At 50.6% G+C, this 57,671-nt stretch carries 49 protein-coding genes, 1 tRNA gene and 1 pseudogene (1 of these 51 running past the window's edge); 17 read left to right on the top strand and 34 right to left on the bottom strand.

Annotated elements, in window-relative coordinates:
• A protein-coding gene (locus ACM5Q9_RS10660; protein ID WP_418144718.1) for an FAD-binding oxidoreductase crosses the window boundary here: on the bottom strand, positions 1 to 288 show its 5' portion. It extends 1,134 nt beyond the left edge of the window; 288 of the gene's 1,422 nt are visible here — the first part of the coding sequence; it begins with the start codon at positions 286 to 288; its stop codon lies beyond the left edge, outside the window.
• Positions 289 to 454: 166 nt separating this feature from the next.
• On the opposite strand from ACM5Q9_RS10660, the gene ACM5Q9_RS10655 reads away from it, so the two are divergent.
• On the top strand, positions 455 to 1,843 hold the full coding sequence (locus ACM5Q9_RS10655; RefSeq protein ID WP_418144717.1) for a phosphomannomutase/phosphoglucomutase: 1,389 nt from the start codon (positions 455 to 457) through the stop codon (positions 1,841 to 1,843).
• 58 nt (positions 1,844 to 1,901) lie between these two features.
• On the opposite strand, the gene ACM5Q9_RS10650 is transcribed toward ACM5Q9_RS10655, so the two are convergent.
• The 10 genes from ACM5Q9_RS10650 to coq7 form a co-directional block, all read right to left on the bottom strand.
• Entirely contained in the window at positions 1,902 to 3,020 is a 1,119-nt protein-coding gene (locus ACM5Q9_RS10650) for a glycosyltransferase family 4 protein (protein ID WP_418144716.1), read from the bottom strand.
• A gap of 8 nt (positions 3,021 to 3,028) precedes the next feature.
• The gene (locus ACM5Q9_RS10645) at positions 3,029 to 4,183 is read right to left on the bottom strand and encodes a glycosyltransferase family 4 protein (RefSeq protein WP_418144715.1); all 1,155 of its coding nucleotides are present in this window, start codon (positions 4,181 to 4,183) and stop codon (positions 3,029 to 3,031) included.
• Positions 4,183 to 5,316 (bottom strand): glycosyltransferase family 4 protein, encoded by a 1,134-nt coding sequence (locus ACM5Q9_RS10640; protein ID WP_418144714.1) that lies wholly within the window; start codon positions 5,314 to 5,316, stop codon positions 4,183 to 4,185. The genes ACM5Q9_RS10645 and ACM5Q9_RS10640 overlap by 1 nt, the downstream gene beginning before the upstream one ends.
• A 36-nt stretch (positions 5,317 to 5,352) precedes the next feature.
• On the bottom strand, positions 5,353 to 7,248 hold the full coding sequence (gene asnB, locus ACM5Q9_RS10635; RefSeq protein ID WP_418144713.1) for an asparagine synthase (glutamine-hydrolyzing): 1,896 nt from the start codon (positions 7,246 to 7,248) through the stop codon (positions 5,353 to 5,355).
• Positions 7,249 to 7,250: 2 nt separating this feature from the next.
• Entirely contained in the window at positions 7,251 to 8,363 is a 1,113-nt protein-coding gene (locus ACM5Q9_RS10630; protein WP_418144712.1) for a glycosyltransferase family 4 protein, read from the bottom strand.
• 48 nt (positions 8,364 to 8,411) lie between these two features.
• The gene (gene murJ, locus ACM5Q9_RS10625; RefSeq protein ID WP_418144711.1) at positions 8,412 to 9,767 is read right to left on the bottom strand and encodes a murein biosynthesis integral membrane protein MurJ; all 1,356 of its coding nucleotides are present in this window, start codon (positions 9,765 to 9,767) and stop codon (positions 8,412 to 8,414) included.
• Between the two features lie 7 nt (positions 9,768 to 9,774).
• A complete protein-coding gene (locus tag ACM5Q9_RS10620) occupies positions 9,775 to 10,800 on the bottom strand; it encodes an SDR family oxidoreductase (protein ID WP_418144710.1) in 1,026 nt (341 codons plus the stop codon).
• 22 nt (positions 10,801 to 10,822) lie between these two features.
• A complete protein-coding gene (gene tviB / locus ACM5Q9_RS10615; RefSeq protein ID WP_418144709.1) occupies positions 10,823 to 12,097 on the bottom strand; it encodes a Vi polysaccharide biosynthesis UDP-N-acetylglucosamine C-6 dehydrogenase TviB in 1,275 nt (424 codons plus the stop codon).
• Between the two features lie 118 nt (positions 12,098 to 12,215).
• Positions 12,216 to 13,289 carry an MraY family glycosyltransferase gene (locus ACM5Q9_RS10610; protein WP_418144802.1) on the bottom strand — a complete coding sequence of 358 codons (1,074 nt, stop codon included), beginning with the start codon at positions 13,287 to 13,289 and terminating at the stop codon, positions 12,216 to 12,218.
• Between the two features lie 463 nt (positions 13,290 to 13,752).
• A complete protein-coding gene (coq7, locus tag ACM5Q9_RS10605) occupies positions 13,753 to 14,436 on the bottom strand; it encodes a 2-polyprenyl-3-methyl-6-methoxy-1,4-benzoquinone monooxygenase (protein WP_418144708.1) in 684 nt (227 codons plus the stop codon).
• A 298-nt stretch (positions 14,437 to 14,734) separates the two neighbouring features.
• Here coq7 and ACM5Q9_RS10600 point away from each other — a divergent pair, with 298 nt between their 5' ends.
• From ACM5Q9_RS10600 to ACM5Q9_RS10590, 3 genes are all read left to right on the top strand, one after another.
• Entirely contained in the window at positions 14,735 to 15,157 is a 423-nt protein-coding gene (locus tag ACM5Q9_RS10600) for an OsmC family protein (protein WP_418144707.1), read from the top strand.
• A gap of 3 nt (positions 15,158 to 15,160) precedes the next feature.
• On the top strand, positions 15,161 to 15,955 hold the full coding sequence (locus ACM5Q9_RS10595; protein WP_418144706.1) for a thymidylate synthase: 795 nt from the start codon (positions 15,161 to 15,163) through the stop codon (positions 15,953 to 15,955).
• A 118-nt stretch (positions 15,956 to 16,073) separates the two neighbouring features.
• Positions 16,074 to 16,562 carry a dihydrofolate reductase gene (locus tag ACM5Q9_RS10590; RefSeq protein ID WP_418144705.1) on the top strand — a complete coding sequence of 163 codons (489 nt, stop codon included), beginning with the start codon at positions 16,074 to 16,076 and terminating at the stop codon, positions 16,560 to 16,562.
• A gap of 208 nt (positions 16,563 to 16,770) precedes the next feature.
• Here ACM5Q9_RS10590 and gcvP read toward each other — a convergent pair whose 3' ends face one another.
• From gcvP to gcvT, 3 genes are all read right to left on the bottom strand, one after another.
• Complete coding sequence (gene gcvP, locus ACM5Q9_RS10585; protein WP_418144704.1) at positions 16,771 to 19,638, bottom strand: aminomethyl-transferring glycine dehydrogenase; 2,868 nt, start codon at positions 19,636 to 19,638, stop codon at positions 16,771 to 16,773.
• A 23-nt stretch (positions 19,639 to 19,661) separates the two neighbouring features.
• On the bottom strand, positions 19,662 to 20,036 hold the full coding sequence (gene gcvH / locus ACM5Q9_RS10580) for a glycine cleavage system protein GcvH (RefSeq protein WP_418144703.1): 375 nt from the start codon (positions 20,034 to 20,036) through the stop codon (positions 19,662 to 19,664).
• Positions 20,037 to 20,131: 95 nt separating this feature from the next.
• Entirely contained in the window at positions 20,132 to 21,235 is a 1,104-nt protein-coding gene (gcvT, locus tag ACM5Q9_RS10575) for a glycine cleavage system aminomethyltransferase GcvT (RefSeq protein ID WP_418144702.1), read from the bottom strand.
• A 289-nt stretch (positions 21,236 to 21,524) separates the two neighbouring features.
• Here gcvT and ACM5Q9_RS10570 point away from each other — a divergent pair, with 289 nt between their 5' ends.
• Positions 21,525 to 21,854: a GrlR family regulatory protein gene (locus tag ACM5Q9_RS10570; RefSeq protein WP_418144701.1), complete on the top strand. Its 330-nt coding sequence runs from the start codon at positions 21,525 to 21,527 to the stop codon at positions 21,852 to 21,854.
• A 31-nt stretch (positions 21,855 to 21,885) separates the two neighbouring features.
• Here ACM5Q9_RS10570 and ACM5Q9_RS10565 read toward each other — a convergent pair whose 3' ends face one another.
• The 6 genes from ACM5Q9_RS10565 to apbC all read right to left on the bottom strand — a co-directional run bounded on the left by ACM5Q9_RS10565 (position 21,886) and on the right by apbC (position 35,006).
• A complete protein-coding gene (locus ACM5Q9_RS10565; protein ID WP_418144700.1) occupies positions 21,886 to 23,091 on the bottom strand; it encodes an NAD(P)/FAD-dependent oxidoreductase in 1,206 nt (401 codons plus the stop codon).
• Positions 23,084 to 25,348 carry an Orn/Lys/Arg decarboxylase N-terminal domain-containing protein gene (locus ACM5Q9_RS10560; RefSeq protein WP_418144699.1) on the bottom strand — a complete coding sequence of 755 codons (2,265 nt, stop codon included), beginning with the start codon at positions 25,346 to 25,348 and terminating at the stop codon, positions 23,084 to 23,086. The genes ACM5Q9_RS10565 and ACM5Q9_RS10560 overlap by 8 nt, the downstream gene beginning before the upstream one ends.
• 37 nt (positions 25,349 to 25,385) lie before the next feature.
• Positions 25,386 to 25,949 (bottom strand): dCTP deaminase, encoded by a 564-nt coding sequence (gene dcd / locus ACM5Q9_RS10555; protein WP_169295489.1) that lies wholly within the window; start codon positions 25,947 to 25,949, stop codon positions 25,386 to 25,388.
• Between the two features lie 114 nt (positions 25,950 to 26,063).
• Positions 26,064 to 32,066: a translocation/assembly module TamB domain-containing protein gene (locus ACM5Q9_RS10550; RefSeq protein ID WP_418144698.1), complete on the bottom strand. Its 6,003-nt coding sequence runs from the start codon at positions 32,064 to 32,066 to the stop codon at positions 26,064 to 26,066.
• A gap of 26 nt (positions 32,067 to 32,092) precedes the next feature.
• Positions 32,093 to 33,877, bottom strand: coding sequence for an autotransporter assembly complex protein TamA (locus tag ACM5Q9_RS10545; RefSeq protein WP_418144697.1), 1,785 nt, complete (start codon positions 33,875 to 33,877; stop codon positions 32,093 to 32,095).
• 43 nt (positions 33,878 to 33,920) lie between these two features.
• Positions 33,921 to 35,006: an iron-sulfur cluster carrier protein ApbC gene (apbC, locus tag ACM5Q9_RS10540; protein WP_418144696.1), complete on the bottom strand. Its 1,086-nt coding sequence runs from the start codon at positions 35,004 to 35,006 to the stop codon at positions 33,921 to 33,923.
• Positions 35,007 to 35,111: 105 nt separating this feature from the next.
• Between apbC and ACM5Q9_RS10535 the strand changes: the two genes are divergently transcribed.
• The 5 genes from ACM5Q9_RS10535 to pip all read left to right on the top strand — a co-directional run bounded on the left by ACM5Q9_RS10535 (position 35,112) and on the right by pip (position 39,971).
• Entirely contained in the window at positions 35,112 to 35,399 is a 288-nt protein-coding gene (locus ACM5Q9_RS10535) for a hypothetical protein (protein WP_418144695.1), read from the top strand.
• Positions 35,400 to 35,508: 109 nt separating this feature from the next.
• Positions 35,509 to 37,584: a methionine--tRNA ligase gene (gene metG, locus ACM5Q9_RS10530; protein WP_418144694.1), complete on the top strand. Its 2,076-nt coding sequence runs from the start codon at positions 35,509 to 35,511 to the stop codon at positions 37,582 to 37,584.
• A gap of 44 nt (positions 37,585 to 37,628) precedes the next feature.
• Positions 37,629 to 38,228, top strand: coding sequence for a class I SAM-dependent methyltransferase (locus tag ACM5Q9_RS10525; RefSeq protein WP_418144693.1), 600 nt, complete (start codon positions 37,629 to 37,631; stop codon positions 38,226 to 38,228).
• A gap of 64 nt (positions 38,229 to 38,292) precedes the next feature.
• The gene (gene trmB, locus ACM5Q9_RS10520) at positions 38,293 to 39,024 is read left to right on the top strand and encodes a tRNA (guanosine(46)-N7)-methyltransferase TrmB (RefSeq protein ID WP_418144692.1); all 732 of its coding nucleotides are present in this window, start codon (positions 38,293 to 38,295) and stop codon (positions 39,022 to 39,024) included.
• A 5-nt stretch (positions 39,025 to 39,029) separates the two neighbouring features.
• On the top strand, positions 39,030 to 39,971 hold the full coding sequence (gene pip / locus ACM5Q9_RS10515; RefSeq protein WP_418144691.1) for a prolyl aminopeptidase: 942 nt from the start codon (positions 39,030 to 39,032) through the stop codon (positions 39,969 to 39,971).
• A 40-nt stretch (positions 39,972 to 40,011) separates the two neighbouring features.
• Here pip and ffh read toward each other — a convergent pair whose 3' ends face one another.
• The gene (ffh, locus tag ACM5Q9_RS10510) at positions 40,012 to 41,439 is read right to left on the bottom strand and encodes a signal recognition particle protein (protein ID WP_418144690.1); all 1,428 of its coding nucleotides are present in this window, start codon (positions 41,437 to 41,439) and stop codon (positions 40,012 to 40,014) included.
• A gap of 97 nt (positions 41,440 to 41,536) precedes the next feature.
• On the opposite strand from ffh, the gene ACM5Q9_RS10505 reads away from it, so the two are divergent.
• The 3 genes from ACM5Q9_RS10505 to ampD are packed head-to-tail and all read left to right on the top strand — an operon-like array spanning position 41,537 to position 43,232.
• Positions 41,537 to 42,388 carry a cytochrome C assembly family protein gene (locus ACM5Q9_RS10505; RefSeq protein ID WP_418144689.1) on the top strand — a complete coding sequence of 284 codons (852 nt, stop codon included), beginning with the start codon at positions 41,537 to 41,539 and terminating at the stop codon, positions 42,386 to 42,388.
• Positions 42,388 to 42,642, top strand: a complete 255-nt coding sequence (locus tag ACM5Q9_RS10500) for a PP0621 family protein (RefSeq protein WP_418144688.1) — start codon at positions 42,388 to 42,390, stop codon at positions 42,640 to 42,642. The genes ACM5Q9_RS10505 and ACM5Q9_RS10500 overlap by 1 nt, the downstream gene beginning before the upstream one ends.
• On the top strand, positions 42,642 to 43,232 hold the full coding sequence (gene ampD / locus ACM5Q9_RS10495) for a 1,6-anhydro-N-acetylmuramyl-L-alanine amidase AmpD (RefSeq protein WP_418144687.1): 591 nt from the start codon (positions 42,642 to 42,644) through the stop codon (positions 43,230 to 43,232). The genes ACM5Q9_RS10500 and ampD overlap by 1 nt, the downstream gene beginning before the upstream one ends.
• Before the next feature lie 44 nt (positions 43,233 to 43,276).
• Here ampD and htpG read toward each other — a convergent pair whose 3' ends face one another.
• On the bottom strand, positions 43,277 to 45,193 hold the full coding sequence (gene htpG, locus ACM5Q9_RS10490; protein WP_418144686.1) for a molecular chaperone HtpG: 1,917 nt from the start codon (positions 45,191 to 45,193) through the stop codon (positions 43,277 to 43,279).
• A gap of 238 nt (positions 45,194 to 45,431) precedes the next feature.
• Between htpG and ACM5Q9_RS10485 the strand changes: the two genes are divergently transcribed.
• Positions 45,432 to 46,637, top strand: coding sequence for an MFS transporter (locus tag ACM5Q9_RS10485; RefSeq protein WP_418144685.1), 1,206 nt, complete (start codon positions 45,432 to 45,434; stop codon positions 46,635 to 46,637).
• 14 nt (positions 46,638 to 46,651) lie between these two features.
• Here the strand turns inward: ACM5Q9_RS10485 and ACM5Q9_RS10480 are convergent, their stop codons facing one another.
• On the bottom strand, positions 46,652 to 47,161 hold the full coding sequence (locus tag ACM5Q9_RS10480) for a HugZ family protein (protein ID WP_418144684.1): 510 nt from the start codon (positions 47,159 to 47,161) through the stop codon (positions 46,652 to 46,654).
• A gap of 246 nt (positions 47,162 to 47,407) precedes the next feature.
• Here ACM5Q9_RS10480 and ACM5Q9_RS10475 point away from each other — a divergent pair.
• Together ACM5Q9_RS10475 and ACM5Q9_RS10470 are read left to right on the top strand one after the other, a co-directional pair.
• A tRNA-Leu gene (locus ACM5Q9_RS10475) sits at positions 47,408 to 47,492 on the top strand.
• A 186-nt stretch (positions 47,493 to 47,678) separates the two neighbouring features.
• On the top strand, positions 47,679 to 48,926 hold the full coding sequence (locus ACM5Q9_RS10470) for a tyrosine-type recombinase/integrase (protein ID WP_418144683.1): 1,248 nt from the start codon (positions 47,679 to 47,681) through the stop codon (positions 48,924 to 48,926).
• Between the two features lie 249 nt (positions 48,927 to 49,175).
• On the opposite strand, the gene tnpC (ACM5Q9_RS10465) is transcribed toward ACM5Q9_RS10470, so the two are convergent.
• From tnpC (ACM5Q9_RS10465) to ACM5Q9_RS10430, 8 genes are all read right to left on the bottom strand, one after another.
• Positions 49,176 to 50,750, bottom strand: a complete 1,575-nt coding sequence (gene tnpC, locus ACM5Q9_RS10465) for an IS66 family transposase (RefSeq protein WP_418144801.1) — start codon at positions 50,748 to 50,750, stop codon at positions 49,176 to 49,178.
• Positions 50,751 to 50,845: 95 nt separating this feature from the next.
• On the bottom strand, positions 50,846 to 50,998 hold the full coding sequence (locus ACM5Q9_RS10460) for a hypothetical protein (protein ID WP_418144682.1): 153 nt from the start codon (positions 50,996 to 50,998) through the stop codon (positions 50,846 to 50,848).
• Complete coding sequence (locus tag ACM5Q9_RS10455; RefSeq protein WP_418144681.1) at positions 50,995 to 51,417, bottom strand: transposase; 423 nt, start codon at positions 51,415 to 51,417, stop codon at positions 50,995 to 50,997. The genes ACM5Q9_RS10460 and ACM5Q9_RS10455 overlap by 4 nt, the downstream gene beginning before the upstream one ends.
• Positions 51,418 to 51,456: 39 nt before the next feature.
• Positions 51,457 to 51,630 carry a hypothetical protein gene (locus ACM5Q9_RS10450; RefSeq protein WP_418144680.1) on the bottom strand — a complete coding sequence of 58 codons (174 nt, stop codon included), beginning with the start codon at positions 51,628 to 51,630 and terminating at the stop codon, positions 51,457 to 51,459.
• A gap of 158 nt (positions 51,631 to 51,788) precedes the next feature.
• Positions 51,789 to 52,442, bottom strand: coding sequence for a DUF4097 family beta strand repeat-containing protein (locus ACM5Q9_RS10445; protein ID WP_418144679.1), 654 nt, complete (start codon positions 52,440 to 52,442; stop codon positions 51,789 to 51,791).
• A gap of 106 nt (positions 52,443 to 52,548) precedes the next feature.
• The gene (locus ACM5Q9_RS10440) at positions 52,549 to 52,803 is read right to left on the bottom strand and encodes a hypothetical protein (RefSeq protein ID WP_418144678.1); all 255 of its coding nucleotides are present in this window, start codon (positions 52,801 to 52,803) and stop codon (positions 52,549 to 52,551) included.
• Between the two features lie 255 nt (positions 52,804 to 53,058).
• Positions 53,059 to 53,439, bottom strand: a complete 381-nt coding sequence (locus ACM5Q9_RS10435; RefSeq protein WP_200205345.1) for a hypothetical protein — start codon at positions 53,437 to 53,439, stop codon at positions 53,059 to 53,061.
• A gap of 104 nt (positions 53,440 to 53,543) precedes the next feature.
• On the bottom strand, positions 53,544 to 54,521 hold the full coding sequence (locus ACM5Q9_RS10430) for a DUF4917 family protein (protein ID WP_418144677.1): 978 nt from the start codon (positions 54,519 to 54,521) through the stop codon (positions 53,544 to 53,546).
• 333 nt (positions 54,522 to 54,854) lie between these two features.
• Here ACM5Q9_RS10430 and intI2 point away from each other — a divergent pair, with 333 nt between their 5' ends.
• The gene (gene intI2 / locus ACM5Q9_RS10425; RefSeq protein ID WP_063962748.1) at positions 54,855 to 55,832 is read left to right on the top strand and encodes a class 2 integron integrase IntI2; all 978 of its coding nucleotides are present in this window, start codon (positions 54,855 to 54,857) and stop codon (positions 55,830 to 55,832) included.
• A 171-nt stretch (positions 55,833 to 56,003) separates the two neighbouring features.
• On the opposite strand, the pseudogene tnpC (ACM5Q9_RS10420) reads toward intI2, so the two are convergent.
• The 3 genes and pseudogenes from tnpC (ACM5Q9_RS10420) to ACM5Q9_RS10410 all read right to left on the bottom strand — a co-directional run.
• Positions 56,004 to 56,792 (bottom strand): annotated as a pseudogene (tnpC, locus tag ACM5Q9_RS10420) (IS66 family transposase); the annotation flags it as partial.
• 187 nt (positions 56,793 to 56,979) lie between these two features.
• A complete protein-coding gene (tnpB, locus tag ACM5Q9_RS10415; RefSeq protein ID WP_169295558.1) occupies positions 56,980 to 57,324 on the bottom strand; it encodes an IS66 family insertion sequence element accessory protein TnpB in 345 nt (114 codons plus the stop codon).
• The coding region (locus tag ACM5Q9_RS10410) for a transposase (protein ID WP_418144676.1) at positions 57,321 to 57,671 on the bottom strand (351 nt) is incomplete at its 5' end. The genes tnpB and ACM5Q9_RS10410, both read right to left, overlap by 4 nt.

The raw sequence follows: 57,671 nt of genomic DNA, 5'->3' as shown, positions 1-57,671 counted from the left end.
AAGCACTTTATTCAGGCGGGACAGCAAAATGACAATCGCATCGCCTTTGTTATTGGGCGTGGCACCACCGCACAAGCCCGTATTACCCCCCTGAGGCACAACCGGAATATCATACTGCTGGCAGGTTTTGACAACCTTCGCGATTTCCTCTGCTGAACCCGGACGAACCACTGCCTGCGCCTTGCCGGTGTAGCGACCGCGCCAATCGGTCAGATAAGCCTTTGCCTGCTCGCCGGTAAGGACATGCTCAGGGCCAACAATTTCCTGTAAAACTGCCAAAACGTTCATATAGCAACCTGTAAAAGTTCTGTCTGACATAAAACCGCCCTTCACGCGGATGACGGTTTTATAATGTGCTTGATTAATTGGTTTTATCATTCTACCCAAATTGCGTACTATCGTTAAGTTTCGCGCACGATTCAAAACGAATAGTCTTCCGTATAAGGATTTTTACGTGGCTTCATTATTAGCAGCAAGTGTCTTCAAGGCCTATGATATTCGGGGCACCGTACCCGAACAGCTTAACCCCGGGTTTGCCTACCTGCTAGGCCGGGCATTGGCTGCCCGGGCAAAAAAACAGGGTATATCCACCATTGTGACCGGTTATGACGGGCGCACCAGCAGCCCGGCATTATCCGAATCCTTGCAACAGGGTATTAATGACGAAGGCATCAACACCATCAACCTGGGCCAGGTACCCACGCCACTGGTTTATTTTGTGGCCTACTCCAGAGACATTGGTACAGCAGTAGCCATTACCGGCAGCCATAACCCCCCGCAATACAACGGCTTTAAAATGATGATTGGCGGCAAGGCCCTGTATGGCAATGACGTGGTGCAATTGCGCGATGAGATGCTGGCCATCGAATCATTGCCACTTGCCGGCAACAAAGGCTCGCGCGAGAACATTAACATCATCCCCGAATATATCAGCCGCGTTTGCAACGATGTCAAACTGGCCCGCCCCATGAAAATCGCGATTGATTGCGGCAATGGCGTGGGCGGCAATGTCGCCCCGGCACTGTTCAGGCAATTGGGCTGCGAGGTTGATGAGCTCTTTTGTGAAGTCGATGGCCGCTTCCCCAACCATCACCCGGACCCGGCTGATCCACACAATCTGGAAGATTTGATCAAACACGTTCAAAACTCGGATTGCGAGCTTGGACTGGCTTTTGACGGTGATGCCGATCGCCTGGGCGTGATTACCAAAACCGGCACCATCATCTGGCCTGATCGCCAGCTTATCCTGTTTGCCCGTGATGTCCTGGAGCGCTGTCCCGGTGAAACCATTATTTATGATGTCAAGTGCAGCCGCCACGTGGCCGAAGGGATTACACTGGCTGGCGGCAAGCCCCTGATGTGGCAAACCGGGCATTCATTGATCAAGGCCAAACTGGCCGAAACAGGCGCCCCCTTGGCTGGTGAAATGAGTGGACATATTTTCTTCAAGGAACGCTGGTATGGCTTTGATGACGGGTTATACACCGGCACCCGCCTGCTGGAAATCCTGTCGCGGTTTGATAACCCCAGTGAAGTCCTGAATGCCATTCCCCAGGATATTTCCACCCCGGAGCTGAAACTTGAAATGCAGGAAGGGCAACCTCATGCCCTGATCAAAACCCTGCAAGAGCAGGCCAGCTTTGCAACTGCACGGGAAATCAATACCATCGATGGCGTGCGTGCCGAATATGCAGACGGTTTTGGCCTGGCCCGGGCATCCAATACCACACCAGTGGTGGTACTGCGCTTTGAAGCTGAAAACCCTGCTGCCCTGGCCCGCATCCAGAGTGAATTCAGGCAGGTTTTTGCCACGCATGCTCCTGACGCCAGGCTGCCTTTTTAACTGAATATATGCATTCCCACGCAGGGCGTGGGAATGAGTGCCTAAAGTCCTTGGAAACTTAAGCAAGCAATTCCTCATAAATCGCAAGGTGCATGTCAACTACCTTGCGAATATCAAACGCTTCCAGGGCGAGAATACGGCCTTCATTACCCATGCTTAACCTGAGGTTGTCATCAGCAGCCAGCCTGGCCACGGCCTCATATAATTTTTGCGCATCCTTGACGGGCACCAGTAAACCCGATTTGCCAATTTCGATGGCATCCCGGCATCCCGGAACATCGGTGGTAACCACCGCCCTGCCACAGGCCGCTGCCTCTACCAGCGATTTAGGCAAGCCTTCGCGATAAGAAGGCAAAGCCACAATATGGGACCGTGCATACAGGCTGGCAATATCCTTGACCTCTCCCAACACCGTCACCTCGCTGCCCCAACTTTTCACTTCTTCCGGAGTCACAGAAGCCGGATTGCCAGGATCAGGTGTGCCAGCCAACTGCCAGCGTATATCACTACCGTTGCGGGCAGAAATGCGTGCTGCCTCAACAAATTCGATTACCCCCTTGTCTTTAAGCAAGCGGGCAGCCATGGTAACCAATACCGGTTTTTCAGGCTCAGGCTGCGTGGTGAAAGCAGCCACATCCACGCCAGAACCCCTGATTTTAACTGCCTGTGATGCCTGCATGGCACCAATATCCAGCAGGATCTGCCGGTCATTGTCATTCTGGATAATGACCCGGCTGTGCTGATGCCCCAGTGCCAGGCGGTAAAGCACCTGGGTAATTTCCTTGACCCAGTCGATGCCCTTGCGTTCACGAGTAAAAATAAAACCCAGGCCGGAAATGGCATAAACCACTGCCTTCACCTTGGCCAGGCGAGCGGCAATACCGCCATATAAGACCGGCTTGATGGTAACCAGATGCACTAAATCAGGCCGATACTTGCGATATAAACGGTACAAGGCATAAATCGTTCTTAGCTCTGCCAACGGATTCATGCCACTGCGCGACATGGGAATCACAAAATGGGTCAGGCCATGCGCCACAATTTGCGCCACTGCCTCACCCTGCATGGTGGCAACGGCCACTTCGTAGCCTTCTTCTTTAGCCCTCAGGGCAACCGGCAAGCGATGCGACAGGAAAAAAGCCGGATTATTCACTACAAACAGTATTTTTCTGGACATATTTACCCTTATTTTTTTGTCTTGCACATAGCCAACCAGACTTGGCGATATTCAGCAACCATTTTTTCAAGACTGAATGCATCCATGACCCGAGCCCGCACCTGTTGCGCCAGCGTGGTTTTATCAGATTGCTCAATAAGATCCAGGGCCTGCATGATTTTTTCTGCCAGCAAATCCGGGGCAGCCGCGGGTACCACCCAGCCAGCCTCTCCCACAATCAGGGCGGCATCACCCACATCGGTGACCACATTAGGTACGCCGCACGCCATGGCCTCGGCCACCACATTGGGAAAGCCTTCGGCAATACTGGACAGGACATGCAAGTCTAGCGCGCTCATGATTTGCGGCACATCTTTACGCATACCCAGCAAAATGGTTTTTTCCCTGACCCCATATTGAGACAGCAACGCCATTAATGACGGATTGTTTTCGTCCATATCAAGGCCTACCAGGACACAATGCAAGTCTGGCCGCTTTTCAAGGCATTGGGCAAACGCCTTGATCAGGCTTGCATGATCCTTGAGGGGATTCCAGCGCGCCACAAAACCAATCAGCGGGACTTGTTCGCTAACGCCCCACTCTGTCCGCAATGCCTGGCGAGCCGACTCATTCGGGGACCAACGGGAAAAATCGTAGCCATTTTGAATGACTACCATTTTTTGAGGGGCATACCCCCATTGCACATGACGCCGACGGGCATCTTCAGCACAACAAATGATCCGCTGGGGAATCCAGCGGGAAAAGAATGCGCCCAAACGGGCGAACAGATAAGCCGAACGGCTACTCTTGGCCAGGTTTGATCCGGAATTGCGAATTCCCCAGGCAATATGCCGGAATCCGGCCATACGGGCCGCCAAGCCGCCAATCAGGTCGGCATGGTACATCCAGGTCTGGATCACATCAGGACCCAGCTGGACCAGACATTTTCTAAGGCGCCAGAAATCGGCCGGTGTCAGGCGTCCCGGTGTCATGCCCAGCGTTCTGACCTCAACACCCGCATCCATGAGCGGCTGCCCGTAAATGCCGGCATCAGCAAATGACACCACAATATGTTCCACTTCAGGATCGGGCCAGGTGGTCAGGCGCAACAGGACCGCTTCGGCCCCGCCCTGGCCTAGGCCACTGATCAGGTGTACCACACGCATTTTTTTATTTGTTTTCATCAGGTTTCCGTCTTGCCTGATACCGGTGCACCTACCTGTCTGAAGAGATCATCCCACTGCTTCAAGACCGTTTCAAGCCGGTAGCGCGACCAGACCGATTGTTTGCCACGTGCCCCCAGGGCACATCGAAAATCATCATCACCCAGAAACCGCCGGATCGCTTTTTCAAGCTCAAGCCTGTCATTCAGGCGCACCAGCAAACCGGTGCTGCCCTGTTGGGTCAACTCTGCCGGACCACTGGGGCAATCGAAACTGATGCTGGGCAATCCCAGGGCCATCGCCTCGAGTAATACATTGGGAAAACCCTCCACCCGGGAGGTCATTACAAAAGCATGGGCATGTGACAAGGCTTGCCAGGGTTCAGTCGTTTTGCCTGGCAAGCTGATACGCTGGCTGCAACCCAATTTTTTTACTTTATCAATCAGCGTTGTGCGCTGAGGCCCATCACCCCAGATGCATAAGTCCCAATCGGGGTAATCATGGCAAAGGGTGGAAAAAACCTCAATCAGGAGATCAAACTGCTTTGCCGGCACCAAGCGTCCCATGGCAACCAGTGTCTTGCGCCCGCTTACCGAGCACAGGCCATTATTGGTCGTGACCTGCTCAATACCGTCAGGCAAAGGATTCGGAATAACCGCAACATGCTTCAGGCCAGGCAATACCTGGGCAAATGAACGGGCGGCATCTTCAGTTTGGATCATGACGGCATCCGCCACGGGATAGAGCTTCTGGCGCAGTACTTTCAGGACCCGGCCAATATTTTTACTAACTACCGGATGGGTTCTTTCACAAACAATCACGGGGATATCCATCCCACGGGTTGCCAACAAGGTGGTCACATTCACATTGGTCAAAAAAGACACAATCACCTCAGGCTGTTCTGCCTTGATGCGTTTGCGAAGCACAAGCGGCTTACTGATCCGGCCCAACCATTTCTGGCGAGGCAAGTCATCGGCTAGCCACTTCACCTGAACGTCGGCATGCAAAGGGTAAAAAGACTGGCCGCTACCCTTTGAAAAGCAAGGCACCAGGACCACGTGATGCCCCTGTCTGACCCAGGCATTTGCCAGCGTGGCAGCAACACGCTCGGCGCCGCCTGCATTCATTGAACTGACCAGCAACATGATTTTCATAATGCCCAACCTTTTTTATGGTCTTGCCCCAGAAGGCTAACCCTGTACATCGTAATGGTCCATCCAGGCCTGCAGCATGAGGACGCCCCACAGATGCGGACTCCAGTCAAACTGCTGTGCCTGATGCTGCTGCCAGCGTTCCTGCACCTGTCCGGCATCAAGTAAACCCTGCTTGCACAGGCGGGAAGGATCCAGCAAGCTGTCGGCCCAATCTTTCAGGGGGCCTCTTAACCATTCACCCATAGGAACCGAAAAGCCCTTTTTAGGGCGCTCCAGCAGGGTTCGGGGTACCATTCGATACAAAAGCTGCTTCAACAACCACTTGTTTTGGCCATCACGCACCCGATACTTGTCTTCAAGCCCCCAGGCAAATTCAAACATCCGGGGATCAAGCAAGGGAACGCGCGTTTCCAGGGAGCAAGCCATGGCCGCCCGGTCTACCTTGACCAGAATATCATCGGGCAAATAAGAAACCGTATCAATAATCATCATGGTTTCCAGAAAAGAACCCACAGGGGACAAGGAGAAAGCACTTGCCGGTTCCCGGGCTCCCAACACGACACTTGAGGGATCTTTCCAGTATGAAACAAATTGCCGGTAAAAATCGACCGCATCCGCAGCACGCAAAACCTCATTCAGTTTTTGCAATTTGTCTTTTTTATTGCCACTAAAACCCGGAGCCAGCTTACCCGCAGCACCAGCCAGCAGCGAACGGACAAAAGGCAAGGTTTTTTCACGACGTTCCCACCATGACCCGGCCCGCTGGTAGCGAGAGTAACCGCCAAACAATTCATCACCGGCATCACCCGACAAAGCCACAGTGACCGACTGGGCGGCCATTTGGGTGACCAGGGCCATGGGAATTTGTGAGGAATCGGCAAAGGGCTCATCGTACATGGCAGGCAATGAATGCACCAGGGCAAGGCCATCATTGGCACTCACATACAGTTCTGTATGGTCGGTGCCCAAATGTTCGGCAATAGACTTGGCGTATTCGGCTTCGTTATATTTTTTTTCATGAAAGCCGATCGAAAACGTTTTGACTGGTTGTGTACTTTGCTGCTGCATCAGGGCAACAATCAGGGAAGAATCGGTGCCGCCGGACAAAAACGCCCCCAGGCCAACATCGGAAATCAGCTGGGACTTGATCGCGGTTGACAGCACGGATGCCAGTGCATCAATGGCCGCATCATCTGACTTGTAATGCACCTTGGGTTGCTGCCGGGCCGTTTCGTAGGCAGACCAGTACACCTGTGGTTCTACCTGTCGCCTGTTTTGCCAATCTGCTTCAGACAGGCTAAGCCAGGTGCCTGGCGGCAATTTATATGTATTTTTAAAAATGCTGTACGGCGCAGGTATGTAATTGTGCCGCAACAGCAAGGTAACGGCATCACGGTTGAGTTTTTTCTCAAACCCGGGCACATCCATCATGGCCTTGAGTTCCGAGGCAAACACCAGGCCTTGCCCGGTAAAACCGTAATACAAAGGCTTTTCACCAAAACGGTCACGCGCCAGGATTAATTTTTTTTCTTGCCGGTCCCAGACCGCAATGGCAAACATGCCAATCGCCGTTTTCAGGGTATGTTCAATACCCCAGGCACAAAAGCAGGCCAGCAGGGTTTCGGTGTCGGAATGGCCACGCCATGCCGGTGCCTGCCCATTTTGTTCCAGTTGCGCACGCAATTCAGGGTGATTGTAAATTTCACCATTGAACACCATCATGAAACGCTGGTCAGCCGAAGGCATGGGCTGGTGCCCTTGCTCGGACAAATCCTGAATGGCCAGCCGGACATGACCAAAACCAATATGTCCTTCCGGGCTTAACCAGACACCCTGACTATCAGGGCCACGGTATGCAATTTTACGGCAGCTGTCACGAAGGATGCTTTCCTTGTCCTCGTGGCTTCCGGCAATACCCACTATTCCACACATGCTTACCCCTTCTTGCCGTCTTTTTTATCGTGCAGGACTTCATTAAACACGTCTTGCCACAGTCCGGCAATCCGCCGCATTGAAAAGCGATCACGCACATCGATGGCCCGCTTGCCCAACTCTGCCTGCTTGGCTTGATTGAACATTAAAGCAGACATCTGGGCGGCCAACGCTTCCTCATCTTCAGCGGGCTTCACCAGCACCCCATCAAGACCAGGGCGAATGATTTCCCTTGGTCCGGTATCGCAATCAAAAGCAATACTGGGTACGCCACAGGCCATGGCCTCGAGTAAGCTGTTTGACAAACCCTCGGTCCGTGAACTTAATACATAGATATCGGCAGCCTTGGACCAGGCCAGCATATTGCCAGCGCGTCCGGGCATGGAAATACGACTGCCCATGCCGGCTTCGTCAAGCTGCTTTTGCAATGCTTCCCGCTTGTCACCTTCGCCCAGAATAATCAAATCCCATTCCGGATGCAAATGTGCAATAGAGACAAAAGCCTTGATTAACATATCGAACCCTTTGTCATGATGCAAGCGGCCGACTCCCAGCATAAGCTTGCGACCCGGCGCTTTGACACACTCAATAAACGGTTCTTTATTTTCAAGGGGCCAATGTACCGCATTGGGAATCACGGCAATATTCGAACCGGGCACATTTTTCTCAAGCCAGGCTTTTGTACCGTGTGTCAGGGCAATAACCTTGGCAGCCTTGGGATAGGTATAGCGACGCAGTTTTTGCCACAGGCCGGAAATCGTCTGTGAAGGCGGATGGGTATGTTCGGTCGCAATGACATGACAGCCAGCGACACCTGAAGCGGCCAACACAGCCAAAATCGAAGAGGTTGTCATAAAACCGATCACGATATCAGGACGTTGACGCTTGATTTCCTTGCGCAATATATACAGACGCCGCAAATTGGCCATTACGCCCTGTAAACCGGCCGTATTCAGGGAAATGCGCTGTACTTGTTTATTCAATTCATAAGCATCTTCAGAGGCATCAGTTTGGGTAACGAGCAAGACATCGTGCCCACCGGCAATCCACCGCGCAGCCAAGTCTACCGCAACCCGCTCTGCACCTCCTCCTCGAAGTGAATGAATAAACAACATGATTCTCAAGGGAGAAGATTTTTTATGCATCTCGAAAGACATATTAGCTCAGGCTGAAGAAGTTTTTTTTGTCGCGCCATACTTGAGGACGGCAAAAAAATAACATAGATAAGATAACAAATACATTAAACTTGTCGCCAACATAATGCCTTCGGCGCCCATGACGGGAGCAAGTATGTAATTCATGCCTGCCTTTAGGGAAAAATTACCAATGGCAATAGTGGCCATAAGTTTATAACGATTCTGGCTTGCCATTAACTGAACCAGGATCAATACACCAAAATAAAAAGGCAGTTGCAAAAGCCCCCAGCGCAATACAGACGCCACTTTCAGGGTGTCTTCCGGAGTAAAGGCACCGTTTTCAAACAACAGTTTTACCATCCATGGCGCCAGAAACCAGCCTACCATGACCGCCGCAATACCCGCCAACAACATTAAGGCTGACCATTTCAGGGCCATAGACCGGGCCTGCTCGGGATTACCACGGCTTTGCACATCGGCCAACACTGGCAAGGCAGCCCGGCCAACTGAAGCGGCGCCAATACCAATCACCAGCGACAGCAAACGGGTAGCATAGCCCAATGTAGCATTGGCATTGCTGCCCAAACTGGCCGCCGCCATTTGGTCTAGTGGCCCTACAAAACTCATGGCAATTTGTCCCACCAGCATGATACCGGCCGCATTCAGCAACATTGGCCATTGCGGTGATTGCAAGCCAGGCTTGGGCAATCCCCAATTACCGCCATCAGCCCTGCGGGCCAGTGCAGACAACCACACTGCCTGGATCAGGTAACCAACCAGGGTTCCCCATAAAAGCGGATAAACACTGGTGTTACCTGGCGTTACCAGGATTGCCAGCAAAATCATCAGGGCCGGTATGCTGTCCAGCAGGTTATTGATATGTCGCTCATGCGCCCGCAAGCGGGCGGTACATACTCCAATCACCAGCGTTAGCAAAACAGCCGGCGCAAAGGCCTTGATCAGCTCGATACTGGCCTGTTTGGTTTGGGCACTTAAATTACCACCGGTATAGTGCAATATTTGCGGCCACAAATAATAGGTAGCGATGGATAGCAGCACGCCCAGCACCACAATCCAGCCCTGCAGTTCACGAATAAAGCGGGAACGCTCGTGCTGGCCGGCATATCGTGCCTTGACCAGCGCGGGAATAAGGACGATTGAAAATGCCCCTACCATGGTTACCGGCAGCCAATTGGCCATGGTCAGGGTAAATTGGTAGGCGTCTACGATATCACTGACACCATAGCGGTGGGCAACGGCAATTTCCTTGATGGCACCTGCCATTTTTCCGATCAGCAAAAAAAACGCAACGCGCATTGCCCCTTGGGCAATGCGCTTGTGATCAGGATGCAGGCGGTTAAGCCTGGTGCGCAACTGCTTCAAGCAAGGACTATTTCAAAAATTGAATATACCAGGGCATGGCAGTTTCAATACCCTGAAGAATGGTATGGCTGGGTACATAGCCCAATTGCGCCTGTGCCTTGCCAATATCGGCTTGCGAATGACGCACATCACCTTGGCGAAAATCCCGGTAAACCGGTTTTTTGTCATACTGAATACCATTGGCACCCAAGGTTGCAGACAGATAGGCAAACAACTCATTCAAGCTGGTTCTTGCATTAACCGCCACGTTATACACCTCAAAACCGCTTTCAGGCATTTTGGCACCTGCCAGCAGGTTGGCCTGCACGGCATTCTCGACAAAACAGAAATCGCGGCTGGTTTCGCCATCACCATTAACCAGGACATCTTCGCCCTTGATCATGGCTGCTGTCCATTTGGGAATGACAGCGGCATAGGCACCATCAGGATCCTGGCGTTTGCCAAACACGTTGAAATAACGCAGGCCAATTGAACGGAAACCATAAGTGCGGGCAAATACGCTGGCATACAGCTCGTCGACATACTTGGTAACCGCATAAGGTGAGAGCGGATTGCCGATTTTATCTTCTACCTTGGGCAAATCGGGGTGATCACCATAGGTGGAGCTGGACGCCGCAAAAACAAACGAGGTCACGCCCGCATCACGGGCCGCTACCATCATGTTAAGAAAACCGCCAATATTAACTTCATTGGTGGTAATGGGATCATTGATGGAACGCGGCACTGAACCCAGTGCTGCCTGGTGCAACACAATCTCCACCCCTTCACATGCCTGGCGGCAAGTGTCCAGATTGCGGATATCGCCTTCAATAAACTTGAAATTACCCCATTGCGTGGCAGACACCTGGCCCTGGACTTCATCAAGATTATGCTGGTAACCCGTGGCAAAGTTGTCCAGCCCCACCACTTTCTGGTTAAGCCGCAAAAGGGTTTCCAACAGGTTGGAGCCAATAAACCCGGCACAGCCGGTAACCAGCCAGGTCCGTGGCTGGCGTTGCAAATCGGCTTTCAATGCTTCAAATGCCTGACTCATGCTTTATTTTCCTTTTACCCAATTACAGACGAATATCGGCTTCTTCTGCTGTTAACACATATTTCAGGTCATACAGCACATGCTCGGGCTTGCCCAGTGCGCGAATGGCCGCTGCACCCATTTCCACAAACTCTTTATGGGAAACCGCCAGGATAATGCCGTCGTAAACGCCCTGCTGCACTTGCTTGACGGGCGTGACACCATATTCATGCTGCGCTTCTGCAACATCTACCCATGGATCGAACACATCCACATCCATGTTGTATTCGTCGAGTTCTTTAAGGATATCCACCACCCGGGTATTACGCAGGTCGGGGCAATTTTCTTTAAAAGTAAGCCCCATCACCAGCACCTTGGCACCCTGGACCTGGATGCTTTTCTTGGTCATGGCCTTGACCAGCTGGGCCACCACATAAGGGCCCATGCTGTCGTTCAGGCGACGGCCGGCCAGGATGATTTCAGGGTGATAGCCAATCGACTGGGCCTTGTGGGTCAAATAGTAAGGATCTACGCCAATGCAATGGCCACCCACCAGACCGGGACGGAAAGGCAGGAAGTTCCATTTGGTACCGGCCGCTTCCAGCACAGCCTGGGTATCAATACCCATTTTGTTGAAGATCAGCGCCAGTTCATTAATGAGGGCAATATTCACGTCACGCTGGGTGTTTTCAATGACCTTGGCGGCTTCAGCCACCCGAATGCTACTGGCCTTGTGGGTACCGGCTACAATAATTTCACGGTACAGCTGATCTACCACTTCGGCCACTTCAGGAGTTGAGCCGGAAGTCACTTTCTTGATGGTGGAAACGCGGTGCGCCTTGTCACCCGGGTTGATGCGCTCGGGGCTGTAACCGGCAAAGAAATCCACGTTGAATTTCAGGCCAGAGAACTTTTCCAGGACCGGCACGCAGTCTTCTTCGGTTGCACCCGGATACACGGTTGACTCATAAATAACAATATCGCCTTTTTTCAAGGCCTTGCCAATGGTTTCGCTGGCCTTGACCAGCGGGGTCAGGTCGGGACGCTTGTATTCATCAATGGGAGTAGGCACCGTCACAATATAAGTATTGGCTTTGGCGAGGTCTGACGGATTGGCACTGAATTGCAAATGTGATGCTTCGGCCAGTTCTTCGCTGCTGACTTCCAGCGTGTGGTCCTGGCCGCCCTGCAATTCGGCAATACGTTTCTGGTTAATATCAAACCCCAACACCGGTCGCTTTTTGCCAAATTCAACTGCCAAAGGCAATCCAACGTAGCCAAGGCCGATAACTGCCAATTTAATATCTTGAACTTGCACGAATTTCTCCCAAAGGAAATAACTGAATAATTTTTAAGTACTTTTGATTGTAACAATCAGGGTTAACCAGAACAGTAAGAAAACATAAGACAATGCAATATATCTTGCATTTGTTGTTTTACCGCTTGCGTGAAACCGATGGCAGCAACAGCCAGCGCGGACAGCGCCATGCAACCAGGCGGGAATAAAGCCAAATATACACCGATGAAAACACCAGCATACTGATACAAAGCAAAATCGCGTTGTCCCAGAAAATAGTAGCGGGCACCAGGCCTATTAAGGTCAGTACCCACAAATAAGGGGATGTCAGGGCATTACACAAGGCTGGCACCGCATCGCGCCCCGTACGGCTGAAAGTTACCCGTACCAGGCGGCGGAAAATAAGCTGGTGCAAATGCAGCGCATCAGGCTGGTCTACCGGCACACCACGCTTGAAGCGTCGTCGCCATATTGAAAACATGGTTTCAAATACTGGGTAAAACAATACCGCCAAGGCATAAAACGGAGAAACCGACGGATTGCGTATGACCAGCAAGACGGCCAGCTCGGCCAGCATGAAACCAATAAAATATGCACCACCATCGCCCAGGAACACCCTGCCAAAAGGGAAGTTCCAGACAAAAAAACCGACAATCGACGAAGCCATGGCCAGCGCAATCGAAAAAATCGCCAAATCATTGACCTGGTAGGCAACCAGCGCAATCGATGCAGACATTAACATGGCAACCATGCCGGCCAGGCCATTCATGCCATCAACAATATTAAGGGCATGGGTACAGCCACCGACCGCAATCATGGTAAACAAAAGGGAGATGGGCCAAAATGCCAGGATCAGGTCTATAAAGGCAAACCCCACCCGGCTGACACCGCCAAAAAACCACCAGGCAATGGCTGCCGAAGCAAAAGCCGCCAGCAGGCGTTTGCCTGAACCAATATCTTTGGTGATATCTTCTAAAATGCCCGCCACAAAAACCGGCATGGCTGCCACGAACAAGGCAGGCCATAGCCAATTAAGGGTCGTGTTATCTGGGCGGCCCAACACCAATAATCCGGCCAGAGTACCGGCAAAAACTGCCAGTCCGCCAATTCGGGGTGTTGAACGCTTATGCGTAGCCTGTGGCTTATTGAGATCATAGTCTCCGGTGTAGGCACCATGCCATCGCTCGGATACAACGATGAGGCCGCCCACCATGAATGCCACTATGCTGATATATAAGTATTGCCAAGTAAATGTCAAAGTAAACCCAAGGCGCAAAAAAAACAGTCAAGACCAATGAAAAACCAAAAGGTTCGCATAAAACCCGGTTTTACCACCATAAGCGAAAAACAAATTCGAATCATACAGGAAATACTAGGTATCCCTTATTTATTTTAAATCCGAAATGAGTTATTGCTTATTCTTATTGTATCGCTAACAGGCAAAAAAAATGCCCAAAATCTTACGATTTTGGGCAAAATCCACCAAAGGAGGAGGGTGGAGGAGACAACCTTGGCATGACTGCTTTTTTAAAGCGCACATTAGAATGTTTTTTTTAATTCTTAATGTGTTTGGTCATCCGATGTAGTAACTATAACCGATTTCCATGGTGCGATGCAAGAAAAATTACAGGTAAACCCTAAGAGAATCGTAACGAATGTTGTAAAAACAACAAAACTTATATGCGGTATGCCAAAGTAGTCATGATTTTAGACATGAACCGCATTGCCTGTTTTACCGGTGCAGGTAGTTCTTCAGCACCATTCACCTCGGCGGTAGTTCTATGGCCAATTTCATCATCACGCATTTGGGTAACAATTTTTCGCGAGCGTGCGTCCTGTTCAGGCAACAACGCCAAATGGGAATCAAGATGTTGCTCAACCTGTCTTTCGGTTTCGGCCATGAATCCCAGGTTTTTAGGCACACCTGCCACGCTGGCCATCACACCCAGCGTAAACGAACCGGCATACCAGAGGGGATTCAACAAGCTGGTGTGGCTTTTCAATTCGCCAAGCCGATCATGACACCAAGAAAGGTGATCCACCTCTTCTTCGGCGGCGTGCAACAAGACCTGCTTGATCTGCGGATCTTTACACACAATAGACTGCCCACGATATAGCGCCTGGGCACACACCTCACCCACATGATTAACCCGCATCAAGCCGGCCACATGCTTTTTTTCAGACTCGTTCAACTCGGCATCGGTAATATCCGGCTCTCCGGCGGGATTTGCGCGGGTTGCCTGCGCCGCGCCCGAAAGCACCTCAAGCGCCTTGTTAACTTCGATAAACAAGGCATCAAGCCCTGTGGGCGAGCGACGAAAAGCCGGCTTTGTTCCTGCATGAGTGATAGACTGGGTCATAAAAAGCATCTCCGGTAATACTGAAAGGTTCGGAATTCAACGGCCTATTTTAGCCAATTGAAACTGCCTTGCATGCCAAACCGCTCAAGAAACCCGTTTATATCTTATCTTTGAGTTATAAAAACCCATCGTCACCCAAGAAAAAATTGGGCAACCTCATTCTGTTCAAGCTATTTAGGTTGCGTATCGGCCAAGCGCTGCTCCCTTGCCGCCCGATCAAGTAGAATTACGTAATATTAATCATAAAGTCCGCAAGGCTTGTTGCACTTGCGAAAACCGTATTTTCAGGATCCCTAACATGCAGTGTACCGTTGAATGGAATGGCCCCGAGGGCATGCTTTTTGTTTCTAAAACCGGCAGTGGCCACGTTATCGCCATGGATGGCGCCCCCGAAGGCGGCGGCAACAACCTGGCTCCTCGCCCAATGGAAATGATCCTTACCGGTGCGGGTGGCTGCGCTGCCTACGACGTGGTGCTTATCCTGAAACGCAGCCGCCAGGAGATCTCCCGCTGCAACGTGGCCATTACCAGTGAACGCGCCGAGACCGATCCCAAGGTTTTCACAAAAATCCACTTCGTATTTACTGTCAAAGGCAAAAACCTCTCTGAAAAAGTCGTGGAACGGGCCGTGAACCTATCCCACACCAAATACTGCTCTGCCGTCGCCATGCTGGAAAAAACCGCCGAAATCACGCACGAAACCGTCATCCTGGAGGATTGAGCCATGCGTCAATATGAAGACTTCATGCGCCACGTCCACGACAAAGGCGTCAGCAAAACCGATCGCACAGGCACAGGCACCCGCTCGGTTTTCGGCTATCAAATGCGTTTTGACTTGGCTGAAGGCTTTCCCATGGTCACCACCAAAAAGCTGCACACCAAAAGCATCTTCATCGAACTGCTCTGGTTCCTGCGGGGTGACTCCAACGTAAAATGGCTGCAGGAACGTGGCGTAAGCATCTGGGACGAATGGGCCGACGAGAACGGGGAACTGGGCCCTGTTTACGGCGTACAATGGCGCTCATGGCCCACACCCAACGGTGAACACATAGACCAGATCAGCCAGGTTATTGAACAAATCAAAAACAATCCCGACTCACGTCGCCTGATTGTTTCCGCCTGGAACGTGGCAGACATCGGAAAAATGAAACTACCCCCCTGCCATGCCTTCTTCCAATTCTACGTAGCCGAAGGAAAGCTGTCTTGCCAGCTCTACCAGCGCAGCGCCGACATCTTTCTGGGCGTCCCCTTCAATATTGCCAGTTACGCCCTGCTCACCCACATGGTGGCACAACAATGCGATCTTGAAGTGGGTGAGTTCATCTGGACGGGCGGTGATTGCCACCTGTACAGCAATCACATGGAACAGGTAGAACTGCAACTGTCGCGTGAACCTTTCCCCTACCCCAAACTTAATATCAAGCGCAAGCCAGCCTCAATCTTTGATTACGAATACGAAGACTTCGAAATCCTTGACTACCGGCATCATCCCCACATCAAGGCCCCGGTTGCCGTTTGACATCCCCTTCTCCCTAACCCGGTGAGGGGTTCAGAATGGGATTCTCCACAATCATAGACAAACCAAGCCAAAAAAAATACACGCATTACAACCAAACAAGCACCGCAGATAAACGCATATGACATCCTTAAACATCATCGTCGCCTACACCGACAACCTCGTCATCGGCAAAGAAAACACCATGCCATGGCACATCCCGGGCGACCTGGCCAACTTCAAAAAAATCACTCTGGGTTCACCCATCATCATGGGCCGTAAAACCTGGGAATCCCTGGGCCGCCCCCTGCCTGGCAGACGGAACATTGTCATCACGCGCAATCAAGACTACCAGGCCACCGGTGCCGAATGCGTTCCCACCCTAGAGGAAGCCATCACGGCTGCCAAAGCAGATGGGGCAGAAAACATCTTCATCATCGGCGGTGAACAAATCTTCCGCCTGTGCCTGGACCAATGTGACAAGGTATATGCCACCGAAATCCACGCCAACATTGAAGGCGACACCTACTTCCCCGCCTTGGACAAAACCCGCTGGAAAGAAGCCAGCCGGCAAGCCCAACCGGCAGAAAACGGCCTGAACTACGACTTCGTCATCTACGAAAAAGTGTAACGAACACCTAATCAGTTCACTTCTGCGTGGGAACAAGCGTAAAAGCATCCCTCTCAAAAAGAAACCACAGGTAAAAACAAAGAAAAGCGGATTCATCGTTCAGGTGCAGCGACTTCGGCGCGCAGTGGCGTCGGAGCAAACCTGAATGATGAATCCGCGTCTCTCAAAAAGAACCGGTTTAATGAAACAACCCTCTGCCACCAACTTCCTACTGGTAATCCTCAAGCGGAGGACAAGTACAAACCAGATTCCTGTCCCCATAAGCATTATCCACCCGCGCCACCGGTGGCCAGTACTTGCTTTGCGGCAAGACCGAATGCGGATACGCCGCCTCGGTGCGTGAATACCCGTGCTCCCAATCATCCGCCACCAGCATCTGCGCCGTATGCGGTGCATTCACCAGCACATTATCCTGTGCATCCACCTGCCCCTTCTCTACCTGCTCAATCTCCTTGCGAATCGCAATCATCGCATTAATAAAACGATCCAGCTCTTTCAAGCTCTCCGACTCGGTGGGCTCAACCATTAAAGTACCCGCCACCGGAAAACTCATCGTGGGCGCATGAAAACCGTAATCCACCAAACGCTTGGCCACGTCATCCACCGTTATTCCGCTGCTGTCCTTAATAGGCCGCAAATCCAGAATACACTCATGGGCAACCCGGCCATTGCGTCCTGCATACAAGACAGGATAATAAGGTGCCAACCGCTTCGCAATATAATTGGCATTCAGCAAAGCAACCTCGGTTGCCCGCTTCAGGCCCTCAGCCCCCATCAAGGCAATATACACGTAAGAAATAGGCAAAATACTGGCAGACCCGTAAGGCGCGGCAGACACCGGCCCCGTAGGGGCATTCTCATCACGCTGACCCTGCTCATTCAATACCCCTGGCAAATACGGTGCCAAATGTGCGCGTACCGCCACCGGCCCCACACCCGGACCGCCACCGCCATGCGGAATGCAAAACGTCTTGTGCAAATTCAGATGGGACACATCTGAACCGAACAGTCCAGGTTTGGCCAGGCCGACCATCGCATTCATATTCGCGCCATCAAGATAAACCTGCCCACCAGCCTGGTGCACCAAATCGCAAATCTCGGTAATCGCCTCTTCAAACACCCCATGTGTCGAAGGATAAGTAATCATCAGGGCAGCAACCTTATCACCGATATTTTCCAGCTTAGCCTTAAGATCACTGACATCCACATTGCCATTGGCATCGGTGGCAATCACCACCACATCCATACCAACCAAATGGGCCGAAGCAGGATTGGTACCATGGGCAGAGGCAGGAATCAGGCAAACATTGCGTTGGTGCTGCCCGTTAGCCTGATGATAGGCACGAATGGCCAACAGTCCGGCATACTCGCCCTGGGCCCCCGAGTTGGGCTGCAAACTGATCGCCTCATAACCGGTAATCTCACACAAGGCACGAGACAAGCGGTCGAGCAACACCTCATAGCCTGCCGCCTGGTCGCGGGGCGCATAAGGGTGCAAGTTGGCAAATTCGGGCCAGGTAATCGGAATCATCTCAGCCGTGGCATTCAGCTTCATGGTGCAAGAGCCCAAAGGAATCATGCTACGGTCAAGAGCCAGGTCTTTATCAGCCAGGCTACGCAAATAACGCAGCATATCGGTTTCCGAATGAATGCTGGAAAAAACCGGATGAGACAAAATGGCGGTCTGCCTGGCCACACTATTAGGCACAAAAACATCCAGCTCGGCATAAAGCCCCGCAACGTCAGGGGCCTGCTGCCCAACCGCTGCGGCAATCACATTAACCAATTGCTGAAGATCGTCAAGCGTCACCGTTTCATCTAGGGACACAGCAAAACTGTCACCGGCAGGCTGGCGCACATTAATTTGTGCCATCAAGGCCGCCTTGACAACCTCTACCGCCATTTCTGTTTTAACGTGCAAAGTATCAAAAAAGGTCTCATTAGCCGCATTCAAGCCAATCCGTGCCAGCGCTTCTTTCAACACCAGGGTGCAAACATACACCCGCTGCGCAATCGCGCGGATGCCGTTCGCACCATGGTAAACCGCATACATGCTGGCCATTACGGCAAGCAGGACCTGTGCAGTACAAATATTGGAAGTAGCCTTTTCACGGCGAATATGCTGTTCCCGTGTTTGCAGGGCCAGCCTTAAGGCAGGATTGCCCTGGGCATCCACCGAAACACCCACCAGACGGCCGGGCATATTACGTTTGAAAGCGTCTTTACAAGCCATGAATCCGGCATGCGGGCCGCCAAAGCCCAGCGGTACACCAAAGCGCTGTGCACTTCCTACCGCAATATCGGCATGCCATTCGCCCGGTGCCTTCAGAATGGCCAAGGCCAGCAAATCGGTTGCCACGGCAACAACCGTTCTTTTGGCCTGCAAGGCCATCGTTAATCCAGCATAATCAATTACACCGCCAAGGCTATGCGGATACTGCAGCAAGACCCCAAAACAATCCGGGATATCTTCCTGTTCATTGCCACAAACCACCTCAATACCCAAAGCCTCGGCGCGGGTACAAACCACTTCGATGGATTGCGGATGGCAATGCTCCGACACGAAAAACACATTGCTTTTGGATTTGGATACCCGCTTTGCCAATGTCATTGCCTCGGCAGCGGCAGTTGCCTCATCCAGTAAAGAAGCATTGGCAACCGGCAAACCGGTCAAATCCGCCACCATGGTCTGGAAATTCAGCAAGGCCTCCAGCCGGCCCTGGGAAATTTCCGGTTGATAAGGGGTATAGGCGGTATACCAGGCCGGGTTTTCAAGAATGTTGCGCAAAATCACATTAGGCGTGTGTGTGCCATAATAGCCTTGCCCTATATAGTTCCTGTACAGCTTGTTGCCAGCGGCGATTTTCTTGAGTTCGCCCAGTACATCTGTTTCGCTGCGGGCATGATCCAAAGCCAATGGTACGCCAAGGCGGATACCTGAAGGAACAATTTCCTCTACCAGGTCATCCAGGCTTTCGGCGCCAATAACGGACAGCATTTTTGTCTGCTCGGCCTCGGTGGGCCCTACGTGTCGACCAATAAACGCCTGGGACACATCCTTATGTGTACGCAACATATCTTCATCCCATAAAATGGAAATTATTCGGCTTGTTCCTGATAGCCCGCGGCATCCAGCAATTTTTCTAGGTCAGCCAGATTATTGGGCTTGATCTTGAAAATCCAGTTTGCATAAGCATCTTCATTGATCAAATTGGGCTCTTCTTCAAGCGCTTCGTTGAAAGCCACAATCTCACCATCCACCGGTGCATAAATATCCGAGGCCGCCTTGACAGATTCAACCACGGCAGCCGTTTCGCCGGCATTAAGGGTATCACCCACATTAACATCACCCACATAAACCAGGTCACCCAACTGGTCCTGCGCATTGTCTGTAATGCCAACTACAAAAACATCCCCCTCTGCCAAAACCCATTCGTGGGTTTTGGTGTATTTACGATCGGTAGGCAAATTCATTTATAACTCCTGATTTATATAAAACAAACACGTTTCACACGTGACATTAGCACTCATTTCTTCAAGGCTTGAAAATGGCCTGCAATTCTGCAGGGTCAAGACACCAATGGCTTGCCGTTACGCACAAAAGGCAATGTGCACAAAGTGGCTGGCAGCCACTTGCCACGCAGCTCAACTTTTACCGAAGCGCCTGGCTGAATGCCTTCGGGCAGACGGGCAAAACCAATTGAAAACCCCAAAGTGGGTGACATGGTACCACTGGTAATCTCTCCGTCGCCCAATTCTGTCCTGACTTTCATATGTGCCCGCATGACCCCTCGCTCATTAAGCCTGATGCCCATAAAGGCGTTACGTTTTGGTGCTTGGGTAATTGCCTTGCGACCAATAAAATCGCGAGCCTCATCTTTAAGGCTGATGGTCCAGGCCAGGCCTGCCTGTGCAGGCTGAATGGCTTCATCCATATCCTGGCCATACAGGTTCATCCCGGCTTCAAGGCGCAAGGTATCACGGGCACCCAAACCACAAGGCCTTACACCCTGTGCCAGCAGGGCATTCCAGAGATCCACCACCTGGGTGGCTGGCAAGACAATTTCAAAACCATCCTCACCGGTATAACCGGTACGGGCCACCATGAAATCCGACTCGATAAAAACAGCCGTAAAAGGTGACAAGGATTCGGTTTGCGCTTGCAGGCCGGAACGGATATTCCAGACTTTTTCACGGGCATGCGGCCCCTGCACGGCAACCATGGCCAAATCATGACGCGGTGTAATCTGCACCTGCCCGTAATCTCCCTGCCCGGCCTGCTCATGCAACCAGGCCACATCAACTTTTGCCCGGCCGGCATTAACCACCAGACGCCAGTTATTGGGGGCAAAGAAGTATACAATCAGGTCGTCAATCACACCGCCCTCCGGGTTAAGCATGCAGCTATACAAAGCCTTCCCAGGCACGGCAAGCCTAGCTACATCATTGGCCAGCACACGACGCAAAAAACCAAGCGAACCCTGCCCCGAAATATCGATATTGAGCATATGGGAAACGTCAAACATGCCCACGGCATTACGTACGGCATGGTGCTCTTCGATTTGCGAACCATAGGAAACGGGCATGTCCCAGCCACCGAAATCCACCATTTTGGCGCCTAGCGAAAGATGTGTATCGTGCAGAGGGGTAAATTGAAGATGTTCAGATGACATGGAAAAACCTTGGTGAGTATTGTGTAGGCCGGCAAAAACCACCCGGGCATGACATGGCAAAGAAACGGACTGCACCTGCCATTCCTGAAAATTATATTACTAATTTATAAGGCTAAATAAGCTGTTTTCTAGGTATTTACCAGAGATGCCATTGAGATAAATTCATGATACAAACAAACATTCCGGTTTTTACTAGCCACCAAACTTGACGGAATTACTTATGATTGAAATATCATTGTCATGCTAAATCTGTTAAGGTAGACCTGATTACAACCAAAAGGAGAAAGCGATGGATAATGGTTTTTACGCAACCTGGATTGCAGAATCAAAGGCACATCCTGGCATTACCGTTATTGAAGATGCCCGTATCCGCGGAGGCGACGCCAACTATCTTTACTCGGGAACCATACAGGCAACCACCCCCGAAGAAGTCGTTGCCAATCTCAAGATCAAGGCCTATAAAAGCCAGGCCAATGAAACCTTTGGCACACTCGATGACACCTTCGACCTGTCCCTGACCGGCATCAAAACCGACTCCGGTTTTGAAATGACCGGCTACTCACCCAGTGGCAAGGAAATCAAGATTGAAGCCACCAAAATAGCCAATATAGATTTATAGGCTTTCTGCCGATATTGCGGGCGGCCTGCTGTTAAAGCACCTGTCCACAAGCCACACCGGATGCCCAGGCCCACTGGAAATTATAACCACCCAGCCAACCTGTTACATCAACCACTTCACCTATAAAATGCAGGCCTGGCACTTTTTTGGATTGCATGGTTTTTTGGTCCAGCTCTGCGGTATCCACGCCCCCTTTCATGACTTCGGCTTTTTTATAACCGGCCGTACCGGTTGGTACTAATTGCCAGTCATGAATCAGGGCGGACAGTTCCCTTATTTTTTTATCGGGCATATCCGCCAAGCGCGTATCCGCAGCAATACCCATGTTCTCTAGCCAGCACTCTGCCAGCCGCTTGGGCCACAAGCTGCCCAGCACCGTCAGCAACTGCTGCCGGCTACCTGATTTTTTTTCAATCAAGCCGGACTCAAGATTCATTTCGGGTTGCAAATTAAGCATGATAGGACTGCCCGGCTCCCAATAACTGGAAATCTGCAAAATTGCCGGGCCTGACAGCCCTTTATGCGTAAACAGCAGGTCTTCATGGAACTTCTGTTTCGTTTTCCCGGTACCGGTCGCCACGACTGTTTCAAGAGAAACACCCGACAGTGTACTGAAACGCTGCCAGGTCTGGGCATCAAAGGTCAGGGGCACCAGTGCTGGTCGGGGTTCAACCACTTTCAGGCCAAATTGACGGGCGATTTTCATGCCATAATCGCTGGCACCCAGCTGTGGGATCGCCATCCCGCCAGTGGCCACCACCAGCTTTGCGGCACGAATGGTGCCTGCCGATGTTTGCAACACAAATGACTGGTCTTCCTGCCGGCTGATATCATTAACCGAGCAACCCATGCGCCAGGACACCTTGCCCTGCTCGCATTCGGCACGCAGAACGTGAATAATGTCTTCGCTGGAATGATCACAGAACAACTGCCCCTTATGCTTTTCATGCCAGGCAATCTTGTATTTTGCCAACAAAGCCAGGAAATCTTGCGGCGTATAGGCCGACAAGGCCGAACGGCAAAAGCGGGGGTTATTAGACAGGAATTGCAGGTACGTGGTGCCCAGATTGGTAAAATTACAGCGGCCACCGCCAGAGATGCGTATTTTTTCGGCCAGCTTGTTGGCATGGTCAATTAACACGACTTTCCGGCCACGCTGGCCAGCGACGGCGGCACACATCATGCCTGCCGCCCCTGCCCCTATAATGGCAACATCGAATGCAGCTGCGTTACTCATCAAGCTTCAGGCAATCCACATAAAAGCGAGTATTTCCATTTTCATCAACTTCGGTACCCAAGCCATGAATAAAGGTTTCAAAGCCGGGGAATTTCGCATTGAAGGAACGGGCAAACTGCAGATACTCCACAATGGTCCTGTTGAAGCGCTCACCCGGAATCAATAGTGGAATGCCAGGCGGGTAAGGTGTTAACAAAACACCTGTAACCCTTCCTTCCAGGTCATCAATAACCACCCTTTCAACATCCCGGTGTGCCATTTTGTCAAAGGCATCCGACGGTTTCAGCGCAGGCACCATATCACTTAGATACACCTCGGTGGTCAAACGGGCCACGTCATGATCGCGATAAGCCTCGTGGATCATCTGGCACAAATCACGCAGGCCCATGCGTTCATATTGCTTTTGATTATTGCAGAATTCAGGCATGATGCGCCACAGTGGCTGGTTGCGGTCATAATCGTCCTTGAACTGCTGCAAGGCCGTTAGCATGGTGTTCCAGCGCCCTTTGGTGATGCCAATGGTGAAAAGGATGAAGAAGGAATACAAGCCGGTTTTTTCAACCACAATACCGTGTTCGGCCAAATACTTGGAAACCAGTGAAGCCGGAATACCGTTTTCTTCAAAGCTGCCGTTAATGTTAAGCCCGGGGGTAATAATGGTGGCCTTGATCGGGTCAAGCATGTTGAAGCCTTCAGCCAGATCCCCAAAACCGTGCCATTCTTCGCCAGAACGCAGGAACCAGTCATCTTGCGTACCAATATCATCGGCCACCAGACGGTTGGGACCCCATACGCGGAACCACCAGTCATCTTTGCCGTATTCGGAAGCCACCTTGCGCATGGCACGACGGAAATCAAGCGCTTCCTTAATACTTTCTTCCACCAGGGCGGTTCCGCCAGGAGGCTCCATCATGGCAGCAGCCACGTCACAGGAAGCAATAATCGCATACTGGGGCGAGGTTGAGGTATGCATCAGATACGCTTCATTGAAAATATTGCGGTCCAATTTGCGGGTTTCGGACTCTTGCACCACAATTTGGGAGGCCTGTGAAATACCCGCCAACAGCTTATGGGTAGAGTGCGTGGCATAGACCATGGCATTCGTGCTGCGCGGACGTCCTTCACCAATGGCATGCATATTGTTGTAGAACTCATGGAAAGCCGCATGCGGCAGCCATGCTTCATCAAAATGCAGGTTTTCAACCATGTCACCCAATTTTTCCTTGATCATTTCAACGTTGTAAATAACACCGTCATAAGTACTTTGGGTAAGCGTCAGGATTTGTGGCTTTTTGTTAAGCGCATTGCGGGCAAACGGGTTGGCCTCTATTTTCTTGAGAATATTTTCAGGCTCGAATTCCTCAAGGGGAATGGGACCGATAATACCCAAGTGATTGCGAGTTGGACGCAAAAACACCGGAATGGCACCTGTCATGGTAATGGCATGCAAAATGGATTTATGACAGTTACGGTCAACCACCACCACGTCATTGGAAGCCACGTTGGCATGCCACACAACCTTATTGGAAGTAGAGGTACCATTCGTCACGAAAAAGCAGTGATCGGCATGAAAAATACGGGCCGCATTTTTTTCGGATTCGGCCACCGGACCGGTATGATCCAGCAATTGGCCCAGTTCTTCTACCGCATTGCAGACGTCGGCACGCAACATGTTTTCACCAAAAAACTGGTGAAACATCTGCCCTACCGGGCTTTTAAGGAAAGCAACCCCACCCGAGTGACCTGGGCAGTGCCAGGAATAAGAGCCATCCTGGGCATATTTGACCAGTTCACGGAAAAACGGTGGTGGCAGGCTGTCCTGATAGCTGCGCGCTTCGCGAATAATATGGCGTGCCACGAACTCGGGCGTATCCTCAAACATGTGAATGAAGCCATGCAATTCACGCAGAATGTCGTTGGGAATATGCTGGGAAGTCCGGGTTTCACCGTACAAATAAATAGGTATTTCAGCATTGCGAAAACGCAATTCACCAATAAACGACCGCAGGTTTTTAATCGCAAACGCCACGTCTTCGGGGGAATCCACGTCAAACTCTTCGTCGTCGATGGATAAAATAAACGCACTGGCCCGGCTTTGCTGTTGGGCAAACGAGCTAAGGTCACCATAACTGGTTACTGCCAGCACTTCCACACCTTCTGCCTTGATAGCATCGGCAAGGGCGCGCACACCAAACCCGGAAGCACTTTCCGAGCGAAAATCTTCGTCAATAATAACGATGGGAAAGCGAAACTTCATTGGAAACTCCTTCACTCACAATGTAGGTGAGCAACTATTATGTTCTTGGCAGTGTTACGCCCTGTTGACCCTGATATTTGCCGCCACGATCTTTGTATGAAGTCTCACATTCTTCATCGCTTTCCAGAAACAGCATTTGGGCACATCCTTCACCGGCATAAATTTTAGCCGGCAACGGGGTAGTATTTGAAAACTCAAGTGTCACATGACCTTCCCACTCAGGTTCGAGCGGAGTAACGTTGACAATGATGCCACAACGGGCATAAGTGCTTTTACCCAGACAGATAGTAAGCACATTACGGGGTATCCGGAAATACTCAACCGTACGGGCCAAGGCAAAGGAATTAGGCGGAATAATGCATACATCACCCACGAAATCAACGAATGATTTTTCATCGAATGATTTGGGATCAACAATCGTGGAATTGATATTGGTAAAAATCTTGAACTCGTTGGCACAACGCACGTCGTAACCGTAACTGCTGGTGCCATAACTGACGATTTTTTCACCATTTACCGAACGAACCTGCCCCGGTTCAAAGGGTTCGATCATGCCGGCAGCCGATGCTTCCCGGATCCAACGATCATTTTTTATGCTCATTGCCTTACTCTCAGTGAAATTACATAGGCCGGTTTCGGCGTTTTTTTCAAAACCGGATTCATAATTGAAAATAGAATTGTAGCCTTACCTGAAGATAGACAACCCTGATTTACCCTAATCCTTGAAAAAACGCCGGTAGACAAATTCTATCCCATTCGTCGTCCCAATTTTTGCATCAACTGTTAAATATTGCAGCAACTTATAACTGGCTTTGACGACCGTACCGGTTCCGGCCAAGGCCTGCTCCACACTGGCTGTAACCCCATTGCCAAACTTCTTGCTAGCCACAAAAAACTGGGTAGACAGGCTGCTTGAGGTATCAAAACCAAGGCCGGAAGCTACGGTATGTTCAGGCAGCACACTACCCGATTTACCCAGGTCTCCTGTTCGCACGGCAATATCATCAATACCCAACTGACGGTAAAAGGGTTCTCCGCCGCCCAAAATTGAAGTACCTACGGAAAACAGCAAGGCAATATCACCGCCATTGCTGTCCGGCCCACGGCCCATAATCAGCCAGGACAGTTTTTCAACCTCGCTGACATCTGGATAAGACACCAGCGTAATTCTTGGTTTTTTGGCCGTACCCACGACCCGCAGGCCGGCCTCCACCTCTTGGCCGGTCCGGATGGCCTCGATATCCAATACCGGATTTTCTATGTTGCCCTGAAAAGTAATGCGGCCACGACGGATCTGCAAACGCTGCCCATAAGCTTCGATTGCACCACCCCGGGTACGGAATGCCCCAACGGCAGTCAATCGGCCATCTCTTTGTACAATATTGAGGTCACCCACAAGACCCGAGTTCAGGCCCATGCCCACCAGATAAAACCGTGGGCCTAAATCAACCGTAAAGTCCAAGTCCAGGTTTGTAACCGCTTCGCTTGGCACGACTTCTTTTTGCCCAGGCTGAAGCACAATCACGTCACCATCCACAGACGGCACCGTCCCTAGAATATCAATACTGGCCCAGCCGGCATCGGCCGTCACCTTGCCAACAATATCAATATTAGGCAAATCGGCATCAATATCAACATTGCCACTTACCATGGCAAAACGATCGGCCCGTTGAATAATCGGGTAGTAGTCAAGCGCCACTTTCACACTACCTTTGCTGGTCACCAGGTTCCAGCGACCGGTAATATTCATGCTGCCGTTTTGAGCCGGCGGGTTTTCTTCAATCCATTGTTTGGTACGCCACTCGGTTGGCATCACCCTGATTACCGAAGGAAAACGCAGCGAATTGATCAAAAACTCGTTATTGCGGAAAGTGCCCCTAAGGGTACCATCTAGCAGGCGCACCCCATTGTCAATCTGCACAACCCTTACTTTATTGCCATTGAGCGTGCCTGAGGTTGACCATTGGCCAGAGGCAGTACTTTGCGCCATCATGTCAATGTTGATCTGTCCACCCAGATCAAGCAACTCTCCGGTAAAGGCCGAGAGCCAGGCGATATCATCTAGCCGGCCTTTAATGGCAACATTGGTGCCTCCCTTCAAGTCTGGCACCATGCCGTTCATCCGGCTATTGACACGAGCCGTCAATCTACCTTTTTCCCGGGTATCAACCAGCAAATCGGCCAATACCTGGCTTTGCGTTCCAGATACCGGATTGGCCCTCATGTTCAGGGACAATTGCGTCAAGCCCAAAGCGAGTGGATGCTGAAGGGGCACGACAAAATCGCCCCCTGTCCGCTTGAGGTTGGCCGTACCGGCCAGTGCTCCACCAAACTGGAAGTCCCAGTCGAAATCAAAAAACAGGTTCTGGTCTATCGGTGTTTTCTTGCGATTATCAACAATACCGCCATTGTTACCCTTGTTTTCTTCTGCAAGACCCAAGACATCTTGCATCTCCTTGACCAAGGAAGGATTAATCAAAAGTCGATTAATTGAACCCTTGCTAGCCCATTTGCCATCTTGACCACTAGCCCCCCCCTGATTGACAACCACCTCATGCTTACCCGGCAAGCCTATTTTCAATACGGAAGCGCCTAATTGCCACTCTGGCAGTCCACCCTCTCCGACCGGCAAGAACATGGCTTCCAGCGGTTTGTCCTGATTGGCCGAAAAACCAGCATGCGAAACCTGAAGTCGCTCAAGTGAGCCTTTCCAGCCATCAACCCCGACCGGCAAGACGCCCCAGAACCCTTTCAAACCCAGATCAAAGCTAACCGGTGCCTGGCCCAATTCGGTGGACTTGCCCTGTGAAAACGTGCCTTTAAGCCCAATCACATGGCTGGCCAGCGAACCATCCATATTGCCGTTCAAAACCAGACTGCCCGGCAAACCTGGCCAGAAATCTGAAAACCTTGGCGCATTCACGTCCAGCGACAGCTTGTCGGTAACATGCCCAAAAGCGCCTGATGATTTGATGGAATTGCCGCCCAGTGCCAGATTGATGTCCGCCTTGGGAATCGTATAAATATGCGGATCAATAATACCAACCGGCATACCCCCTGATGAGCCCAGTTCACGCAACAAGGAAACATCCAGCTTGCCCCCCAGTTTCTGGTTATTCCACTGGCTGCCTTCAGCAAAATCCCCCTTGACATGGGCATTCAACAAGCCCACTTCCGGAGACAGTTCTGCATCCAGTGCCAGTTTAGTGCTTAACACAGAGGGCGGAATAATGCCTTCAAGCCATTTGCCCAGTGCCAGCTTCTGCGCAGCCAATGAGCCCACGAAACGATAAGAACGGTTGACCTCATTTGGGGTAACGGCCATATCGGTCTGCAAGGCAGAACCATCTGGCAGGCTTATGCTGATTTTAGCATCATGCAAATAATAGGCAGACAGCATGTCGGCATTAATATTGGCACTCAGGCTTGATTTTTCTCCCTGGCCCGAAGCGGTCAGGTTGATGATATCGCCCGTTCCCGGGGTGCCCGGCTGCTGCGTTATGCTCAGGTTCAGCTCATGAAAATCAATCGGTACCGGTGTCGCAAAAGGCAGCATCCCCATGCCATTGGTTCGTTTAAGATTAAAGCTTCCCAGCAAGATCCGGTCAAATGCAAAATCCCAGTGGCTATCCAGGATGATTTCCTGGCGTTCATCCTTCTTTTTGCCATTGGTCACAAACAGTTTGTCTTTCAGGGTCGGGTCGAGTAATTGCCTTACCTGGTCAATCAGCGCAGGGCTGATAACCAAATCCTTGATGCCCCCCCTGGTTTGCCATTTCCCGTCACCGCCCTGGGCACCTTCCTGCAAAATCGAAACCCGATGATCATTGGGCAATTCCAGGCTTAAGGCCGATGGCCCAACTGTCCACTGGGTCTGACCACCCACCGGTGCGGGTACCAGTGACAACGACAGGGGTGAGGTTTGCAACAAGCGGATACCTGCATGCCGGGCATCCAGCACGTTAAGGGTTCCCGCCCAACTATTCTCATCTTTAACCCTGGCCCAGCGTCCATCCATCTCAAGATCGAGTGCTACCGGCGCCTTGCCAAGGCGGTTATCGGCGGCATCCGCATACATGGCCTGCAAGGCCAGTTTGTGATTTTGCAAATTACCATCCAGGACACCATTGAAATTAATGCTTCCCGGCAAGTCAGGCCAAAATGAAGCCAGTGTAGGGGCATTGACATTAAGGGCCAACTGGCTATGTTCTTCTCCAAAACCACCTGAACCTGCAATCCGGTTATTGCCCAGTACCAGATAAATATCGGTTTCTGACACACGCAGGTTTTCAAAATTGGCTTTGGCTGGCGGTTGCCCTGAAGCATCAACGGCCACCTGGGTGGACGGAAACAGGCCAGCGGTATTGATACGGGTTTTCAGATGCCCATCCAGAGGCTGCTTATTCCACTGGCTTGACGGCTTAAAACGTGCATCCAGCAGCACATTCTTGATTTCCTGTTGATTCAGCAGATCCACATCAACCCGGATCTCGCTATTCAACAAGGCCGGGGGAACCGCACCGGCCAGCAGTTTATCCAGTGCCAAATCTTGCATCTGCAAAGTTGTGCTGATTTTATCGGCGTGATTCTCACCCTGGTTTTCATGCACCTCGGTGTTCAGTTGCAAGCGGGAATTATCGGTCAGGCCAAGATTTACATAGCCATTCCGCAACGGAAAGGGTGAATCCAGCACAAGCCCCAAGTTCATTTCAAGGGAAGACTTGTTGCCCTGCCCGCTACCGGTAATGGTCATTAAGGCAGGTGCCTCAGGCTGGCGGGTTTCATGCACCCGAATCCCCAGGGTGTTGAAATCTAGCGGGATGGTCACATCCAATGGCAAGATGCTATCGCCCGCGGTTCGCAACAAATTAAGCGCACCGGACAATTCCAATCCTTGCTCGAAATTCCAGTTGCCGTCATAAACGACATCGGCAATTTGTTTGGTGTTTGCTGCCACCGGCTGTGCTTCTTCCCCACTGGCCAACGCCTGCTGGAGATCAGCAATTAATTGATGACTGATCGTCAGTTTAGAAAACGCGCCCTGCGTTTTCCAGCCTCGCTGACTGCCTTCGGACAACTGGTGATCCAGCAGGGCCTGCTTGCCCTTTAAGGCCAGCTTAAATTGTGAGGGGCCAGCAGACCATTGGGTTTGCTGGTCACGGGCATCCGGGGCAAGATAAACAGCCAGTTTGTCTTGCTGTTCAAGACGGATACCAGCATGTTTTACATTCAGGCCGGCAATATCGGCCTGCCAAACTGGCTGGCCCTGCTCATTTTGAAGCAGTGTGCCTTCCAGGCTGGTTTCAAAGTCAAGCGGTGCCTTGCCAAGCTGCTTAGTGTCTGTTTGGGCAAATGTGGCTTTCAGGAACGCACCATGCTTTGCCAGCGAACCGTTTAGCTCACCGTCAACAGTACCTTTGCCTTGCAAACCGGGCCATAGGCTTGCCAATTCAGGCAGATTGATATCCAGCAGCAAACGGCTGTCGGCATGACCGAAACCGCCGGTGGAACGGATTTTATTTTTGCCCTGTACCAAATCAATATGGGCATTATCGATATAGATGGCATCGACCGAGGACAAGTTCTTGAACTGGAGGTTTATGTCACCCGACAAGGCTTGCCGGTTCCAGCGACTGGCCGCATCTATCTTGCCCTGCAAATCTACCTGATGCAGCTTATCCAGGCCGTCCAGGTCGACCTTGAAACCGAAACGGGCCGTCAACAAGGACTCGGGTACGGCTCCGGCCAGCAATTGATGCAAGGCCAGCCGGTTACTCAGCAAACTGCCTTCAAGCCGGTCACTGCCTTCAACACCCTGCTTTTCTTTCAGCTCGGCATTGAGCAACAAAGAGGATCCGTTTTCAAGTGCCAATTTCAGATGTGCGCTTTCAAAGGGAACCGGTGCAAACAAGTTTAAGGTGGTATTGGCATCCAGGCTGACCCCTTGCCCATTACCATTGAGCGTAACACCCAGCCGCTCTGCCGAACCCTGCGCCTGCAGCTGCAGGTCAAAAACACATTGACTGCTATGCTGCCCCCGAAATATCGAAGTTGCCAAAAATCGCTCAAGGCAAATGGGCGAATCACGATTTTCGCTGGATGCCTTGGCTTGCAGACTCAATGCCAGTGGCCAGGGTGACTTGAGCTGGGTCATCTTGAGATTGCCGCTTAAGTCACTATTAACCAGGTCGTGGGCAATATGCACGCTGTCTATTTTGCCGCTGGCCTGTTCCTGGTTAACCAACAGATTGGTTAACCAAAAACCACTTAGCCCGATGGGCAAATGACTGCCATCAGCCTGCACAAGCGCAAACTTGCCAACGCGAATCGTATCCACCTCTATGGTTACGGGCAAGCCTGGCATGGTAAAAGGCCCGGTGTCAGTTTCAGGCTCGGGATTTTCCACCGGCAGCAGGCGGATATCCAGGTCACCCACTTCCATCTGCGTCACTTTCAAACGGCGGTTGAAGAGTTCCAGCCACTTTACCTGCACGCGGGCATTGGCAGCCACCACGCTGACTTCAGGCGTATCAATCACCAGCCGTTCCAGCTTAAGGCCACGCCAGATGGTCCCTTCAACCCCGGCGATTTCACCCCCCACCTGGGCCAGCACATTACGCAAGGTCCATTGACTGCCGGCCCCGGTACCCAAAGCCCAGAACAGAAAAGAGGCCAGCAGGAAAAACACCAGCAAAGGGGTCGTTTTCCACGTAAACATTTTTTTTGAATGCCTGCTGATCCTGCTCAAAATGCCACCCCTAAAGAAAAGTGCAATCTTAATTTCCGGTCACGTTGGCCCCAGGCCAAATCAAGCGACAAGGGCCCGGCTGGCGTATTGACAATGGCACCCACGCCATAGCCCACGGCAATTTTCATTTCCCGAAAAGAAGGTGCCGCATCCCCGGCATCAACAAACACGCTCATGCCAAAACGGTCATTAAAATAATGCATGTACTGGGCCCCCACTACCGCCAGCGAACGGGTGCCCACAATGGCATTACCCGTATCACGACCAAACTCATTGTATTTATAGCCCCGGATAGAGCGGGGACCTCCGGTTCGGTAGCCGAAGTCATCAGGGATCGGCGTGTTTTTTGAACCCAATACCTGTCCGGCTTCTGCCCGCAGCGTAAAGACATCTCTTTTACCTACTGGCCACCATTGCTGCACTCTTAAACCAACCCGGCCAAAGGTTTGCCGTTTATTTAGCGTCATACCAGCCCCCAGGCCCAGTACAATCAAATTGCCATCACGGGGGGCGTAGCGGTCATTAAGGTCACTTCGCAACAAGTCCCAGGTGCCCACCACGTTTGGCAAAGAATAACGGGCTTCGTTTTCACGCTTGATTGAATCATAAGCAAGCAGTACCCCCCAGTTGGACTCATAATTAACCCGACTTTCCGGATCCAGCTTGAACTCGCGCTTGCGTTTCCATCCCAGGCCAAAACGCGTTACCTCTTCATGCTGAATCTTTGAATGACGGGCAACCACCCCGACACTGTCCCGTGAACCGTCATAATTGGGGGGTAAAGTAAAATCAAGAAAGGCCCGCTGGCTATCAAAGTCGACACCGGCACCGGTTTCCATAATAACCGGCAGGCCCCAGACCACATTTTGCTTATACAGGCCCTCAACCCGGATACCACTCATGTCGTCCACGCCCAATGAACCGACCACAGAACTCGCCGGGCCCTCGGTTACCCTGACGGAGACCGGCAGTTCCACCTGCTCCATATCGTAGATTTCCGAACCTTCGGGGGTTTTAAGGGAAACGAATGCGCCTCTGAAAAAGTTGGTTGACTGCAACGCCTGCTGCCATTCATCCAGCTGATCCTGGGAATAGGGATCGCCAGGCTTATACCGCACATAACGACGCACCAGGCTTTCAGGAACCCGGCGCAAGCCAATGACTTCAATATTGCCCAGTTTGACTGCCGGGCCACTGTTTACCTCGGTGACCGTATCAACCAAGGAGGTTTCCGGGTTCACCACTGCCTGGGAATGCGTCATGCGGGCAAGGTAAAAATCCCGATCCTTGACGCCATCTAGCAAGACACTTTTTGAAGCACTCCAGCGTGCATTGATGAAATCGGACCCAACGGGCAAACCCCAGTTTTTCTTCAGGGCATCAACCCGCTGTGCATATTGGGCACCGGCAATGCTGCCGGAAAAACGGTTTTCCACCGATGCCACGGTAGACACTTTACCTGGCTCTATATAGATATCCCAGGTTTCACCGCCCACGTCTTCACCCACTTCAAGGGTAACCTTGGGGGCAAAATAACCTTGTGTGGCAAGGGCGGAAACGACCGCATCCCGCCCCCGGCTACGAATCCGCTCGGCTTCACCACCGTCCTGGTCATCGGCCAACCGCACCACGGCACTGATGGCATCATCAACACTTTTCAAAACCTCTGGACTTAAGCCGCTGGGATCAATCACAACCTCGGGCTTACCAGCCGCAAACGCCATTGAGGTGGCAGACAGGATTAGTGGTAGAAAAATGACGTGCAGGGCTTTAAAGTGCATCGAAATGAATGGTTAACAGGGTTGTATTACATATAATTTGGCTTCATAACGGTTTTACCACTACTGAGGGAAACTTGCCACTCATATCTACCGCCAAATCGGAAACCGCAATTGACAGTTTTCTTGCGATATGACGATATGACTTGGCTGCCTCACTGCCTGGATCAGACACCACCGTAGGTTTGCCCGAATCGGTTTGCTCACGCACCGCCAATGTAAGCGGCAGGCTACCCAACCATGGCACTTCCAGCTCTTCAGCCATTTTACGCCCGCCATCATGGCCAAACAAATGCTCGACATGGCCGCAATTTGAACAAACGTGCATGGACATGTTTTCAATCACACCCAAAATAGGCACATTAACCTTCTGGAACATCCGCAAACCTTTACGGGCATCAGCCAAGGCGATGTCTTGTGGCGTGGTAACAATAACCGCTCCCACCACCGGTACTTTCTGCGCCAGTGTCAGGGCGATATCACCGGTTCCGGGTGGCATGTCGACAATCAGGTAATCCAGATCGGGCCAATTGGTTTGTTTCAGCAATTGTTCAAGGGCCTGCGAAACCATGGGACCACGAAAAATGGCCGGGGCATCTTCGTCTATCAGGAAACCAATCGAGTTCACGGCAATACCGTGCCCTACGAGAGGCTCCATGCTTTTGCCGTCAAGCGAATCAGGCTTACCTGAAACACCCAGCATCAAAGGCTGGCTTGGACCATAGATATCAGCATCAAGGATACCTACTTTTGCACCCGCCTGTGACAAAGCCAGCGCCAAATTGACAGAAGTTGTACTTTTACCGACACCACCCTTGCCTGAAGCCACCGCAATAATATTTTTTATTGATGCAATTGGTTTCAGGCCCCCTTGAACTACATGGCTTTTGATACCATCTAGGTAATTGATTTGGGTTTGTGCTGCGCCGGCCCTGGCACAGGCGTCTTTTATCTGTTGCTCGATATTGCTTTTGTCTTCGGCGGGACAAAAACCCAGGAACAATTTGACCTCTACGGTATTGCCTTTGATTTCCAAGTCCCTTTCCTTGAATTTTTTTGCCAGGGACATGCCGGTAAGCGGATCCTGCACAGACTGCAGCTCGGAAAGAATAGTATTTATTTGTAAACTCATGGTTTCATCACTTTTAAACTTACTTGAGTAGAATGGTCAATCATACCGTTTTTATTACCGGCAGGTGAAGATAATCCTGCCACTATCATGGGGTTTCCATACATAATGAAAGATTTTCTAGACAGCACCCTGAAAAGCATTCTTTTTGTCATTCTGGCCATTGTCGGCCTATGCATGGCATTCATCTTCATGGCGTCAACCGCGATTGCCCTAGGCGTGATGTACGTTATTGCCCGCGTTCGCGGACAAGACTTTTCTGCCGGCCAATTCTGGACACAATCCCGCACCAAGGCACGCCAGACCCAAACCGATTTCCAGGAAAAATTCAACAAGCGCAAGTTTTCCACCACAACCAAAGACGTGACTGATGTTGAAATACGGGAAATAAAATAAAAAACCGTTTTTCACCCACACATTAAGGCGTAACAAGCCTGCTTGTGATTGCAAGCGGGCTTTTTCGTCTAAAATCATTCAACTGTTTAATTTTTCATTGTAATTGTTCATGACACGCACGATTTTTGTTACCACCGCACTCCCTTATGCCAATGGCTCATTTCACATTGGCCATATCATGGAATACATCCAGGCCGATATCTGGGTTCGCACCATGCGCATGTCGGGCCATACCGTTCATTTTGTCGGTGCCGATGACGCCCATGGCGCCCCCATCATGCTCAAGGCCGAAAAAGAAGGCATTAGCCCGGAACAACTCGTTGCACGCTATGCCAATGAACGCCCCACCTACCTGAACGGCTTCCACATTAAATTCGATCACTGGCACAGCACGCACAGCGAAGAAAACGTGCAGCTGTCCGGCGACATTTATAAAGCCCTGAAAGCGGCCGGTTTCATCAGCAGCAAAACCATTGAACAATTTTACGACCCGGTCAAGGGCATGTTCCTGCCAGACCGTTACATCAAGGGCGAATGCCCCAAATGCCATGCAAAAGACCAGTACGGTGACTCCTGTGAAGTCTGCAGTGCCGTTTACGCGCCCACAGAACTGATCAACCCGTACTCCACCCTGACCAATGCCACCCCGGTGTTGAAATCGTCCGAACACTTTTTCTTCAAGCTGTCAGACCCGCGCTGCGTGGAATTCCTGCAAGACTGGACCAACGGCACCAACGCCCGTGGCCAGAAACGCCTGCAAAACGAAGTGCTGGCAAAAACCCGTGAATGGCTTGGCAACGCCGAGGACAGCGAAAGCGAAAGCAACCTTAACGACTGGGACATTTCTCGCGATGCACCGTACTTTGGCATTGAAATCCCCGATGAACCCGGCAAATATTTTTATGTATGGCTGGACGCACCGGTTGGCTATCTGGCGTCATTAAAAGCCTATTGCAAAAAAGAAGGCCTTGATTATGACGCGCTGATCGACCCCAATGGCACCACCGAGCAGGTTCACTTCATTGGCAAGGACATTATTTACTTCCACGCCCTGTTCTGGCCTGCCACGCTCAAGTTTTCAGGCCGTAAAGTACCTGATTCCCTGTTTGTGCACGGCTTCATTACCGTCAGTGGCGAGAAAATGTCCAAAAGCCGTGGCACCGGTATTTCTCCTATCAAATATCTTGAACTGGGCATGAATGCAGAATGGATGCGCTACTACATTGCCGCCAAACTGAATGCCCGCGTTGAAGATATTGATTTCAACCCCGATGATTTCATTGCCCGTGTCAACAGCGACTTGATTGGCAAATACATTAACATTGCCAGCCGCGCCGCCAACTTTATCAGCAAACACTTTGATGGAAAACTGGCTTATCAGGGCGACATTGACGCATTCACCAAAGAAATCGCCGATGTGACCGAAACCGTTCGCCACGACTTCGAGGCCCGCGAATATGGCCGGGCCATCCGTACCCTGATGGCTTATGCCGACAAGGTCAACCAGGCCTTTGACAGTGCCCAGCCATGGGTCCTGGCCAAAGGCATCAGCACCGCCGAAGCCGCCCAAAAACAACACCTGCAAGACATCTGCTCACGCGCGATTGCCGGATTTAAGGCCCTGTCAGTCATGTTGACGCCCGTCTTGCCAGCACTTGCCAACCGAATTGCAACTGAACTTTTCGAACAAGGCAACGATTTCACCTGGAAAGACGCCACGCAATTGCCCCAGCACATCGCCACCTTCAAGCATTTGATGCAACGGGTTGACCCCCAAATGCTGGAAGACCTGTTTGAACCCCCTGCAGCCGAAGCCGTTATCCCCGGTGGCGAGCCAATTGCCGAGACCATCAAGATTGACGATTTCGCCAAGATTGACCTGCGCATTGCCAAAATTGTCAATTGCGAGCACGTAGAAGGCTCAACCAAACTGTTACGAATGACACTCGATGTAGGAGAAGGCCGTCACAGAAATGTTTTCTCGGGCATAAAAGAAGCATATAATCCAGAAGATCTGGTGGGTAAACTAACCGTCATGGTAGCCAACCTGGCTCCCCGCAAAATGAAATTTGGTATTTCTGAAGGTATGGTGCTTGCAGCCAGCCACGCTGACGAAAAAAACAACCCTGGCATTTATATCCTGGAGCCCTCGGAAGGCGCACAACCCGGTATGCGTATCCACTAAACCAATACAGGCAAGATCAACTTATCTCGCAACAGGAAACACATATGGACGGAGTCTGGCGGCAACAAGCCAAAAAGATCAGCAGTATCGTTAAAACAGCAGGCCCGTTCATGTTCCTCAAGGAGCTGATCAACCAACCGAAGTTTACCGGTGCCATTTGCCCCAGCTCCAAAAAGCTGGCACGGCAAATGGCCAAACACATCCCCTTGGACAATGATGGCATCGTCATCGAATTGGGCGGAGGAACTGGCGTCATCACACAGGCTATCCTGGATCACGGCATTTCCCCCGACAAACTTTATGTGATTGAGTTTTCCCCCACCTTCGCCCATCATTTAAAAACCCGCTTTCCCCATATCACCGTTATCAATGGCAATGCTGCCCATCTGGATACACTTATTCCGCATGGTGCAAAAATCAATGCCGTGGTTTCCAGCCTTCCCCTGATTTCCCTGCCGCCTGATACCTGTTATGAAATTCTGCAGCAATGGCACACCCTTTTAAAAGGGCAAGGCCTAGCCATTCAATTTACCTACAACCTGCGTTCGCCACTCTGGAAAACCCATATCCAGGCCAGCCAGTTTCACAGCGAAATCGTCTGGGGTAACATTCCCCCTGCAAAAATCATGACATTTAAGTTTTAGTACGCATATCGTCAACTTGTTGGCCTGTATCAAATACAATTACGGCTTAACGAGTGAAATTGACATGAGTACTGAAAATAAAAACCCCGAACCGGTTGCCGAAGGCACCGAAAAGCCCGAACAACAATTCGGGCACATCAAAAGCTTTGTACACCGCCGCTCACATATGACGCCAGGCCAAAAACTGGCCATCGAGCAGTTGATGGACAAATGGTCAATCGCCTATCAGCCACTATGCCTGAACTATGAAAAAGTCTTTGGCAGGCAAGCGCCCACCATCCTTGAGATTGGTTTTGGCATGGGTGAAACCACTGAAAAAATTGCCCTGGCCCGCCACGAAGAAAACTTTTTGGGCGTTGAAGTCTTCAATGCCGGCGTCGGCGCCATGCTCAAACGCATTGAAACATCATCACTGAACAACGTGCGCATCATTCAGCACGATGCAGTGGAAGTGGTCAAGAACATGCTGCCGGCAAACAGCCTAGCTGGCGTACATATCTATTTCCCCGATCCCTGGCCCAAAAAACGGCATCACAAGCGTCGCCTGATCCAGCCCGAATTCGTGCAACTGCTCGTTAGCCGACTGCAACCAGGCGGCTATATTCATTGCGCCACCGACTGGGAAAACTACGCCGAACAAATGCTTGAAGTATTGTCAGGCAACCCCGAGCTGGAAAACACGGCCCAGGATTACGCACCCAAGCCCGACTATCGCCCGCAAACCAAATTTGAAACCCGTGGCCTGCGCCTTGGTCATGGCGTATGGGACCTGGTCTTCAAAAAGAAAAAGGATTAATGCATATGTACCCCCCCATCGAACCCTATCAAACCGGTTTTCTGGAAACCGCTGATGGCCATCAGGTTTACTGGGAGCTTTGTGGCAACCCACAAGGCAAACCAGCCGTTTTCCTGCACGGTGGACCGGGTTCGGGGTGTGGTGCCCAGCATCGCCAGCTATTTGATCCGGCCAAATACAATGTCCTGCTATTTGACCAGCGCGGTTGCGGTCGTTCACGTCCGCACGCTTGTCTGGACAACAATACCACTGCACACCTTATTGAAGACATGGAACGCCTGCGCAGCGAAATTATGGGCGCAGAAAAATGGCTGGTCTTCGGTGGTTCATGGGGCTCTACCCTGTCCCTGGCCTATGCGCAGGCACACCCTAACCGGGTTAGTGAATTGATTGTGCGGGGCATTTTTACCGTCCGCAAGGAAGAGTTGCGCTGGTTCTACCAGGAAGGCGCCTCGTGGCTGTTCCCCGACTACTGGGAAGACTACCTGGCCCCCATTCCAGCCGAAGAGCAGGACAACCTGATTGCCGCCTATCACAAGCGGCTGACCGGCAACAATTACGAAGAAAAAATCAGGGCAGCCCGTGCCTGGAGCCAGTGGGAAGGCCGAACCATCAGCCTGCTGCTGGATGAAGCACATGTCAGCAGCCATATTGAAGACCATTTTGCCATTGCCTTTGCCCGCATCGAAAATCATTATTTTTCGAATGGCGGCTTCATGAAAGAAAACCAGCTGCTTGATAACGCCCACAAACTGCACGGCATTCCGGGCATTATCATTCAGGGGCGCTACGATGCCTGCACCCCGGCCAAAACCGCCTGGGAACTGCACAAGGCATGGCCACAGGCCGAATTCCAGATCATTGCCGATGCCGGTCATGCCTTCAATGAGCCAGGGATTTTAAAAGCCCTGATTGCCGCCACCAACAAATTTGCCGATTCAATATAAGAACAATGTCCGCCCGTCACAAGGCGGACATTTTTTTGCCTTACTTCTTGAACCCGCCAAAACCACCCATGCCCATGTTTTTCAGGCCCTTGAGCCCACCCATGGCGCGCATCATTTTACCCATGCCACCTTTCTTGAACTGCTTCATCATGCCCTGCATTTGCTCAAACTGCTTAAGCAACTTGTTCACTTCCTGAACCGGCACACCCGCACCCATGGCAATACGACGCTTGCGTGAAGCCTTCAGCAACTCGGGCTTGGCTCGTTCCTGAGGGGTCATCGAGTTAAGGATGCCTTCAGTGCGACGCAATTGTTTTTCAGCCTGCCCGCCTTGCAACTGGCTAGCCGCTTGGGCGAACTGCGCAGGCAGCTTTTCAAGCAGGGAACCCATGTCACCCATTTTCTTGACCTGCTGCAGCTGATCACGGAAATCATTCAGGTCGAAGCGGTCTCCCGACTTGATCTTGGTTGCCAGTTTCTGGGCTTCGGCAATATCAATATTGCGCTGGGCCTGTTCAACCAAAGAAACAATATCGCCCATACCCAGCACCCGCTGAGCCATACGCTCGGGGTGGAAAGGTTCAAGGCCGTCGAGTTTTTCGGAAACCCCAATAAACTTCAGGGGCTTGCCGGTAATATGCCGCACCGACAGGGCCGCACCACCCCGGGCATCACCGTCAAGCTTGGTCATGACCACACCGGTTAATGGCAAGGCTTCCGAGAAGGCCTTGGCAACATTCACCGCATCCTGACCCTGCATGGCATCAACCACAAACAGGGTTTCAATCGGCTTGAGCACCTCATGCAGCATGCTGATTTCGGCCATCATGGCCTCATCAATACCCAATCGGCCGGCCGTATCCACCAGCAATACATCGTAATGGTGGCGTTTTGCATGATCTACCGCTGCCAAGGCAATATCACGCGGTTTCTGGCTGGCATCAGACGGAAAGAAATCCACCCCAACCTGGGCGGCAACCGTTTTCAACTGTTCAATCGCGGCTGGCCGGTAAACGTCGGCACTAACGACCAGCACTTTTTTACGCCCAGCCTTGCGACCGTTTTGCAACAAATCGCCCGCGCTGATTATCTTGGCCAACTTACCTGTGGTGGTGGTTTTACCAGCACCTTGCAAACCTGCCATTAACACAACAGCCGGTGGCTGGGTAGCCAGCGACAGCTCGGATGCCAGAGGACCAAGGTCTCCACCCATGAGGGCGGTCAGTTCTTTGTGAACCACACCCACCAGGGCCTGCCCGGGACTCAGGCTTCCGGCCACCTCTTCACCCAGCGCATTTTCCTTGACTCTGGCGACAAACTCACGCACTACGGGCAAAGATACATCGGCCTCGAGTAATGCTAGGCGCACTTCGCGCAGCATTTCCTGCGTATTGGCTTCGGTCAGGCGGGCCTCTCCCCGGATGGTCTTCATGACCCGGGACAAACGATTAGTTAAATTATCGAACATGAATTTTGCACTTTAATAAATGAACTACCAGGATTAGAGGCTATACTTAGATGTTAATATGTCAATAACCTAACCCCTACAATCAAGATATCAGTTTATGTCAGCTGACATTGTATTGCACTCTCTGGCCGCATTGGCCTATCTTTTGCTTAGCCTGTCAATTTGGCGCCCCATTGTGCAACAAAAAACCATCACCGAAACCGGTTCAATCCGTCGTATATGTGTTTTTTCCGCCTTGGTGTTACACGGTATTGCCGTGAACTGGGCCATCGTGCACGCAGACCATATCAGGCTGAACTGGTCCCTGGGCCTGTCCATTACCATCTGGCTAGGCATGATTGTCTTCTGGATAGAAAGCAGGATAAACAAAATAGACGGCCTGCTTTTGCTGCTGCTGCCCATTGCCACCCTTATCTGCCTGCTGGCAGCCCTGTTCCCGTCGGGTTCAAACAGCCTGATCATTCCGTCACAAACCTATTTGTTCAAAATCCATTTCCTGATCTCGCTGTTTGCCTATAGCCTGATTGCGATTGCGGCCATCCAGGCATTCATCATGACTGCCCTGGATCAATACCTGCACAAGCCAGTCAATTTTCAGGAAAACCCCTCGCTGTCGGCCCGTATCCTCGAAGCCCAGCCACCACTCCTGCAGCAAGAACGCATCCTGTTCAAACTGATCTGGATTGGTTTTGGCACCCTTAGCCTGTCGATTGTGACCGGCATCATGGTTTCTCTTAACAAAACCGGCCAATTCCTGCCCATGGATCACAAAACGATCTTCACCCTGCTTTCATGGCTGGTCTTCAGCATCCTGCTGGCAGGAAGAAGCATTTGGGGCTGGCGCGGCAGACTGGCCCTGCGCTGGACGCTCACCGGTTTTGCCCTGCTCATGCTGGCTTATACCGGCACCCGCTTTATTTTTGACGTCATTCTAAACAAGGGTATCTGATGAGGTTTTTTCTCTTTATCGTCCTGATCATTATCCTGATGCTGGCCATCCGCATGTTTGCAGGACGTATTCAGGCCATCTTCAAAAACAGGCAGTCACCCTCTCACCAGCCACCGGCAACCCGGCAAAACCAGGCCAGTGAATCCATGGTGCAATGTGCCCATTGCCATATTCACCTGCCCCGCTCGGAAGCCCTTCTTAAAGACGGCAAAACCTGGTGCAGTGAAGAACATGCCCGGCTGGGCCAGAAATAATGGCCATTCCCTTTTTACAACTGGATCGCCATGGATGGTTGAAACCGGCGGAAAAAATCCGCCTTGTGCCTTCCCTCAACTTTGACCAACGCCATCAAAACGAAACCGTTTCTTTGCTGGTCATCCATAATATCAGCCTGCCACCTTACCAGTATGGCGGCCCCTACATAGAGCAGCTTTTCACCAACTGCCTGAACCCAAACGAACATCCTTTCTTCGAACAAATAAAGCACCTGCGGGTCTCGGCGCATTTTTTAATCCGCCGCAATGGGGAAATCATCCAGTTTGTCAGCACCGAGAACCGTGCCTGGCATGCCGGAGTATCCAGCTTTAACGGCCGTGAAAAGTGCAATGACTTTTCTATCGGCATCGAGCTTGAAGGCTGTGACTTTGAACCCTTCATGCCCGAGCAATACGAAACCCTGAGCCAGCTAAGCAAAGTACTTAAGGCACGCTACACCTTAAGGGCAGTTCGCGGCCATGAGCACATTGCGCCCATCCGGAAAACAGACCCTGGCCCGTATTTTGACTGGAAAAAATATCAAAAAGAAAGTGGCTGGACCCAACGGGAAATGCCCGAACCCCGATAAATACCGGAGCCGGGCATTTGCGTCATGCCTGCATTAAACAACGATTAAGCAGACTTCAATAACAAGGCATTCATGCGCTTGACAAACGCTGCCGGGTTGGCAATCTGCGCGCCTTCGGCGAGCATGGCCTGATCCAGCAACACATTGGCCCAATCTTCAAACTCCTCGCCTTCGGCTGCCTGAATACGGGCAATCATGGCATGCTCGGGGTTGATTTCAAGCGTCGGTTTGAAATCAGGGGTTTCCTGACCAGCTGCCTTCAGCATGCGCAGCAAATGGGGGCTTAACTCATTTTGACCCACAACCACGCAAGCCGGCGAATCAACCAGACGCAAGGTCACATTAACGTCCTTGACCTTGTCTTTTAAGGTTTCTTTCAATCGCTCAACCAATGGCTTGAAGGACTCGGTGACCTCTTCCTGCTTTTTCTTTTCCTCTTCATCAGCCAGGCTGGCCAGATCAAGGCCACCCTTGGACACCGATACCAGTTGCTTGCCCTCAAACTCGCGGAAATGAGACATCATCCACTCATCAACACGCTCGGACAACAGCAGGACCTCTATGCCTTTCTTGCGGAAAATCTCAAGGTGCGGACTGTTCTTGGCCGCATTGAAAGAATCAGCCACCACATAGTAAATCCGGTCCTGCCCTTCTTTCATGCGGGAAATATAATCCGCCAGGGAAACATTCTGCAAGGGCTCGTTGCTATGGGTTGATGCAAAACGCATCAACTTGGCAATACGCTCCAGATTGGACGGGTCTTCACCAGTACCTTCCTTAAGCACCTGGCCAAATTCCGTCCAGAAGATGGCGTAATCGTCAGGCTTGTTCTCGGCCATGTTTTCCAGCAGGGACAGGATGCGCTTGACAGAACCTTCGCGAATAGAACGAACATCGCGGCTTTCCTGCAGGATTTCGCGGGAAACATTAAGCGGCAGATCAGAGGAATCAATCACGCCACGTACAAAACGCAGGTAAGACGGCAGCAGCTGCTCGGCCTCGTCCATAATAAACACACGTTTCACATATAATTTTACGCCACGCTTGCCATCACGGTCCCACAGGTCAAACGGTGCACGCTTGGGAATGTACAGCAGCTGGGTATATTCGCTACGGCCTTCCACACGGTTATGGGTCCAGGCCAGCGGATCTTCATAATCATGGCTGACATGCTTGTAGAACTCTTTATACTGCTCGTCGGTAATGTCAGACTTGTTGCGGGTCCACAGGGCATTGGCCTGGTTAACGGTTTCCCACTCGTCTTTCTTGACCATTTCGCTTTTTTCTTCATCATATTCTTCTTTCTGCATTAATACCGGCAGGGAAATATGATCGGAATAACGGCGCAAGATCTCGCTTAACTTCCAATGGCTAAGGAACTCATCTTCATCGGCACGCAGGTGCAGAGTGATATCGGTACCGCGTGATTCCTTTTCAATGGTTGCAATGGTGAAATCGCCCTGTCCTTCGGACGTCCAGCGTATCGCTTCATTGGTAGCCACACCTGCACGGCGGCTTTCAACCGTGACCTTGTCGGCAACGATAAATGAAGAATAAAAACCCACGCCAAACTGACCGATAAGCTGGGCGTCTTTTTGCTTATCACCACTTAATTGAGAGAAAAATTCTTTCGTGCCAGAACGGGCAATCGTACCCAGGTTGGCCACCGCCTCTTCTTTACTTAGGCCAATGCCATTATCGGAAATAGTAATGGTACGGGCATTTTTGTCATAGCTGACCTTGATTTGCAAATCGGCCCCACCTTCCAGCAAAGAAGGGTTATCAATGGCTTCAAAACGCAGCTTGTCGCAGGCATCCGAGGCATTGGAAACCAGTTCCCGCAAGAAAATTTCCTTGTTGCTGTACAGGGAATGAATCATTAAATGCAGTAATTGCTTGACTTCTGCTTGAAAGCCCATGGTTTGTGGGCCGGTTTGAACAGTTGCTTCTTCTTGACTCATAATTGGCTAAATAATAAAAATTGGAGGGAATGAAGACAGGCAAGGCCTGAACTCTTTTAAACCAGATGGGGACAATCCGGGTTTATTCAAGGGCTCAAAAAATTTCAGTATAAAGGCGTATAATAGGTGGTCTTCCGGCATTATTGCCACCTGTTATCTGTTGCAGCCTTTCTGCCCCACATACCTGCCCGGGCCAGCCCAAACTGCAAACAATAACAACCTTTCCCAAAAAGCCATCATGCAAGAAAAAAAATTATGGACTCGAGACTTTCTGATCGTCACGGGCGTTAATCTGCTTATTACCACTGTTTTTTATTTTCTGATTGTTACCCTTGGCGACTATGCCATACAACGCTATGGGGTTTCTATTAGCATGGCGGGGCTGGCGGTAGGCATTTTCATTATTGGCGCCCTTACCAGCCGCCTGGTCATTGGCCAGATGGTGGATGCGATTGGCCAGAAAAAAACCCTGCTCATTGGCCTGCTGGCCTTTGCCATTACCAACACCCTTTATTTTTTCAGTGACTCTATTTACAGCCTGCTGGCCGCCCGTTTCATGCACGGCCTGGCCATTGGTGTCGCCAGTACCGCTTGCGGCACCATTGTGGCTCATATTATTCCTTCCTACCGCAAAGCCGAAGGCATTGGCTACTACAGCCTTAGCACTACACTGGCTTCGGCGATTGGTCCTTTCATGGGCTTATGGATGAGCCAGCAATTTGACTTCCAATGGGCTTTCGCCTTCTGCCTGGCCATTACCCTGCTGGCCCTGCTCGCCTCTACCTTTTTACGGCCCGACTCTGGCAAACAGGCCGATGACAAACCCTTCCGGTTTTCCATCATCAATCTGGTCGAACTTAAAGCATTGCCGGTGGCATCCGTCATGTTTCTGCTGGGACTGTGCTTTGCCAGCGTCCTGACCTTCCTTAACAGCTATTCAATTGAACTGGACCTGGTATCTGTTGCGGGTTTTTATTTTATTGTGTACTCGGTCGTTATCCTTTTCTCACGCCCCATTGCCGGAAAAATCCTGGACAAAAAAGGCTCAAACGTCATTGTGTACCCCTGCTGCATTTTATTTGCCCTTGGCATGATTGCGATGGCCACCACCCACTCGGGCCTGACGCTGCTGTTAGCCGCTGCCTTAATTGGTCTGGGTTATGGTAGCCTGCAATCGGCCCTGCAAGCCGTTGCCATCAAGGTCGTTAAACCTCACCGGATGGGCCTAGCTACCGCCACCTTTTATATTTGTCTGGATGCCGGCCTGGGCTTTGGCCCCTACATACTGGGCGCCCTGCTTAGTGAAACCGGCTACCGCAACCTGTACTGGATCATGGCCGGCATTGCGCTGCTATGCATGGTACTGTTCTATTTTGTGCATGGCCGCCATGTATCTTATTATCGTGAGCGGGACAGGCTTGAAAGCATGCAAAACAAGTCCTAAGGTAGCCCCAAACACTAGCGCAGCTGGTTAATATTGCGGTCGGTAAGCTGGGTAGCCCCACTGCGCGCTACCGGATCAAACACAAACGCCTTGCCAAAGCCCTGCACCAACGTGCCTTTTAAGGGTAACAGGCGATACATTACAAAATCGGGTAAAGAGGCAACCAGCTCTGCCGTTTTACCTGCGCGCGCAGCAAGGGCGGCAAGGGCATACGCGTATTCCTCGCTATTTTTGTCAACGGTTTGCGCCGTGACCTGATAAGTTAAACGCACCCGCGCGTAAATATTTTTGGTTTTGCTTTCATCATCAATCAACAACACGGCCAGATTGGGGTTTTGCTGCAAATTCAGCGTATGCGTTGCCAGACCGGAAACCAGAATATAAAAATGGTTGTTTAGCCATGCAAAAGGCGTGTAGCTGGCATTAGGCTCTGCGTTCTGATTAAGCGTTGCCATCATCAAGGAAAGGCATTCCGCATGCAGGCGGTCTATTTCAGGCTGCAGGTGCTGTAAATCGGTATCCATAGTTATCTTGCTTGTGAAATTGAACAAAATTGATGTTAAACCAAATTCAAGCCAAAACCCAAATGCGTTTTCTTGACCTAAAAGAATTGCCTTGCTGGATTTTTGTATTAAAGATACGACAGATTTTTAAATAAAACTGTTTTTTCTACAAAACAAGCAATTAAACCTATGAAAAAATAAAAAAACAGTTATAATTTCCTCTTTCCTACCTATCGTTACAGCTTTATTGCCTGTAATGCATAAATTGCCCGGGTGGTGAAATTGGTAGACGCAGGGGACTCAAAATCCCCCGCCGCAAGGCGTGCCGGTTCGATTCCGGCCCCGGGCACCACAAGATAATCAATGGACGTCAACAGACGTCTATTTTTTTGCCTAAAACCCTGTATTTATGCGGCTCTCAGGGCATTTTCAGTCTACAGAAGTCAATTGAAGTCTACCGGCATCAAGCATTTGCTGTTGGTATAAATGTTGGTATACACTGGTTCGATATCATTTATACCAACAATTGGACCACAATATGGCTTTAAACGACGTTCAGATCAGAGCAGCGAAACCCACCGACAAACAATACAAATTAACGGATGGCGAAGGAATGTATTTGTTGGTCCATTCCAACGGATCCAAATATTGGCGGCTGAATTATCGTTTTGGCGGCAAACAAAAAACACTAGCGCTTGGCGTATACCCCGCCACCCCCCTGGCAGCTGCTCGCGAAAAACGAGCACAAGCCAAACAAATGTTAGCTTCCAACATAGACCCGGGTGAACAAAAAAAGCAAGAACAATTTGAACAAAACAACGGCGACTCATTTGAGGAAGTTGCTCGTGCCTGGCATGCCAATAATAAAAAATGGTCCGAAGCACATAGCGCCCGGATTTTACAAAGCCTGGTCATGGACGTATTTCCTACAATAGGCAAAACCAGCATCAAAGACCTGAAAACACTCGATCTCCTTGTACCCATCCGAAAGGTCACAAGCTCCGGTCGCCTTGAGGTCGCCTCACGCCTACAGCAACGTATTACATCCATCATGCGCTATGCCGTTCAAAGCGGCCTAATCGACTACAACCCGGCCCAGGACATCGCCGGCACCATTCCTGCCAGCAAAGTAAAGCATCGCCCTGCCCTGGATTTTGAACGCATTCCAGAGCTCTTGGAACGAATATCCAACTACAAAGGCCGTCCATTAACACAGATGGCCGTAGAACTCTCATTACTGGTGTTTATACGCTCCAGTGAACTACGTTTTGGTCGCTGGAGTGAGGTTGATTTTGAGCGTGCAATATGGACCATCCCTGCCGAACGAGAAGCCATAGAAGGCGCCAAGTTTTCTCATCGAGGCGCAAAAATGCGTACCCCTCATCTGGTCCCTTTAAGTAAACAGGCAATAAACGTATTGAGACGCATTTATCAATGGACAGGTAACCATGAACTCATTTTTACGGGTGATCACAATCCTAAACATGCCATGAGCGAGAACACGGTTAACAAAGCACTACGCACCATGGGTTACGATACCAAAACGGAAGTGTGCGGACACGGCTTCAGGACAATGGCCTGCAGCGCGTTGATTGAATCGGGCTTGTGGTCGAAAGATGCGGTGGAACGGCAAATGAGCCACCAGGAACGAAACTCGGTCCGGGCGGCATATATTTATAAGGCGGAGCACTTGGATGAACGACGACTGATGATGCAATGGTGGGCTGACTTTCTGGATGCGAATAAAGTCAAGGCGGTGAGTCCGTTTGAGTTTACAAATACATAATGGATACTTATAAACGATGTGATGCTATTTGGCACACCGATGGATTATGGTAGTTAAGATTTATTCAAGGAGAGAAAAACAATCCAAATGCAGTCACTTGTCACTTAAACAATCACATTCACTTCCGCCTCCAACGGGTAATTAAATGCCCCTCAAAGTGAATTCAGAAATATATTTAATTGTCAGCTAATTTGAATTGTAAGCGTTCGGCCATCTCATCTTGACAGCGGTTTTCTTTAACCTGTTTTTTTACATCGCTGTCTGTGGTTGCCAATTATGCGGCAACAGTTCAGCAATACGGCTGGCGGGCTGAGTGGGCAAGCGTGTGAGTACATCCTTCAAATAGGCATACGGATCATGCCCATTGAGCTTGGCGGATTGAATCAGCGACATGATGACTGCGGCCCTCTTGCCCGCTCGCAAAGAACCTGCAAACAGCCAGTTCGAGCGGCCAATGGCCACCGGCCGGATCTGCTGTTCGATATGATTGTTATCCACTGGCAATTGCCCATCATCCAGATAGCGCGTCAATGCCACCCAGCGTTTCAGGCTGTAGTCCAGTGCTTTGGCAGTGCCTGATCCATCTGGCACCCGCTGTCTGTGGATTTGCATCCAGTCATGTAGCGCATCGGCCAGCGGCCTGGCCCGTTCCTGCCGGATACGCAACCGGTCTGCCGGGGCCAGGTCCTTGACCTGTTCTTCTATCCGGTAGAGTTGTGCAATATGATGCAGTGCCTGCTCGGCTAGCTGGCTGCCGCCATTGGCATGAAGTTCAAAGAATTTACGACGGGCATGCGCCATGCAGCCAATCTCGGTCATGCCCTGGGTAAAGCAGGCCTTGTAACTCGAATAATCATCGCAGACCAAGCTGCCTTGCCAGTCCCCTAAGAACTCACGGGCATATTGTCCGGCACGGCCTTCGTTGAAGTCATACACGACGACACGTAAATTCTCGAAGGCGCCCGGCGCATAAGCCCACAGATAGGCACGGTGCGTTTTTTTGCTGCCCGGCTTGAGCATCTGCACCGGTGTTTCATCGGCATGAATGACCCGATGCCCAAGCATCACCTGGCGCAAGGCATCAACCAGTGGTTGCAAATGAACCCCGCAGGCGCCCACCCAGTCAGCCAGGGTGGAACGGGACAGTTTCAGGCCCGCCCGCTCAAAGATTTTTTCCTGCCGGTACAGGGGCAAGTGATCGGCATACTTGGCGACCAGCACCTGGGCCAACAGGCCGGGCGTCGCCAGCCCCTTGTCGATCACGTGAGCTGGCACCGTGGCCTGCGTCAGGGTGACGCACTTATGACAGACCCATTTGCCACGGACATGCTGTTCCACGCTGAAGACACCCGGTACATAGTCCAGTTTCTCGGCCACGTCTTCGCCAATGCGCTGTAACTGGCAGCCACACTGGCAGACCGTGCTATCCGGTTCATGGATAATGGTGACTCTTGGAAGGTGTTCCGGCAAACGGGTCCGTACCGGTTTGTTAGCAGACTTGGGCTCATGCAAGGGAACACCATGCAACAGTTCCAGCTCTGCCTCTATGGCCGACAGATCGGTCTGAACGGTTTCTTCCAATAAACTGCCTTGCACGCCAGAGAGCTGTTCTCCGCTTTTGCCGAAGCGAACCCGTCGCAGCATGGCAATCTCATGGCTTAGCTTGGTTATCTTGGCATCTTTGTAAAGGTTGTCTTGACGATAGTCTGCCAGCAGTTGTTCCTGGCGCAGCTTGATCGTCTGCATCTGGGCCAGGATTTGGTCTCTTGCGCTGAGCTCCTGCAACAGGTCTGCCACCATCGCGTGTAGCGCTGGTGCATCCATGTTCGGGTCAGGTAGGCAAACGGGTGAAGCAGACATGGGGCGTATTATCCCATGATCCTTGAGGGACGGCTATGGGAAGATACGCCAATTGTGCCTTACAGAATATCGATGATGCCGTTGGCAAACAGGTAGGTATGATGGGGATGGGCGGCACCAAAGACCTGAACGACACGGGCCAGGGCTTTATCGGGGCCGGCACGCATGTCCAGGGGTTGTACCGCCAGCCAGATTTGGTCAATGCGGATCATTTCAACAAATCACGGATAAACGTGGCGCACCCCATGGCATCATGCGCTGGCCACTGCAGATTCAGGTTGAACTGTTTACCCTGGAATTCCAGATGAATGCTGGATGCCGTCTGGGCGCTACGGGCAGGAGGTGACGGCATAGGGACAGCAATGAAAGACGATTCTGGAACTGCTACCGGATTGGGGCTGGCCGAGTTGACATTGGCTTCTTTGATCCAGCGATGAAGCATGTTGTCGTTAATGTTGTGGGCGCGGGCAATGGCCGCTACCGATACGGCGGAGTTTTTGCACAAGGCAACCAGATGGGCTTTAAAGGCCGGGCTGTGCGTCCGCCGACGGGGTAACGGGGTTGGTTCCGGGCTGATTTCTTCTAGATAGTCCATACGTGTCCATTTGCGATAGTGGACAAGTATGTTCATATTTTATTAGCGACTTGAAAAGATGACTTTACCGGACAGTTACACACCTTTTGCTATTTTATATTTTTGAGGGATAACCTCTTTGATTATCGAGGAGAGCTCGATTTCATTTAGTCCGCCTTTAACCCCGTTGTGTACAATATCTCTATTGACTTCAAAATCATTTCTTAGGGAGCTAATTTTTGCATTAAATTTTTCTGAAATGATGCTCATGCTTAAGAACCCTATTGGCGCTTTAGTGGTCAATTAATGAGGCTAACGCCTTTGTCACAGGCTTGATTGTAGTGAAGCATTTTGCCATATAATTGCGAAGCAATGGCAAAAGGTGTAGCGGAAATTAAGTCCTGTGCACAAACTTGTTATATGATTTTTCAGAACTCAATTGAAGCATCACCTGAGATAGTTTTTGCAACAAGTACTACTTCATCTTTGCCTAGTTCTTTAAGAATTTTTCCAGCTCTTTTCGTTTCCTGATTGATCTGGGCAGAGCCTTTTTCTGAAATAGCGACAACTTTACCTGTTGAACCATCTCTTAGCATTACATCTATATCACCACTCATGGAGCTAAGCAGATGCATTCCACTTTTGAGAGATGAATTAACTTTGATGTCGCCACTCATTGACTCAAATTGAGTTTCTGAAACAGCAAGACAATTTGATCTGATATCTCCACTCATGCTTCTAATTTTTATCTTTGTTCCGCAGCTCGAAGTGACTCTAAAATTTGAACTCATGCCTTTAGCATTTATCTTGTAACCTTCTGGAATTTGAATGATAAGTTGACCTGCATTAGAGACTGAATTTGATAATCCTTTGCTAGTAATATAAAAATTACCATCCGATTTTTCGATAGTGACCTTAACTTGTGACTTGTTCGTGTTATCAGTAATTGATGGTTCTTTACCTTTTCCACTTTCCAGAATCACGTCAGCGGCCGTTACATTTATTTCAAGTATGTTAGAGGCATAAGAGTTTGCAGCAAATAAAATACTGAAAGTTAAAGATGCTAGAAATTTTATTTTCATAATTTACCTTATCAGGTTAGCTTGGTTCATATAACGATAAGCTTTGGGGCGGCTGGAGCGAAGCGTAAGCCGTCCCAGCCGCGATAGCGGCGACAACAGCGCCTGGTTATGCATTTTCGACCTCGATGAACCACTTGGGCTGCATGGCGTCGAAATCCTGACGGATATTGGATGGCAGGTAACTAGCCGAATCCAGCACAAATGGTTGACCTCCCACGCGCTTGAATACAACCCAGTGCCAGAAGTCCTTGCCTTCTTCCTGATGGTGCTTGATAGACAACAACGCCAGATTGGGCAATGCCTCCCAAGATTCAAATGGGGTTTCATCAGCGGAAGTTTTGACACCTGCGCTCGACAACATACGCCGGACATACTGTGTATCTGACCACAGCGATTTGTCCGAAGCATGGATGCCCATAGCATTGGCTACGGCCTTCATCTCTGAGTACGTCTTGCCCAGAATGTTGGCAACCGACGCGATTCCGCATCCCGTGGCTTCCTCCTGAACTACTGGTTCGAGCACTGACTCCCCCTTAATGCATAACGCCTGCAGCATGCGCGCCTACGAAATGAAGCCAAAGGCGCAATGTAGTAGGCGTCGCCGTGCCTGCACTTGTTATGTATAAATGACTCTAGCGCCGGAGATGGTTAAGACCCCATCTTTCTCAAGCCTTCTAATAATCGTATCGATTTTACTTTCCTCTATGCCGCCTTGAAACTGGAACATCGCGGCAATGAAGTTTATTAATGATTGCTTCTTTGAGGGCTTTGACTTGACTAGCCTCTCCTTAACGTACGAAATAACATCCAAATCGTTAGGCGTTTCAGTCTTACTTCTCGGTTCCGATTTCTCAATCTTCGGCGCTGATATATTTCTCGCGGTAGGATTCAGGTCTTCCTCTTCCTTTATTGCCGCTTGAATCAAATATTGGGAAAGCTTCAGTTTTTCCCGGTAGGTGAGCTTGTCAGCTGCAAGCCTTATAACGTCATAACTCATCTAGAATTCCCTCATAAGAAATTACCGTTCGATTTTATACATAACGCCCGCAGCACGGGCAAAGTTGAAGCGCAGCGGAAACTTTGTCCCTGTGCCTGCGATTGTTATGCCCACACAGGGGCTGATTCAGCTTGGTAGAACTCCACCGACCTATTAAATCTTTGAAGAAACGCTATAGCATTAGCTTTCGTTCTCGCATTTGCGTCTGTATTCTCGTTGCCATAGATGCTTACAAAGACTTTCGAAACCCCGCTGGATTTTATTTGGTCAAATATATGCTTATCGTTGTCATCGATGGAGTGCCCATGGATAAATAGGACACCATTCAAGTTTCCCAATGCTTGATAGCAGTAGTTGAGATATGGGTTATGGTCGATTCTCTGCTTCTTTTTTTCATGTGTAGGCTCAGAGACAAATAGCGGGAAGTTTCCGCGACCCAAGTTGTCCCTAACTTGCTCAATGATCGTGACACCGTCATCAGTACATACGTGTTTCTTTATATGTTTTCCAGAATCATAAATATGCAAGCCGCCATGCAGAAAATGTACTTCCTGATCAGTACCATGACCCTCCCATCGTTGCTGAGCCCGAAACCCGTCATCTGTCCTATAGTTTTCTGGTGCCAAGCCATACTTATTTCTAGCCCAATAGAACAGGAGGTCGTAATTGATTGAGAATATCTCGTTGAACTGAGATAAAAATGTTCTGACAGCGACGTACTGATCGTCTGTGATTTCACTAGGTAAATCAGGGTGAGTATTTGATATTGCGTTAATTAAGGAATTTTTAAGAATTTCTCTATCCGAAACGATGGTTTGGATTATCTCGTTATCTGGTTGATATGCTCTTAGTACCGTTTCAGCAGCGGTTAGCTGCTTCGATACTGCCTCAAAATCATACGTTCCTAAGCTTTGAAATAGTGGACGAATCACTGCGTCCCGATCACCGAATTCCGCTGCTTCCAGCAAATTTTCATAATTAAAAATTTGGGCATCCCAAGCCTGTGAAAAGCCATTGGCTAACACAATTGACGGTTTAGAATCTTCATCGACCGAATCCATAGCTTCTTGAAAAGTTAGCAAGACTAATCTCCCCTAGGCATAACATTTTATTAGTAAGCATGCTCGTTTTGTCACCCGCTGATGCTTACCGTTAATTAATATAATCACTTGTATTAAATAGACTTTCTTTAAAAATATAAGACACTCTGTTATTACAAATCGTGCATGCCGTCTATCCTGCTTGCACGATGCACATTATCTAACCCAAAGAACTCATAACACTTTAATTTATTTAGCATTAAATTACAACTCTACCGGTAAACAAGCATCTCTAGGCGTAAAAAACAGGCACTTTTTTAAATCCCAGCTAGAATAGGCTGTATAGGCAGACAGTTGCAAGACAAGGAGCGTTTTATGTCTAACAGTCCATTTTTAAATTCTATACGCACGGATATGCGGCAAAAAGGTTATGCGCTGAAAACTGAAAAAACTTACCTGCACTGGATTAAGCGTTTTATTCTGTTTCACAAAAAACGTCATCCTCAGACCATGGGCAGTGAAGAGGTCAGGCTGTTTTTATCCAGCTTAGCAAACAGCAGACATGTAGCCATAAACACGCAGAAAATCGCTTTAAATGCCCTAGCTTTTTTGTACAACAGGTTTTTACAACAGCCGTTGGGCGATATTGATTATATCCCTGCAAGCAAGCCTAGACGGCTACCCTCTGTTATCTCTGCAAATGAAGTGCAACGCATTTTGCAGGTTATGGATACTCGCAACCAAGTTATTTTTGCGCTGCTGTATGGTGCAGGTTTGCGCATTAATGAATGCTTGCGTTTGCGGGTTAAAGATTTTGATTTTGATAATGGCTGCATCACTGTGCATGACGGTAAGGGTGGGAAAAGCAGAAACAGCCTACTGCCCACGCGCCTAATCCCAGCAATAAAACAACTCATTGAGCAAGCGCGGCTTATTCAGCAAGACGACAACTTACAAGGCGTAGGGCCATCGCTGCCTTTTGCTTTAGATCGCAAATACCCTTCTGCTTATCGACAAGCGGCGTGGATGTTTGTCTTTCCCTCCAGCACGCTCTGCAACCACCCGTATAACGGCAAATTATGCCGCCATCATCTGCATGACTCCGTTGCGCGAAAGGCATTGAAGGCAGCCGTACAAAAAGCAGGCATCGTTAGCAAGCGTGTCACTTGTCATACATTTCGTCACTCGTTTGCTACGCATCTATTACAAGCGGGGCGTGATATTCGCACTGTGCAAGAACTCTTAGGGCATACCGATGTTAAGACCACGCAAATCTATACGCATGTGTTGGGTCAGCATTTTGCCGGCACCACCAGTCCTGCGGATGGACTGATGCTACTTATCAATCAGTAAAAGTAGATAAATATCTTTATGTAGCCCTGAGTAGCCCTGAGTAGCCCCTGATACTTTTTATGGTGAAAAAGATAAACAATCATAGAGGGGATAAATATGAGCCAGTTCTACCATTGTTCGTAAGCATTCGCCCAATACCGTCTTGACAGGTGCTGGATTAAGTAGCGGTTTTTACAGCTGTACTCGCCATGGCAATAATTCGTCCATCCGGTTAACCGGATAGTCGGCAATCACCGACAGCACATGGCGCAGGTAGGCTTCTGGATTGATACCGTTGAGTTTGGCGGTTTCCAGTAAACTGTAGAGCGTGGCCGCCCGTTCTCCGCCCGCATCCGAACCCAGGAATAAATAATTTTTGCGACCAATTGCCACACCACGTAATGCCCGTTCTGCTGCATTATTGTCGATCTCTATTTCCCCATCATCCAGATAGCGTGTCAAGGCCTGCCACTGGTTAAGGGCATACTGGATGGCATCGGTCGTTACGGATTTGCGTGACAGGGTCGGTAACTGCTGCATGAACCACTCATGCAAGGCAAGCACAATTGGCAATGACTTGTCCTGGCGCTCGGCCTGACGAGTTTGTGGTGGACTGCCCCGGATGCCGGCCTCAATCTCATATAAACGGCCAATTTGAGTGAGCACATGATGGGTAATATCAGAGGGCCGATGGACATGAATATCATGGAACTTGCGTCGGGCATGGGCCCAACAACCCGCTTGAATAACCTTGCCGGTTCGGTATACCTCGTTGTAACCAGCATAGGCATCGGCCTGTAAAATACCTTCGAAGTTTTTAAGGTGGGTTTGCGGATGGATGCCCTTGCGATCGGGTGAGTAGCGGAACCAGACCGCCGGTGGCTGGGTGCCGCCACTGGGACGATCATCGCGGGCATACACCCATAAGCGGGCTTGCCGGGTTTTACCGCTCCCCGGTGCCAGCACCGCAATCGGGGTGTCACGCTCCAGCCGAACCGCTTCCATGTCGGCTTGCATGGCAAGCACCAAATGCTGTAAATCTTCAATGGAATCGGGAAGCGGTGGCGGTGTAGGCATAGCCGTTATTTTACCAAACAACCACCCTGACAGCATTAAATAAAAAGCCGGAACGCCAGTCAATACGCCATTCTGTCGTTTTTTAGGGCATCTATACGCGACTCGGTTTATGTGTTCTGGCGGGCCGTCGCCAATCAATCCCTTCCAGCAACATCGACAGTTGTGCGGGCGTTAAATGCACCGATCCGGACTCGGCCTGGGGCCAGACAAAATGGCCTTGTTCCAGGCGTTTGGCCAACAGGCACATGCCGTCACCACTCCACCACAGCACCTTGATGCGGTCGCCTTTGCGTCCACGAAATACAAACACATGACCACTGAAGGGATCCTGTTGCAAGACGTCCTGGGCAATGGCGGCCAAACCATCAAAGCCCCGGCGCATATCGGTCACACCTGCCGCCAGCCAGACGCGGGTTCCTGCAGGTAAGCCAATCATTTAAGCGCCTCAATGACCATAGATAATAACTGTGTCGGACACTGGTGATGGACCTGTAAGTTCCCCTTGGGTAGCGTGATGGTTAAAACCACCTGTGTTTGATCGTGCCGGTGCGGATCCTGTTCGTCAATCGTCATCTTGTGATTGGCAAGAGACGGCTCCGTCACGGTAACGGGCAAAAAGGAAGTGTCTTGATATTTGGCGGGGGTTGTTTCCAGCTGCTGGTTATGGTATTCATTACGCCAACGGCATAATTGATTGGGATGCAAATCGTGTTCACGGGCGACCTCAGCGACCGTTAATTCATTGCTGAGCAAATGCTCAACCACGCTGCGTTTAAAATCTTT

It is taken from the genome of Advenella sp. RU8, from assembly GCF_048381675.1.
GTDB lineage: Bacteria > Pseudomonadota > Gammaproteobacteria > Burkholderiales > Burkholderiaceae_B > Advenella.
The sequence above is the reverse complement of the archived record's forward strand: the minus strand, read 5'-3'. Positions and strand labels throughout refer to the sequence as shown.

Excerpts from the sequence above, each read along its gene's own strand:
- ACM5Q9_RS10455 (WP_418144681.1), bottom strand. The coding sequence starts at position 51,417 with ATGAACATACTTGTCCACTATCGCAAATGGACACGTATGGACTATCTA.
- ACM5Q9_RS10470 (WP_418144683.1), top strand. The coding sequence starts at position 47,679 with ATGGCTTTAAACGACGTTCAGATCAGAGCAGCGAAACCCACCGACAAA.
- ACM5Q9_RS10640 (WP_418144714.1), bottom strand. The coding sequence starts at position 5,316 with ATGAAAATCATGTTGCTGGTCAGTTCAATGAATGCAGGCGGCGCCGAG.
- ACM5Q9_RS10610 (WP_418144802.1), bottom strand. The coding sequence starts at position 13,289 with ATGGTGGGCGGCCTCATCGTTGTATCCGAGCGATGGCATGGTGCCTAC.
- ACM5Q9_RS10645 (WP_418144715.1), bottom strand. The coding sequence starts at position 4,183 with ATGAAAACAAATAAAAAAATGCGTGTGGTACACCTGATCAGTGGCCTA.
- ACM5Q9_RS10560 (WP_418144699.1), bottom strand. The coding sequence starts at position 25,348 with ATGAAGTTTCGCTTTCCCATCGTTATTATTGACGAAGATTTTCGCTCG.
- ACM5Q9_RS10500 (WP_418144688.1), top strand. The coding sequence starts at position 42,388 with ATGAGGTTTTTTCTCTTTATCGTCCTGATCATTATCCTGATGCTGGCC.
- ACM5Q9_RS10535 (WP_418144695.1), top strand. The coding sequence starts at position 35,112 with ATGAAAGATTTTCTAGACAGCACCCTGAAAAGCATTCTTTTTGTCATT.
- ACM5Q9_RS10480 (WP_418144684.1), bottom strand. The coding sequence starts at position 47,161 with ATGGATACCGATTTACAGCACCTGCAGCCTGAAATAGACCGCCTGCAT.
- pip (WP_418144691.1), top strand. The coding sequence starts at position 39,030 with ATGTACCCCCCCATCGAACCCTATCAAACCGGTTTTCTGGAAACCGCT.
- gcvT (WP_418144702.1), bottom strand. The coding sequence starts at position 21,235 with ATGTCATCTGAACATCTTCAATTTACCCCTCTGCACGATACACATCTT.
- ACM5Q9_RS10620 (WP_418144710.1), bottom strand. The coding sequence starts at position 10,800 with ATGAGTCAGGCATTTGAAGCATTGAAAGCCGATTTGCAACGCCAGCCA.
- metG (WP_418144694.1), top strand. The coding sequence starts at position 35,509 with ATGACACGCACGATTTTTGTTACCACCGCACTCCCTTATGCCAATGGC.
- apbC (WP_418144696.1), bottom strand. The coding sequence starts at position 35,006 with ATGAGTTTACAAATAAATACTATTCTTTCCGAGCTGCAGTCTGTGCAG.
- ACM5Q9_RS10485 (WP_418144685.1), top strand. The coding sequence starts at position 45,432 with ATGCAAGAAAAAAAATTATGGACTCGAGACTTTCTGATCGTCACGGGC.
- ACM5Q9_RS10590 (WP_418144705.1), top strand. The coding sequence starts at position 16,074 with ATGACATCCTTAAACATCATCGTCGCCTACACCGACAACCTCGTCATC.
- trmB (WP_418144692.1), top strand. The coding sequence starts at position 38,293 with ATGAGTACTGAAAATAAAAACCCCGAACCGGTTGCCGAAGGCACCGAA.
- gcvH (WP_418144703.1), bottom strand. The coding sequence starts at position 20,036 with ATGAATTTGCCTACCGATCGTAAATACACCAAAACCCACGAATGGGTT.
- intI2 (WP_063962748.1), top strand. The coding sequence starts at position 54,855 with ATGTCTAACAGTCCATTTTTAAATTCTATACGCACGGATATGCGGCAA.
- ACM5Q9_RS10630 (WP_418144712.1), bottom strand. The coding sequence starts at position 8,363 with ATGTTGTTTATTCATTCACTTCGAGGAGGAGGTGCAGAGCGGGTTGCG.
- ACM5Q9_RS10435 (WP_200205345.1), bottom strand. The coding sequence starts at position 53,439 with ATGAGTTATGACGTTATAAGGCTTGCAGCTGACAAGCTCACCTACCGG.
- ACM5Q9_RS10595 (WP_418144706.1), top strand. The coding sequence starts at position 15,161 with ATGCGTCAATATGAAGACTTCATGCGCCACGTCCACGACAAAGGCGTC.
- ACM5Q9_RS10600 (WP_418144707.1), top strand. The coding sequence starts at position 14,735 with ATGCAGTGTACCGTTGAATGGAATGGCCCCGAGGGCATGCTTTTTGTT.
- ACM5Q9_RS10445 (WP_418144679.1), bottom strand. The coding sequence starts at position 52,442 with ATGAAAATAAAATTTCTAGCATCTTTAACTTTCAGTATTTTATTTGCT.
- ACM5Q9_RS10460 (WP_418144682.1), bottom strand. The coding sequence starts at position 50,998 with ATGATCCGCATTGACCAAATCTGGCTGGCGGTACAACCCCTGGACATG.
- ACM5Q9_RS10450 (WP_418144680.1), bottom strand. The coding sequence starts at position 51,630 with ATGAGCATCATTTCAGAAAAATTTAATGCAAAAATTAGCTCCCTAAGA.
- tnpB (WP_169295558.1), bottom strand. The coding sequence starts at position 57,324 with ATGATTGGCTTACCTGCAGGAACCCGCGTCTGGCTGGCGGCAGGTGTG.
- ACM5Q9_RS10650 (WP_418144716.1), bottom strand. The coding sequence starts at position 3,020 with ATGTCCAGAAAAATACTGTTTGTAGTGAATAATCCGGCTTTTTTCCTG.
- ACM5Q9_RS10505 (WP_418144689.1), top strand. The coding sequence starts at position 41,537 with ATGTCAGCTGACATTGTATTGCACTCTCTGGCCGCATTGGCCTATCTT.
- dcd (WP_169295489.1), bottom strand. The coding sequence starts at position 25,949 with ATGAGCATAAAAAATGATCGTTGGATCCGGGAAGCATCGGCTGCCGGC.
- ACM5Q9_RS10550 (WP_418144698.1), bottom strand. The coding sequence starts at position 32,066 with ATGTTTACGTGGAAAACGACCCCTTTGCTGGTGTTTTTCCTGCTGGCC.
- coq7 (WP_418144708.1), bottom strand. The coding sequence starts at position 14,436 with ATGACCCAGTCTATCACTCATGCAGGAACAAAGCCGGCTTTTCGTCGC.
- tnpC (WP_418144801.1), bottom strand. The coding sequence starts at position 50,750 with ATGGATGCACCAGCGCTACACGCGATGGTGGCAGACCTGTTGCAGGAG.
- gcvP (WP_418144704.1), bottom strand. The coding sequence starts at position 19,638 with ATGTTGCGTACACATAAGGATGTGTCCCAGGCGTTTATTGGTCGACAC.
- ACM5Q9_RS10525 (WP_418144693.1), top strand. The coding sequence starts at position 37,629 with ATGGACGGAGTCTGGCGGCAACAAGCCAAAAAGATCAGCAGTATCGTT.
- asnB (WP_418144713.1), bottom strand. The coding sequence starts at position 7,248 with ATGTGTGGAATAGTGGGTATTGCCGGAAGCCACGAGGACAAGGAAAGC.
- ACM5Q9_RS10440 (WP_418144678.1), bottom strand. The coding sequence starts at position 52,803 with ATGTTGTCGAGCGCAGGTGTCAAAACTTCCGCTGATGAAACCCCATTT.
- ACM5Q9_RS10565 (WP_418144700.1), bottom strand. The coding sequence starts at position 23,091 with ATGAGTAACGCAGCTGCATTCGATGTTGCCATTATAGGGGCAGGGGCG.
- ACM5Q9_RS10570 (WP_418144701.1), top strand. The coding sequence starts at position 21,525 with ATGGATAATGGTTTTTACGCAACCTGGATTGCAGAATCAAAGGCACAT.
- ampD (WP_418144687.1), top strand. The coding sequence starts at position 42,642 with ATGGCCATTCCCTTTTTACAACTGGATCGCCATGGATGGTTGAAACCG.
- ffh (WP_418144690.1), bottom strand. The coding sequence starts at position 41,439 with ATGTTCGATAATTTAACTAATCGTTTGTCCCGGGTCATGAAGACCATC.
- htpG (WP_418144686.1), bottom strand. The coding sequence starts at position 45,193 with ATGAGTCAAGAAGAAGCAACTGTTCAAACCGGCCCACAAACCATGGGC.
- ACM5Q9_RS10545 (WP_418144697.1), bottom strand. The coding sequence starts at position 33,877 with ATGCACTTTAAAGCCCTGCACGTCATTTTTCTACCACTAATCCTGTCT.